Annotated in this window: 54 protein-coding genes and 1 pseudogene; 27 read left to right on the top strand and 28 right to left on the bottom strand. The window is 45.6% G+C overall.

Annotation, left to right across the window (positions count from 1 at the left end; genetic code table 11):
• The 4 genes and pseudogenes from ACTF5U_RS04740 to lpxA all read left to right on the top strand — a co-directional run.
• Positions 1 to 143: pseudogene (locus ACTF5U_RS04740) on the top strand (OmpH family outer membrane protein); the annotation flags it as partial.
• A 9-nt stretch (positions 144 to 152) separates the two neighbouring features.
• Complete coding sequence (gene lpxD / locus ACTF5U_RS04745; protein ID WP_438970492.1) at positions 153 to 1,169, top strand: UDP-3-O-(3-hydroxymyristoyl)glucosamine N-acyltransferase; 1,017 nt, start codon at positions 153 to 155, stop codon at positions 1,167 to 1,169.
• 85 nt (positions 1,170 to 1,254) lie between these two features.
• A complete protein-coding gene (gene fabZ / locus ACTF5U_RS04750; protein WP_008292304.1) occupies positions 1,255 to 1,704 on the top strand; it encodes a 3-hydroxyacyl-ACP dehydratase FabZ in 450 nt (149 codons plus the stop codon).
• The gene (lpxA, locus tag ACTF5U_RS04755; protein ID WP_438970493.1) at positions 1,701 to 2,471 is read left to right on the top strand and encodes an acyl-ACP--UDP-N-acetylglucosamine O-acyltransferase; all 771 of its coding nucleotides are present in this window, start codon (positions 1,701 to 1,703) and stop codon (positions 2,469 to 2,471) included. The genes fabZ and lpxA overlap by 4 nt, the downstream gene beginning before the upstream one ends.
• A gap of 33 nt (positions 2,472 to 2,504) precedes the next feature.
• Here the strand turns inward: lpxA and ACTF5U_RS04760 are convergent, their stop codons facing one another.
• Entirely contained in the window at positions 2,505 to 3,689 is a 1,185-nt protein-coding gene (locus tag ACTF5U_RS04760; RefSeq protein ID WP_438970494.1) for an ammonium transporter, read from the bottom strand.
• Between the two features lie 272 nt (positions 3,690 to 3,961).
• Between ACTF5U_RS04760 and ACTF5U_RS04765 the strand changes: the two genes are divergently transcribed.
• The 3 genes from ACTF5U_RS04765 to der are packed head-to-tail and all read left to right on the top strand — an operon-like array spanning position 3,962 to position 7,167.
• On the top strand, positions 3,962 to 4,600 hold the full coding sequence (locus ACTF5U_RS04765; RefSeq protein ID WP_438970495.1) for a YfgM family protein: 639 nt from the start codon (positions 3,962 to 3,964) through the stop codon (positions 4,598 to 4,600).
• Positions 4,590 to 5,759: an outer membrane protein assembly factor BamB gene (gene bamB / locus ACTF5U_RS04770; protein WP_438970496.1), complete on the top strand. Its 1,170-nt coding sequence runs from the start codon at positions 4,590 to 4,592 to the stop codon at positions 5,757 to 5,759. Before ACTF5U_RS04765 ends, bamB begins: the two co-directional genes overlap by 11 nt.
• Position 5,760: 1 nt before the next feature.
• Positions 5,761 to 7,167 carry a ribosome biogenesis GTPase Der gene (gene der / locus ACTF5U_RS04775; RefSeq protein ID WP_438970497.1) on the top strand — a complete coding sequence of 469 codons (1,407 nt, stop codon included), beginning with the start codon at positions 5,761 to 5,763 and terminating at the stop codon, positions 7,165 to 7,167.
• A gap of 1 nt (position 7,168) precedes the next feature.
• Here the strand turns inward: der and ACTF5U_RS04780 are convergent, their stop codons facing one another.
• Positions 7,169 to 7,507, bottom strand: coding sequence for a hypothetical protein (locus ACTF5U_RS04780; RefSeq protein WP_438970498.1), 339 nt, complete (start codon positions 7,505 to 7,507; stop codon positions 7,169 to 7,171).
• Positions 7,508 to 7,653: 146 nt separating this feature from the next.
• On the opposite strand from ACTF5U_RS04780, the gene ACTF5U_RS04785 reads away from it, so the two are divergent.
• From ACTF5U_RS04785 to fabB, 6 genes are all read left to right on the top strand, one after another.
• Positions 7,654 to 9,810: a type I secretion system permease/ATPase gene (locus ACTF5U_RS04785; RefSeq protein WP_438970499.1), complete on the top strand. Its 2,157-nt coding sequence runs from the start codon at positions 7,654 to 7,656 to the stop codon at positions 9,808 to 9,810.
• Between the two features lie 3 nt (positions 9,811 to 9,813).
• Positions 9,814 to 11,145 (top strand): HlyD family type I secretion periplasmic adaptor subunit, encoded by a 1,332-nt coding sequence (locus ACTF5U_RS04790; protein ID WP_438970500.1) that lies wholly within the window; start codon positions 9,814 to 9,816, stop codon positions 11,143 to 11,145.
• 17 nt (positions 11,146 to 11,162) lie between these two features.
• A complete protein-coding gene (locus ACTF5U_RS04795) occupies positions 11,163 to 11,813 on the top strand; it encodes a LuxR C-terminal-related transcriptional regulator (RefSeq protein WP_438970501.1) in 651 nt (216 codons plus the stop codon).
• A gap of 136 nt (positions 11,814 to 11,949) precedes the next feature.
• Positions 11,950 to 13,266 carry a TolC family outer membrane protein gene (locus tag ACTF5U_RS04800; protein ID WP_438970502.1) on the top strand — a complete coding sequence of 439 codons (1,317 nt, stop codon included), beginning with the start codon at positions 11,950 to 11,952 and terminating at the stop codon, positions 13,264 to 13,266.
• Positions 13,267 to 13,407: 141 nt separating this feature from the next.
• On the top strand, positions 13,408 to 13,923 hold the full coding sequence (gene fabA, locus ACTF5U_RS04805) for a 3-hydroxyacyl-[acyl-carrier-protein] dehydratase FabA (RefSeq protein WP_438970503.1): 516 nt from the start codon (positions 13,408 to 13,410) through the stop codon (positions 13,921 to 13,923).
• A 9-nt stretch (positions 13,924 to 13,932) separates the two neighbouring features.
• Positions 13,933 to 15,150, top strand: coding sequence for a beta-ketoacyl-ACP synthase I (gene fabB, locus ACTF5U_RS04810; protein WP_438970504.1), 1,218 nt, complete (start codon positions 13,933 to 13,935; stop codon positions 15,148 to 15,150).
• A gap of 29 nt (positions 15,151 to 15,179) precedes the next feature.
• Here fabB and ACTF5U_RS04815 read toward each other — a convergent pair whose 3' ends face one another.
• A complete protein-coding gene (locus ACTF5U_RS04815) occupies positions 15,180 to 15,353 on the bottom strand; it encodes a hypothetical protein (protein WP_438970505.1) in 174 nt (57 codons plus the stop codon).
• A 54-nt stretch (positions 15,354 to 15,407) separates the two neighbouring features.
• On the opposite strand from ACTF5U_RS04815, the gene ACTF5U_RS04820 reads away from it, so the two are divergent.
• From ACTF5U_RS04820 to ACTF5U_RS04835, 4 genes are all read left to right on the top strand, one after another.
• Positions 15,408 to 16,172: an alpha/beta fold hydrolase gene (locus ACTF5U_RS04820; protein WP_438970506.1), complete on the top strand. Its 765-nt coding sequence runs from the start codon at positions 15,408 to 15,410 to the stop codon at positions 16,170 to 16,172.
• Positions 16,165 to 16,515, top strand: coding sequence for a nucleotide pyrophosphohydrolase (locus ACTF5U_RS04825; RefSeq protein WP_438970507.1), 351 nt, complete (start codon positions 16,165 to 16,167; stop codon positions 16,513 to 16,515). The genes ACTF5U_RS04820 and ACTF5U_RS04825 overlap by 8 nt, the downstream gene beginning before the upstream one ends.
• A gap of 67 nt (positions 16,516 to 16,582) precedes the next feature.
• Positions 16,583 to 17,440 (top strand): formyltetrahydrofolate deformylase, encoded by an 858-nt coding sequence (gene purU, locus ACTF5U_RS04830; protein WP_438970508.1) that lies wholly within the window; start codon positions 16,583 to 16,585, stop codon positions 17,438 to 17,440.
• Between the two features lie 52 nt (positions 17,441 to 17,492).
• Positions 17,493 to 18,251: an SDR family oxidoreductase gene (locus tag ACTF5U_RS04835; protein WP_438970509.1), complete on the top strand. Its 759-nt coding sequence runs from the start codon at positions 17,493 to 17,495 to the stop codon at positions 18,249 to 18,251.
• A gap of 41 nt (positions 18,252 to 18,292) precedes the next feature.
• Here ACTF5U_RS04835 and ACTF5U_RS04840 read toward each other — a convergent pair whose 3' ends face one another.
• From ACTF5U_RS04840 to dapC, 7 genes are all read right to left on the bottom strand, one after another.
• The gene (locus ACTF5U_RS04840; protein ID WP_438970510.1) at positions 18,293 to 18,637 is read right to left on the bottom strand and encodes a DUF4870 family protein; all 345 of its coding nucleotides are present in this window, start codon (positions 18,635 to 18,637) and stop codon (positions 18,293 to 18,295) included.
• A gap of 108 nt (positions 18,638 to 18,745) precedes the next feature.
• Positions 18,746 to 20,869 (bottom strand): TonB-dependent receptor, encoded by a 2,124-nt coding sequence (locus tag ACTF5U_RS04845; RefSeq protein ID WP_438970511.1) that lies wholly within the window; start codon positions 20,867 to 20,869, stop codon positions 18,746 to 18,748.
• 176 nt (positions 20,870 to 21,045) lie between these two features.
• Positions 21,046 to 21,336, bottom strand: coding sequence for a hypothetical protein (locus tag ACTF5U_RS04850; RefSeq protein WP_438970512.1), 291 nt, complete (start codon positions 21,334 to 21,336; stop codon positions 21,046 to 21,048).
• 8 nt (positions 21,337 to 21,344) lie between these two features.
• Positions 21,345 to 22,475 (bottom strand): succinyl-diaminopimelate desuccinylase, encoded by a 1,131-nt coding sequence (dapE, locus tag ACTF5U_RS04855; protein WP_438970513.1) that lies wholly within the window; start codon positions 22,473 to 22,475, stop codon positions 21,345 to 21,347.
• Between the two features lies 1 nt (position 22,476).
• Entirely contained in the window at positions 22,477 to 22,821 is a 345-nt protein-coding gene (locus ACTF5U_RS04860; RefSeq protein ID WP_438970514.1) for an ArsC family reductase, read from the bottom strand.
• 81 nt (positions 22,822 to 22,902) lie between these two features.
• Complete coding sequence (gene dapD / locus ACTF5U_RS04865; protein ID WP_438970515.1) at positions 22,903 to 23,724, bottom strand: 2,3,4,5-tetrahydropyridine-2,6-dicarboxylate N-succinyltransferase; 822 nt, start codon at positions 23,722 to 23,724, stop codon at positions 22,903 to 22,905.
• Positions 23,725 to 23,745: 21 nt separating this feature from the next.
• The gene (gene dapC / locus ACTF5U_RS04870; RefSeq protein WP_438970516.1) at positions 23,746 to 24,939 is read right to left on the bottom strand and encodes a succinyldiaminopimelate transaminase; all 1,194 of its coding nucleotides are present in this window, start codon (positions 24,937 to 24,939) and stop codon (positions 23,746 to 23,748) included.
• 102 nt (positions 24,940 to 25,041) lie between these two features.
• Here dapC and ACTF5U_RS04875 point away from each other — a divergent pair, with 102 nt between their 5' ends.
• Together ACTF5U_RS04875 and ACTF5U_RS04880 are read left to right on the top strand one after the other, a co-directional pair.
• Complete coding sequence (locus ACTF5U_RS04875) at positions 25,042 to 25,896, top strand: DMT family transporter (protein ID WP_438970517.1); 855 nt, start codon at positions 25,042 to 25,044, stop codon at positions 25,894 to 25,896.
• A gap of 104 nt (positions 25,897 to 26,000) precedes the next feature.
• The gene (locus ACTF5U_RS04880) at positions 26,001 to 26,393 is read left to right on the top strand and encodes a VOC family protein (protein ID WP_438970518.1); all 393 of its coding nucleotides are present in this window, start codon (positions 26,001 to 26,003) and stop codon (positions 26,391 to 26,393) included.
• A gap of 263 nt (positions 26,394 to 26,656) precedes the next feature.
• On the opposite strand, the gene ttcA is transcribed toward ACTF5U_RS04880, so the two are convergent.
• From ttcA to mobA, 3 genes are read right to left on the bottom strand one after another with little or no spacing between them, the layout of a single operon-like run.
• Positions 26,657 to 27,523, bottom strand: coding sequence for a tRNA 2-thiocytidine(32) synthetase TtcA (gene ttcA / locus ACTF5U_RS04885; RefSeq protein WP_438970519.1), 867 nt, complete (start codon positions 27,521 to 27,523; stop codon positions 26,657 to 26,659).
• Positions 27,520 to 28,779, bottom strand: coding sequence for a molybdopterin molybdotransferase MoeA (gene moeA / locus ACTF5U_RS04890; RefSeq protein ID WP_438970520.1), 1,260 nt, complete (start codon positions 28,777 to 28,779; stop codon positions 27,520 to 27,522). The genes ttcA and moeA overlap by 4 nt, the downstream gene beginning before the upstream one ends.
• Before the next feature lie 2 nt (positions 28,780 to 28,781).
• On the bottom strand, positions 28,782 to 29,897 hold the full coding sequence (gene mobA, locus ACTF5U_RS04895; protein WP_438970521.1) for a molybdenum cofactor guanylyltransferase MobA: 1,116 nt from the start codon (positions 29,895 to 29,897) through the stop codon (positions 28,782 to 28,784).
• A gap of 39 nt (positions 29,898 to 29,936) precedes the next feature.
• Between mobA and ACTF5U_RS04900 the strand changes: the two genes are divergently transcribed.
• Positions 29,937 to 30,581, top strand: coding sequence for a retropepsin-like aspartic protease family protein (locus ACTF5U_RS04900; RefSeq protein ID WP_438970522.1), 645 nt, complete (start codon positions 29,937 to 29,939; stop codon positions 30,579 to 30,581).
• 50 nt (positions 30,582 to 30,631) lie between these two features.
• Here the strand turns inward: ACTF5U_RS04900 and folE2 are convergent, their stop codons facing one another.
• From folE2 to ACTF5U_RS04925, 5 genes are read right to left on the bottom strand one after another with little or no spacing between them, the layout of a single operon-like run.
• The gene (gene folE2 / locus ACTF5U_RS04905) at positions 30,632 to 31,441 is read right to left on the bottom strand and encodes a GTP cyclohydrolase FolE2 (protein WP_438970523.1); all 810 of its coding nucleotides are present in this window, start codon (positions 31,439 to 31,441) and stop codon (positions 30,632 to 30,634) included.
• A 4-nt stretch (positions 31,442 to 31,445) separates the two neighbouring features.
• Entirely contained in the window at positions 31,446 to 31,826 is a 381-nt protein-coding gene (gene queD / locus ACTF5U_RS04910; RefSeq protein ID WP_438970524.1) for a 6-carboxytetrahydropterin synthase QueD, read from the bottom strand.
• A 44-nt stretch (positions 31,827 to 31,870) separates the two neighbouring features.
• Positions 31,871 to 33,694: a 1-deoxy-D-xylulose-5-phosphate synthase gene (gene dxs / locus ACTF5U_RS04915; protein ID WP_438970525.1), complete on the bottom strand. Its 1,824-nt coding sequence runs from the start codon at positions 33,692 to 33,694 to the stop codon at positions 31,871 to 31,873.
• A 12-nt stretch (positions 33,695 to 33,706) separates the two neighbouring features.
• The gene (gene ispA / locus ACTF5U_RS04920; protein WP_438970555.1) at positions 33,707 to 34,573 is read right to left on the bottom strand and encodes a (2E,6E)-farnesyl diphosphate synthase; all 867 of its coding nucleotides are present in this window, start codon (positions 34,571 to 34,573) and stop codon (positions 33,707 to 33,709) included.
• Positions 34,574 to 34,599: 26 nt separating this feature from the next.
• Positions 34,600 to 34,845, bottom strand: coding sequence for an exodeoxyribonuclease VII small subunit (locus ACTF5U_RS04925; RefSeq protein ID WP_438970526.1), 246 nt, complete (start codon positions 34,843 to 34,845; stop codon positions 34,600 to 34,602).
• Positions 34,846 to 34,973: 128 nt separating this feature from the next.
• Here ACTF5U_RS04925 and ribF point away from each other — a divergent pair, with 128 nt between their 5' ends.
• The gene (gene ribF, locus ACTF5U_RS04930) at positions 34,974 to 35,909 is read left to right on the top strand and encodes a bifunctional riboflavin kinase/FAD synthetase (RefSeq protein WP_438970527.1); all 936 of its coding nucleotides are present in this window, start codon (positions 34,974 to 34,976) and stop codon (positions 35,907 to 35,909) included.
• A gap of 10 nt (positions 35,910 to 35,919) precedes the next feature.
• On the opposite strand, the gene ACTF5U_RS04935 is transcribed toward ribF, so the two are convergent.
• Both ACTF5U_RS04935 and ACTF5U_RS04940 read right to left on the bottom strand, forming a co-directional pair.
• Positions 35,920 to 36,303 carry a lysozyme inhibitor LprI family protein gene (locus tag ACTF5U_RS04935; protein ID WP_438970528.1) on the bottom strand — a complete coding sequence of 128 codons (384 nt, stop codon included), beginning with the start codon at positions 36,301 to 36,303 and terminating at the stop codon, positions 35,920 to 35,922.
• A 56-nt stretch (positions 36,304 to 36,359) separates the two neighbouring features.
• A complete protein-coding gene (locus tag ACTF5U_RS04940; RefSeq protein WP_438970529.1) occupies positions 36,360 to 36,818 on the bottom strand; it encodes a GNAT family N-acetyltransferase in 459 nt (152 codons plus the stop codon).
• A 107-nt stretch (positions 36,819 to 36,925) separates the two neighbouring features.
• Here ACTF5U_RS04940 and ACTF5U_RS04945 point away from each other — a divergent pair, with 107 nt between their 5' ends.
• Entirely contained in the window at positions 36,926 to 37,672 is a 747-nt protein-coding gene (locus ACTF5U_RS04945) for a ferredoxin--NADP reductase (protein WP_438970530.1), read from the top strand.
• 190 nt (positions 37,673 to 37,862) lie between these two features.
• Here the strand turns inward: ACTF5U_RS04945 and ACTF5U_RS04950 are convergent, their stop codons facing one another.
• Positions 37,863 to 38,525 carry an SDR family oxidoreductase gene (locus ACTF5U_RS04950; protein WP_438970531.1) on the bottom strand — a complete coding sequence of 221 codons (663 nt, stop codon included), beginning with the start codon at positions 38,523 to 38,525 and terminating at the stop codon, positions 37,863 to 37,865.
• 119 nt (positions 38,526 to 38,644) lie between these two features.
• On the opposite strand from ACTF5U_RS04950, the gene ACTF5U_RS04955 reads away from it, so the two are divergent.
• The 4 genes from ACTF5U_RS04955 to arsB are packed head-to-tail and all read left to right on the top strand — an operon-like array spanning position 38,645 to position 40,957.
• Positions 38,645 to 39,025, top strand: a complete 381-nt coding sequence (locus ACTF5U_RS04955; RefSeq protein ID WP_438970532.1) for an ArsR/SmtB family transcription factor — start codon at positions 38,645 to 38,647, stop codon at positions 39,023 to 39,025.
• The gene (locus ACTF5U_RS04960) at positions 39,025 to 39,507 is read left to right on the top strand and encodes an ArsI/CadI family heavy metal resistance metalloenzyme (protein ID WP_438970533.1); all 483 of its coding nucleotides are present in this window, start codon (positions 39,025 to 39,027) and stop codon (positions 39,505 to 39,507) included. Before ACTF5U_RS04955 ends, ACTF5U_RS04960 begins: the two co-directional genes overlap by 1 nt.
• Positions 39,507 to 39,914: an arsenate reductase ArsC gene (locus ACTF5U_RS04965; protein WP_438970534.1), complete on the top strand. Its 408-nt coding sequence runs from the start codon at positions 39,507 to 39,509 to the stop codon at positions 39,912 to 39,914. Before ACTF5U_RS04960 ends, ACTF5U_RS04965 begins: the two co-directional genes overlap by 1 nt.
• Positions 39,911 to 40,957 carry an ACR3 family arsenite efflux transporter gene (gene arsB / locus ACTF5U_RS04970; protein WP_438970535.1) on the top strand — a complete coding sequence of 349 codons (1,047 nt, stop codon included), beginning with the start codon at positions 39,911 to 39,913 and terminating at the stop codon, positions 40,955 to 40,957. Before ACTF5U_RS04965 ends, arsB begins: the two co-directional genes overlap by 4 nt.
• On the opposite strand, the gene ACTF5U_RS04975 is transcribed toward arsB, so the two are convergent.
• The 5 genes from ACTF5U_RS04975 to ACTF5U_RS04995 form a co-directional block, all read right to left on the bottom strand.
• Complete coding sequence (locus ACTF5U_RS04975; RefSeq protein WP_438970536.1) at positions 40,958 to 41,806, bottom strand: translation initiation factor eIF-2B; 849 nt, start codon at positions 41,804 to 41,806, stop codon at positions 40,958 to 40,960.
• A gap of 74 nt (positions 41,807 to 41,880) precedes the next feature.
• A complete protein-coding gene (locus ACTF5U_RS04980) occupies positions 41,881 to 43,407 on the bottom strand; it encodes a GNAT family N-acetyltransferase (protein WP_438970537.1) in 1,527 nt (508 codons plus the stop codon).
• A 94-nt stretch (positions 43,408 to 43,501) separates the two neighbouring features.
• A complete protein-coding gene (locus ACTF5U_RS04985) occupies positions 43,502 to 44,224 on the bottom strand; it encodes a ZIP family metal transporter (RefSeq protein ID WP_438970538.1) in 723 nt (240 codons plus the stop codon).
• Positions 44,225 to 44,277: 53 nt separating this feature from the next.
• A complete protein-coding gene (locus tag ACTF5U_RS04990; protein ID WP_438970539.1) occupies positions 44,278 to 45,498 on the bottom strand; it encodes an MFS transporter in 1,221 nt (406 codons plus the stop codon).
• 43 nt (positions 45,499 to 45,541) lie between these two features.
• Positions 45,542 to 46,240: a hypothetical protein gene (locus ACTF5U_RS04995; RefSeq protein ID WP_438970540.1), complete on the bottom strand. Its 699-nt coding sequence runs from the start codon at positions 46,238 to 46,240 to the stop codon at positions 45,542 to 45,544.
• Between the two features lie 137 nt (positions 46,241 to 46,377).
• Between ACTF5U_RS04995 and ACTF5U_RS05000 the strand changes: the two genes are divergently transcribed.
• Positions 46,378 to 48,753: a mechanosensitive ion channel domain-containing protein gene (locus ACTF5U_RS05000; protein WP_438970541.1), complete on the top strand. Its 2,376-nt coding sequence runs from the start codon at positions 46,378 to 46,380 to the stop codon at positions 48,751 to 48,753.
• Between the two features lie 7 nt (positions 48,754 to 48,760).
• Here the strand turns inward: ACTF5U_RS05000 and ACTF5U_RS05005 are convergent, their stop codons facing one another.
• Together ACTF5U_RS05005 and ACTF5U_RS05010 are read right to left on the bottom strand one after the other, a co-directional pair.
• The gene (locus ACTF5U_RS05005; protein WP_438970542.1) at positions 48,761 to 49,810 is read right to left on the bottom strand and encodes a hypothetical protein; all 1,050 of its coding nucleotides are present in this window, start codon (positions 49,808 to 49,810) and stop codon (positions 48,761 to 48,763) included.
• Between the two features lie 84 nt (positions 49,811 to 49,894).
• Positions 49,895 to 50,389 (bottom strand): aminoacyl-tRNA deacylase, encoded by a 495-nt coding sequence (locus ACTF5U_RS05010; protein WP_438970543.1) that lies wholly within the window; start codon positions 50,387 to 50,389, stop codon positions 49,895 to 49,897.
• Positions 50,390 to 50,566 lie beyond the last annotated feature (177 nt).

Consider the following 50,566-nt stretch of genomic DNA (forward strand, 5'->3'; position numbering starts at 1 on the left):
AGAAAGATATTGCAGAAACTATCGTTGATTTAGCAAAAAAAGAATCATTCGATATGATTCTCTATCAAGGTGTTATCTTTGCAAGCGATAAAGTCGATCTGACCGATAAAGTCCTGCAAATGTTGAAAGCGAAATCTAACTAGAGCAAACACGTGAGTTTGACATTAGCTCAGATCGCAGAAGCGATTGCTGGCCAATTAATTGGTGAGGCTGATTATTTGATTGATAGCGTGGGTACATTGGTTCACGCTAAATCTCATCAACTCAGCTTTCTGGCTAATAAGAAATACAAAAAATTTCTGTTTGATTCCCAAGCCGGCGCAGTGATCGTTGCGCCCGGCATGGGAAAAGATTTGAATACCAATGTTATCGAAGCAACAGACCCATATGTTGCGTATGCCAAAGCGGCTGCACTCTTATATCCCGCCCCAAAAACAGAATCTGAAATACATCCGACCGCATGGGTCGATCCCTCAGCAAAACTTGCTGAAAATGTCAGCATTGGTCCTCATGTTACGGTTGAAAGTGAAGCAGTCATTGAAGCGGGCGTTCGAATTGATGCTGGCTCGGTAATCGAACGAAATGTATTGATTGGCGAAGGTACTCATATCAAAGCTAATGTGACTGTTTGCCATGAAGTTCAGATTGGTCAGCGTGCTCTTATCCACCCTGGAGTCGTTCTAGGCGCTGATGGTTTCGGTATCGCTAATGACAATGGTGTGTGGATAAAAGTACCGCAGGTAGGGCGGGTTCTGATTGGTAATGATGTTGAAATTGGTGCCAACACCACGATTGACCGCGGCGCAATTGAAGATACAGTCATTGGTAACGGCGTCAAACTGGATAATCAGATTCAGATTGCTCACAACGTCATTATTGGTGACCATACCGTGATTGCTGGCTGTGTAGGAATTGCAGGTAGTACACGAGTAGGCAAATACTGTGCGATTGGAGGCGGTGTAGCAATTGGTGGTCACCTGGAGATTGCTGACGGGGTACAGTTAACGGGGATGTCGATGGTCACTAAATCCATCAGCGAAGCAGGTGTTTTTTCATCTGGAATGCCTGTTGAACCAAATAAAAACTGGCATAGAAATGTTGTTCGTTACCGTCAAATGGATAAATTATTTGAACGGGTTAAGCTGCTGGAAAAACAGATTAAAGACTAATACCTGCTCACTGAGACTTTACCGGGATGGTGACTCAAAGTAAGATTACGGATCTTTTATAAACTTTAGTCCAAGGGATTTCTGCTTGAATACGATCGACATACACGAAATTCAACGCTTATTACCACATCGATATCCTTTTCTATTAATCGATAGAGTGATTGAATTTACGCCGGGCGAGCATCTTGTCGGTATCAAGAATGTTACCTTCAATGAACCACACTTCACAGGTCATTTTCCGCAAAGAGTCATTATGCCCGGTGTTTTGATATTAGAATCCCTCGCACAGGCTACAGGCTTACTCGCGTTTAAAACGGTTGCTTCGGTTCGTTCTGATGATGCTTTGTATTATCTTGCTGGAATTGATAATGCCCGTTTCAAGAAACCTGTAGAACCCGGTGATCAATTGAAACTAGAGGTAAAGCTGGTTAAAAATAAACGGAATCTCTGGAAATTCAGTGGTGAAGCCAGTGTTGATGGTGAGGTCGTTGTCAGCGCTGATATTATGTGTGTAAATCAAGAAATGCCGAAGTGATACATCAAACTGCCATAATCGATCCTACTGCTATTATTGCCGATGATGTCTCCATCGGACCCTACACTATTATTGGTGCTGATGTCGAAATTGGAGAAGGTTGTGAAATCAAGTCTCATGTCGTCATTAACGGTCCTACCAAGATAGGGAAAAATAACCGAATATTTCAGTTTTCTTCAATTGGTGAAGAGCCTCAGGATAAAAAATTTCATGGTGAATCAACGCGCTTGGAAATTGGTGACAATAATCTCATCCGTGAATCAGTGACGATCAACCGTGGTACAGTTAATGGTGGGGGCATAACCCGCATAGGCAGTAATAACTGGATCATGGCTTACGTGCATGTCGCTCATGATTGTCTTATTGGTAATGAGAACATTTTTGCCAACAATGCTTCTTTGGCTGGCCATGTAATCATTGACGATTACGTCATTCTGGGTGGTTTTACCCTAGTAAGCCAGTTTAATTATCTCGGTTCACATTCATTCAGTGCTATGGGCAGCGTCATATCACGTAATGTACCGCCGTATGTACTGGTCTCTGGCCATATGGCCAAACCGGTCGGAGTTAATGTTGAAGGCTTGCGTCGTCGTCAGTTCAGTGATGTACAGATTAGAAATATCCGTCAGGCATACAAACTCCTTTACCGCTCAGGGTTCCGATTGGAAGAGGCACAACAACGTTTACAGGATATCAAACAAGATGCTGATGAGTTGTTAGCATTAACAGCCTTTCTTGATAAACAAGAGGGTGGCATTATCCGCTAGCTATTGCTAGCGGATAATGCGAATGAAAACTGACTAATCGTTATTTGGAGTAGCGTTGATTTTATGGATACTTAAATCTGCTCCCTCGTATTCTTCCTCTTGTGTTAATCGCAAGCCCATCAGAAGTTTGAGAAGACCATAAACAACGTAACCACCGACAAAAGCGACGAAGATTCCGAGCCCTGTTCCTATCAGCTGAGAAATGAAGCTGACGCCACCTAGTCCACCTAAAGTAACCTGACCGAAAATCCCGGCAGCGATACCGCCCCAAACCCCGCAGAGACCGTGTAAAGGCCATACCCCTAGGACATCATCAATCTTCCATTTATTCTGTGTCAGAGTAAATGTATAGACAAATAAGCCACCTGCAATCAGTCCCGTTGCTAACGCACCAAGAGGGTGCATAACGTCAGAGCCCGCACAAATAGCTACAAGACCTGCCAAAGGTCCATTGTGTACGAAGCCTGGATCATTTCGACCCACCAGGCAGGCGGCGAGGATACCACCGACCATAGCCATCAAAGAGTTGACTGCAACAAGGCCACTGATGCCATCAATTTCCTGAGCTGACATGACATTAAAACCAAACCAGCCTACGCTGAGGATCCAGGCACCTAAAGCTAGGAATGGGATGCTCGATGGTGGGTGCGCATAGATTTCACCTTTTTTACCATAGCGACCATGACGCGGACCAAGGTGAAGTACAGCGGCGAGAGCAATCCAGCCGCCGACTGCATGTACGACGATTGAACCTGCAAAATCATGGAATCCAGCCCCGAATTGATTGGCAAGCCAATCCTGTATTCCATATGCGCCGTTCCATGTAATACCTTCAAAGAACGGATAAATAAAGCCAGCGATTAAAAAAGTAGCGATCAACTGTGGATTAAACCTGGCACGCTCTGCAATACCTCCCGATACGATGGCAGGTATGGCCGCCGCAAAGGTTAACAGGAAAAAGAATTTCACGAGCGCATAGCCATTATTTTCAGTGAGCGCCGGCGCTGATTCGAAAAAGTTAAGACTGTAGGCGATGCCATATCCAATAAAGAAATACGCGATACTGGAAACAGCAAAGTCGACAATGATTTTAACCAAAGCATTAACTTGGTTCTTTTTGCGAACAGTGCCGACCTCGAGAAAAGCGAAGCCAGCATGCATGGCAAGTACCATGATGGCTCCAAGTAATATGAATAAAACATCAGTTGCATTTTGCACGGTCTTGTCCTTCTTTTATTTTTGTATAAAGCACCAAAATAGCAAGAGTTGCACCAAAATAGACAATTCAATAAAAACAATGACATAGAGAATTCGTGATCGTTAATCGTGCAATTGCATGCATCTTTATGGTGCTTTAAGAGTGGTTTCCGCACTTTGTTGGTGCGGGGCATGGATTGCGACAGACAAGATCCACAAACGGTGGATAAAAACGTATAATCATGCCTTTTTAGACTAATTGATGCAGTTGCAATCAATCGCGAGGAGAACGCATGGACATCTATGCATCCGATGAGGAAAAAGCAGAAGAAATCAAACAGTGGTGGCGTGATAACGGCCGCTCAGTAATCGCCGGCATAGTTATTGGTGTTATAGCGGTATTTGGTGGGCGATACTGGCTGAATTTTCAGCAAGTGCAAGCGGAACAGGCTTCTGTAATTTATCAGCAATCAGTCGCTTATATCAGCCAGAATGATTCTGAGGCTGCCCAAGCTGCTACCCAGGAGTTGATGCAAAATTATGCCTCAACAGCTTATGCTGTTTTTGCTGCATTGCAGATGGCAGAAGTGTCTGTAAACCAAGGTGAATTATCAACGGCAGAAGATTTCCTCTACTGGGTAAAGGATAACGCTGAGTTGGGCAGTCATAGAGAGCTTGCGCGTCTGAGATTAGCACGTCTGAAATTCAGTCAGGATGACAATGAACAGGCACTTGAGCTGACAGCGGCTTCTGAAACATCTGCCTTTAATTCTCTATTTGCTGAATTAGAAGGTGATATCAAATTTGCGATGGGAGATACCGACGCGGCTAGAGCTGCATATCAAAAAGCAGCATTGTCGTTGGCAGCTGGAGAACCCCGTCAGCGATTACTACAAATGAAAATGGATGATGTGGCAGCTCATGAAAGTTAATCAATTATTTCACGCGGCCATATTAGGCGGCGTCTTTTTACTGAGTGGGTGCAGTGCTGTTGAGTACTTGTTTGTTGAAGAAGTCTATGAAGCTCCGCCAACCGAACTAACCGAATTTACGCCTGAGTTTAAACCACAGGTCATTTGGGATGCCAGCGCAGGTGATGGTGCAGATGAAACCAACAATGATTTGGGGGCTTATTGGCAAAATGGCCGATTGTTCGCTGTTGACTACGAAGGTGAGGTCAGTGCTTTCAATGCTGAAAACGGTCGTCGTATCTGGGAAACCGAATTGGACACGGCTGTCATAGCCGGTGTTGGCGGCGGCATGGATATAGTGTTGGTTGGCACACAAAAAGGACAACTGATAGCACTAAGTGAGGCCGATGGTACAGAACGCTGGCGTTCTCGTCTGTCGAGTGAAGTATTGGCGCCCCCCACTGCCGCTAATGGAATAGTGGTAAGCAGAACAGCTGATGGCCGTGTCACGGGTATGGCTGCGGATACGGGAGAAGTGCAGTGGTCTTATCAACGTGCAGTGCCCTTATTGAGCTTACGTGGCGCTGGTGCTCCTGTTATTGCAGACAATAAAGTCATCGCTGGCTACGATAACGGCAAACTTGTTGCGCTTTCTCTGTCAGATGGCAAAGTAGTCTGGGAAAAAAGTGTCGCTGTTCCTCGTGGCCGAACGGAATTAGCACGTCTGGTTGATATTGATGCCGATCCGGTTATAAAAAATGACACAGTTTATGTCGTGAGCTATCAGGGGAACGTATCGGGTGTTGACCTAAGCAGTGGCCAGATTTTATGGTCCCGCGAAATGTCATCTCAGTCAGGACTTGATGCCGTCTATGGTGATGCAGTTTATATCAGCGATGATGAAGGCAATGTCTGGGCGGTGCAGGATGGAAGTGGTGACGCACTATGGCGACAAACCCGTTTGGTACGACGCCAGGTTTCGGCACCCGCAGTAATAGGTGAGTATATTGTGGTTGGCGATTTGGAAGGTTACGTGCATTGGTTAGCACGTAATGATGGTCGTTTTGTTGCACGCCAACAAGTGGCCGATGCGGCTATTCGTAGTAAGCCATTGGTTAAAGACGGCGTGGTTTATATCACTGCAGTCGATGGCAGTATCAACGCGGTGAGAGTGCCATAAATTGAAACCTGTTATTGCTTTGGTTGGCCGGCCCAATGTTGGTAAGTCAACGATATTCAACCGCCTGACCCGCAGCCGAGATGCGCTTGTGGCTGATTTTGCTGGTCTCACACGTGATCGGATTTACGGTACTGTTAGAGAAGAGAACCTCGACTTTATCTTGATCGATACGGGCGGTCTGACGGATCAAACTGACAATATGTCTGATTTGATGCGTAAACAGGCTAAAGTTGCGATTGAAGAAGCAGACTTGGTGTTGTTCATCGTTGATGGTCGTGCTGGAGTGATGCCTGCAGATTCCGATGTCGCTCAGCGGTTACGAAACGAAGGTAAACCGGTCCGACTTGTTATTAATAAAACCGAAGGCGAACAGCGCGAAATGGTTGCCGCCGAGTTTTATTCGCTTGGGCTTGGTGAGCCTCAGGTCATTTCAGCCACCCAGGGTCGCGGTTTTACCGAGCTTCTGGACGACATTAAACGCTGTCTGCCACAAGCGGAAATCATCTTTGATGAAGAAGAGGGTGAAGACGAAGAGGGCGATGACGATATCAGACTGGCAGTGCTTGGTCGTCCTAATGTTGGCAAGTCGACACTGATTAACAGGCTGCTTGGCGAAGAACGCGTTGTTGCATTTGATGAGCCCGGTACGACGCGTGACAGTATTCATATTCCTTTTGAAAAAGACGGTATCAGTTATACATTGATTGATACAGCGGGTGTTCGCAGGCGTTCAAAAGTCTCAGAAAAACTGGAAAAATTCAGTGTGCTTAAAACGCTGCAGGCGCTGGAAGACGCGAATGTGGCACTGCTGGTTTTAGATGCCCATGAGGGTATTGTGGAACAGGATCTTCATCTTGCTGGACTGATTCTTGAAAGTGGTCGGGCCGTAGTACTCGCGGTGAACAAATGGGATGGCCTGGATAAGGGCGAGCGGGAGTGGGTTGCAACTAATATAGAGCGACGACTGCCGTTTATGAACTTTGCTAAAACGCATTTCATTTCTGCTTTGCATGGTAGCGGTGTTGGTTTGTTGTTGAAAACAGTCGGACAAGCATACCAGTCAGCCATGACTAAAGTACCTACATCCAGACTCACGCGTGTGCTCGAAGATGCCGTTTCGGATCACCCGCCACCTTTGGTGAGAGGTCGACGAATCAAGTTCCGCTATGCTCATCTCGGCGGTAAAAATCCACCTCGGATAATCATTCATGGCAACCAGACAGATGCCACGCCTAATAGCTACAAACGCTATCTAGAAAATTATTTCAGAGATGTGTTAAAGCTTCAGGGAACACCCGTTATGATTGAATTCAAAACGAGTGATAATCCATTTCGTGATAAGAAGCCAGTGTCCAAGGAACAGCTTACGAAAAAGACACGGCCAGCGAGACGAAGTCGAAAAAATTAGTTTACAAAATTCCGTTGTCGTCCCCCATTAAGTCATCCAAGCTATTTAAATGACCGCGAATTTTTTCGCGGTTAGAGAGTTTTTCTCTGGCTGCCAAGGGAAGATCTGTAAATAAGATTACCTTGCGATCAATCAATGTGTTTATCAAATCTTCCAGTACTCTAATCATGTCCAGATCAGATACTGATAAAGCAGCACGAGCATCATCGGTATTCTCAGAATCACGTAAGAATGAAATAAGCTCTTCCGAATTTATTGAAACTGATTCGTCCGTTTCTGTTTGTGGTGTATCAAAAACCGCAATGATATTTCCTTGCTCATCTCGTTTTACATAAGCCATTATATTTGTTCCCCTCACGTCCTGTATGTCGCATAATTATAGTTAAACTCAAAGTAGGCTTTACAGTAAAGCAAAAAACTGTGAAACTCATCTAATTATTGCATGCCCTGACAAAGCACTGAACGGATACGGAGCACAAGGTCAAGTTGAATACGCAAGTGGAATGGGAAACAGACGATAGTCACTTAACGCATGATGACACGCTGCTGGGATGTTTAACGATTCTGGCTAAAATTCTCAACAAACCTCACAGTCCTGATTCATTAACAGCAGGATTACCTTTAGTTGATAACAGACTCACCCCTACTTTATTTTCCAGAGCGGCAGAAAGAGCGGGCCTTTCATCAAAGGTTGTAAAACGGCCTTTTCGAAAAATATCCAATCTGGTCCTACCCGCAGTCCTTTTACTTAGTGACACTAATGCTTGTGTTTTGCTGGAAGTGAAAGGCAAAAATGCGCGTGTTATTTTTCCAGAAACAGGGGATGGTGAGTCTGAAATAGCAGTCAAAGAGCTTGAAGCGCTCTATAGCGGCTATGCCATTTTTATCAAGCCAGTCCATCTTTTTGATAAACGAACAGAGTCGACTGCGGTACCGCGAACCAAACATTGGTTCTGGGGAACAATACTTCGGTTCTGGCCGATTTATAGCGAAGTGTTTGTGGCATCGATTTTAGTGAACAGCTTTGCCCTAGCCTCACCGCTATTCATCATGAATGTCTATGACAGGGTCGTGCCTAACCACGCTGTTGAAACCTTATGGGTATTGGCAATCGGTGTAGCAACTGTGTTTGTGTTCGAATTGTTACTGCGAACACTCAGAGCCTATTTCATCGATATGGCAGGAAAGAAAGCCGATGTCATTCTGTCTGCGACCATTTTTGAAAAAGTGATGGCGGTCAAAATGTCGGCCCGTTCGAACTCGGTGGGTTCGTTTGCGAATAGTATGCAGGAGTTTGAATCATTCAGGGACTTCTTTACTTCGGCGACGATAACTACACTGATTGATTTACCCTTTGCGTTCTTATTTATTGCCGTCATCTGGATGCTTGCGGGCCCTGTAGCCTATATTCCATTGGCTGTTATACCGTTAACTATCCTGGTGAGTTTGATTATTCAGATCCCGCTGGGACGGACTGTTCAGCATTTGTTCCGACACTCAGGTCAGCGCAGCTCAACATTGATAGAGACATTGACAGGGTTGGAAACGATTAAAAGTATCGGCGCTGAAACGCCAATTCAGCGCAAGTGGGAGCAAACGGTTGGCTTTATGACTAAGTACAGCCAGCGCGCACGCATACTGTCATCGAGCGCGGTTAATTTCACCTCGTTTCTCCAGCAAATGGCTACTATTGCGGTTGTGGTTTTTGGTGTTTATCTAATCACAGAAAATGAAATCACCATGGGTGCGCTGATTGCCAGTACGATCCTGACTGGACGTGCTTTGGCACCTATGGCTCAGCTGGCTGGTCTTTTGACACGCTATCATCAATCAAAGGCTGCACTGCAGTCACTTAACACCCTGATGAATTTACCAGTGGAAAGACCTAGCGGTCGCGAGTTTCTACATCGCCCTGAATTTAAAGGAGGCGTTGAGTTCAAAAAAGTCAGCTTCCGTTATCCCAATCAACCTGTTGATGCTCTGTCAGATATAACATTCAGTATCAAGCCAGGTGAAAAAGTCGCGTTTATCGGTCGTATTGGTTCGGGTAAAAGCACCATTGAGAAACTCATACTGGGCTTGTACGAACCCGATGATGGCGCGATTCTGTTGGATGGTACTGATATACGTCAGGTCGACCCAGTGGATTTACGTCGAAGTGTCGGTTATGCCCCTCAGGATGTTGTCCTTTTCTTTGGCAGTATTCGTGACAACATCACCATGGTCGCTCCCTTTGCAGATGATAAAATGGTTTTGAGGGCTGCTGATGTGGCAGGCGTAACAGAATTTGTAAATCGCCATCCGTCTGGCTTTGATATGCCTGTCGGAGAGCGAGGAGAGGGGCTCTCAGGAGGGCAGCGGCAAAGTGTCGCGGTCGCCAGAGCGCTGTTGTTAGATCCGCCAGTTGTGGTTCTGGATGAACCTACTAATGCGATGGATAACAGTACTGAAGAACGATTTAAAGCAAAATTAGCGTCCAGTATGAAAGATAAAACTTTATTACTGGTGACACATAAATCTTCGTTACTCAGTCTGGTAGATCGCATTATTGTTTTAGACCAGGGGAACCTTATAGCTGATGGTCCACGTGAACAAATCTTGGCTGCCTTGAAAAAAGGCCACATTAAAGTATCTAAGGGATAGAACATGGCTTGGTTTAAAAGGGCACATCCTGATGATATTGAGTTTATGTCTGAAGTCAGCGCGGCTACTATGGAGTCTGCGCCACGTACAGGCCACTCTTTGTTGATATTGACCTTACTATTTTTTGTCTGTGCAGGCTGGTGGGCAACAGTGACTGAGATTGATGAAGTCACCCGAGGAGAAGGTAAAGTGATTCCCTCCAGTAAAATTCAGGTTATTCAAAATCTTGAGGGCGGTATTCTGTCTGAAGTCTTGATTACAGAAGGGCAGTTAGTACAGAAAGGTGATGTCTTACTTAAGATTGATGATACGCGTTTTTCTTCCTCATTCAGAGAAACTGAACTGAAATATTGGGAGCTTTTGGCACGTAGCACCAGACTTCGGGCTGAAGCCGAAGGTAAAGAGCTGGTTTTGCCTGAAACCCTAATGGAAGAAAAACCCCAGCTTGCAGCAGCTGAGCAACGATTATATCGAGCGAGGCAGCGCGAATTACAAAGTAATATTGATGTCTTGCAACAACAGGCAAGGCAGCGAGAGCAAGAGCTCAGAGAGACGCAATCTAAACTGAATAAATTACGTACCAGTTATGAACTGAGTAACCAAGAACTAAGCATGTCTGAACCTCTAGTGTCCGTTGGCGTTATTTCAGAAGTTGAAATTTTACGACTGAAACGGACTGTCAATGAGTTACGTGGCGATATGGAAACAACACGGTTGGCAATCCCGCGTATCCGCTCATCATTGTCGGAAGTAAAACAGAAAATTGAAGACACCAAACTGCGGTTTCAGTCAGAGTCTGCTTCTCAGCTCAGCGAGGTGCAGTCAGAATTAGCACGTACGGAAGAAACGGTTACATCTGCTGAAGATCGTGTGGCCAGAACGCTAGTCAGAGCCCCAGTCAAGGGTAAAATAAACCGTTTGATGATCAACACTGTTGGCGGTGTTATTCAGCCGGGCGAGGATTTGGTTGAAATAGTCCCTGTGGAAGACAATTTGCTGGTAGAAGCACATATAAGACCATCTGATATTGCTTTCTTAAGACCAGGACAGAAAGCAATGATAAAGTTCACTGCCTATGATTTCTCAATTTATGGTGGTTTGCCTGCCGTCCTAGAACGAATCAGTGCAGATACAATCACAAATGAAGAAGATGAAAGTTTCTATATTATTTACTTGCGTACAGATGAAAATAATATTGAAAGTAGCAAAGGACCGTTAGAAATTATACCGGGTATGACAGTGACGGTTGATATCCTGACAGGTAAGAAAACAGTGCTGGATTACCTCCTGAAACCTATTTTAAAAGCGCAAAATGAAGCCTTACGTGAGCGTTGATGCATGGAATCATCTAAATGAAAGATACCTCTACCACACAGTGTGATTTGTTTCTTGTCATACCTGAGCAAGAACATCTTGCAGAAGTTCGGAGCCGTTTGTCTGATGTTTATGCCGTATCGGGCTTTTCCGATATTGATACCATGCAGGCATTGGCCATTGAGAAAAACCCCAAGTTGATTCTTTGTCATCAGTCCTTATTTGAAGAAGATAAAAACAATAAGCTGACCGATTTGGCGCGTCGTTGCCCAGATAGCCGTATCATGATAATAGGTCCTCCCAGACCGATGGCTATCCAAATTGCTGCGCTAAAGCAAGGTGCAAGAGGGTATTTCAACAATGAGTTACCACTTTCTAAGCTTCATGATGCCTTAGAGGTGATATTGCATGGTGAAGTATGGGTTGAACGGCATGTCATTGCAGGACTGATTGATGAGTTGACGCATTCGCCTGGTATTAGTGAGCAACAAGAACAAGCACTTGAAACCCTGTCTCCCAAGGAGTTAGAGGTCGCCAAGCTTGTGAGCCACGGTGCGACTAATAAAATGATTGCAAGAGAAATGGATATTACAGAGCGAACGGTTAAAGCCCATCTAACTAATATTTTTCAGAAAATGGGACTGCCTGATAGGCTTTCACTCGCAATCTTTTTCAGAGATCTGCGATGACTACATATTGCAGATAGTCTTGTGTTGTAATACAGTTTCTTGTGAGGAAAACTTAGAACAGTTTAGGACGTTTAGTTTTGTGGTGTATGAGGGGCCGCCGAAACCACCACACATAATAAAAAATAGGACAAGCATTATGAAATCTTTAGCCTTAGTAATCCCTCTATCATTATCGGTCGGGATAGCTAGTGCAGCCACACTTCAAGAAGCTGTGGATGCAACTGTGAAAACCAACCCAGATGTTCTTGCGGCCGCACATGAACGTCAAGCAGTTTCCAAAGAAATCGATCAAGCACGAGCAGGTTATTTTCCGACTTTGGATTTACAAGTCGGTACCGGTTGGGAAATGACCGATAACCCGAGTACGCGTGCTTCAGGTAAAGGTGAAGTTCACCTTAACCGTGATGAAGCTCGGTTAGATGCACGTCAAATGTTATTTGACGGCATGGAAACAAAAAACGAAGTAGAGCGTCAGGAAGCACGAACTAATTCGCGAGCCTTCTCTGTTTTCAGTGCAGCGGAAAATACCGGCTTAGATGCCGTTGAAGCTTATCTGCTCGTTTTGCGACGTCAAAAGTTGGTTGAACTGGCCCAGACTAATCTTGAAGCCCATCAACGGACTCATGATCAAATCATGTTGCGAAGTGAACGCGGTGTAGGGCGAAGAGCTGACATGGATCAGAGCTTAGGTCGTTTGGCTTTAGCGGAAGCCAACCTGATGTCAGAGCAAAGCAATCTTCGCGATGCGGAGACGTCATATATTCGTGTTGTTGGCATGGAGCCGGAATCACTGTCACAACCTGATTCACCAATTAACCTGATTCCCCAAACCGTTGAAGAGTCAATCGCGATTGCCGTCGAGAATCATCCGACCTTGAGATTAGCTTCCTTTGACGTCGACTCTGCTAAGGCACAGCATGCAACGGCTAAAGCGCCGTTCTACCCGGACCTGCATTTGGAAGTCGGTACGCGTGCTGACCACGATATTGATGGTCAGGAAGGTAAAGATAAAGATTTGTATGCCATGCTACGTTTACGCTACAACCTTGTTAATGGAGGCCGTGACACTGCTCGTAGGGAAGAAACCGCTTTTCTGATTAATCAGGCGGCAGAAATACGTAACAACACTCACCGTCAGGTTGAAGAGAGCGTTCGTCTTTCATGGAATGCGTGGGAAACAGTTAAACGCCAAATGTCTTTCCGTAGACAGCACGTCGAATCAAGTGAAAAATCACGTGATGCTTACCAGCAGCAGTTTAGTTTAGGGCAACGTACCTTACTTGATTTACTGGACTCTGAAAACGAGGTTTTCAGAGCACGGACAGCATTAGTCAATACGCAATATGATGAGATGTTTGCTATGTATCGCATCCTCAATAGCATGGGTATGTTGTTACAGGGTATAAATGTCGAGTTGCCCGAAGCAGCTACAACAGTTGCCAGCAACGAATAATACAAAAAATAATTAAAAGACAAAGCCACGACTGAATAGTCGTGGCTTTTTTTTAGATGGGTCTGTGACACGTTGTTTTCTGGTTTGGAAATGATCGTGCTATTATACGGAGCCAAATTGATGGGATAATTAAGAGAATTCATGAGTAAGCAATCATCATTTACATACGAAGAATTATTGCAGTGCGGGCACGGAGAAATGTTTGGCCCTGGCAATGCCCAGTTACCTATTCCCAATATGCTGATGATGGATCGCATTGCTCACATTTCAAATACCGGTGGTGCCTATGGTAAGGGTGAGATAATCGCTGAGCTGGATATTCATCCTGACTTATGGTTCTTTGATTGTCACTTTCCGGGTGACCCAGTTATGCCCGGCTGTCTTGGCTTAGATGCTATGTGGCAATTGGTGGGCTTCTTCCTGGCATGGGATGGTAACCCCGGCAGAGGTCGCGCTTTGGGATCGGGTGAGGTTAAATTCACCGGACAGGTGTTGCCGACGGCTAAAAAAGTCACTTATCGCATTGATCTGAAACGTGTGATTGCACGTAAACTGGTTTTGGCGATTGCCGACGGCACAGTGTCTGTTGATGGTCGTGAGATTTACCATGCAAAAGATTTACGTGTCGGCCTTTTCACTTCCACAGAAGACTTTTAGGATATAACGATGAGACGTGTTGTAGTCACAGGGTTGGGCATCACATCCTGTCTGGGGTTGGATGCCAGTACGGTCACCGAGTCCTTACGAAATGGTCAATCTGGTATCCGTTTTAAGCAGGACTATGCGGATATGGGCTTTCGCAGCCATGTCGCTGGTACCATTGATATCGATTTTAAAGAATATATAGACCGCAAAACATTGCGTTTTATGGGGGATGCGGCAGCCTACGCCTACATTGCGATGCAGCAGGCTATTGCTGACGCGGGATTGAGTGAAGAGCAGGTATCCAATACTCGCACGGGTCTGATTATGGGATCAGGTGGTGCATCATCGGCCAATCAGGTTGAAGCGGCTGATATTCTGCGCGAGAAAGGCTTGAAGCGCATCGGGCCCTATCGCGTGACCCAGGTTATGGGGAGTACGACTTCTGCATGTCTGGCCACACCTTTCAAAATAAAAGGTGTTAACTATTCCATGTCTTCCGCCTGTGCAACCAGTGCACATTGTATAGGTACAGCAATGGAACAGATTCAACTGGGCAAACAAGATATTGTTTTTGCCGGTGGAGGCGAAGAAGAACACTGGTCAATGAGTTCATTGTTTGATGCCATGGGCGCACTGTCCACAAAGTACAACGAAACACCTGATAAAGCCTCACGTGCTTATGATGCCGATCGCGATGGTTTTGTTATTGCCGGTGGTGGTGGGGTGCTTGTTCTGGAAGAATATGAACATGCTAAAGCCCGTGGCGCCAAAATTTATGCTGAGCTGACCGGGTATGGTGCCACTTCAGATGGTTACGACATGGTCGCGCCTTCAGGTGAGGGTGCACAACGTTGTATGGAATTGGCAATGTCTACTATCCGTGGCAAGGTTCAATACATCAACGCGCACGGCACCAGCACACCGGTTGGCGACTTGGCAGAATTAGGTGCGGTTAAGAAAACGTTTGGCGACGACATACCTTATGTCGGCTCAACCAAATCTTTATCAGGCCATTCATTAGGCGCTGCCGGTGTACAGGAAGCCATTTACAGCTTATTGATGCTGCAGCATGATTTTCTGGCGGCTTCAGCAAATATTGATACTTTAGACGCTGAAGCTGAAGGTATGCCAATTCTTCAACAGCGTATTGATAACGCCGGCTTAAGCACGGTGATGTCGAACAGCTTCGGATTTGGCGGAACGAATGCCTGTCTGGTATTTGAAAAGCTGGAAGATTAAATGATAAAGCCACCCTAGGGTGGCTTTTTTTATTGCAGGTCTTCGTCAGTGACGGGACCGCGTTTTCCTGCATTGGCTTCCTGAATCAGGGTGATAAGTTGCTTTTTCTTATCCGGATCATCTAAATATTTTGAACTAAAGGTAATGCCAAATTTATCTGCATACTGCTTAACCAGCATGACCAAAATTGTTTCGTCTTCCACTTTTGTCTCCAGCTTAATACAATCGTCCTATTATAACGCTTCGGCTCAGACTCAATGAAATTGCATTACCAACAGTTAGGTGAAGGTCAGCCGTTGCTGATTATTCATGGTTTATTTGGCTCATTAGATAACTGGCGAAGTATGGCCCGTTATTTCTCTAAGTTCTTTAAAGTAATCAGCCTCGATTTACGTAACCATGGTCAGTCCCCTCATAGCGATGAACAGAGTTTTCATTCAATGGCGGAGGATGTGGAATCCCTGTGTCAGTCACTTGATATTGATAATGCCCATGTTCTCGGGCATTCACTCGGTGGTAAAGTGGCCATGCAATTTGCGGCGATGTATCCGCAGCGAGTGGATAAATTAGTTATCGTCGATATTTCTCCCAGACAGTACTTCAGCGAACACACACCGATGATGGATGCGATGATGGCCTTGGATATGAGCCAATATGCATCTCGCACAGACATTGATACGGCCTTGGCTGACAGCATCACAGATAAAACTGTCAGACAGTTTTTGCTGATGAATTTACACTCCGATGAATCAGGATTTAAGTGGCGGATTAATCTTCCTGCTCTGAAAAATAATTATCAACAATTGATGGCACCGGTTTGTGAGAAGGTGATATTGGATATGCCGAGCCTTTTTGTTTATGGCGAAATATCTGAATATGTATCGTCCGATGACCGGGAGTTGATAGAACAGCACTTCATGCAGGCAGAATTTATTTCGATAGCGAAAGCCGGACATTGGGTTCACGCCGAAAAGCCACAGCAATTTAAGCAAGTGGTCGAGGACTTCCTAAGACATGATTGAGCCAACTATACTGGAACAGCTGATTGCCTTTCGAAAAGAGCGTGACTGGGAACAATTTCATACACCAAAAGATATTGCCATTTCATTATCGATTGAAGCGGCAGAATTACTCGAGTGGTTTCAATGGCGTAGCCATGATGAAGTCAGTCAGATGCTGGAATCAGATAAGCGCGAACATTTAGAAGAAGAAATTGCGGATGTGGCGGTTTATCTGAGTTATCTATGTCATGACTTGGATATTGATTTGAATGAGGTCGTGAAAAAAAAGATGACCAAAAACGCAGTTAAATATCCTAAGGATAGAGTCAAAGGTCGCGCAGATAAATATAACGAATATTCATAAAATCACGCTGTAATGCTAGGATTTCGCTTTTACTCGTCGCGGCAAGCCGCCTTCAGGAACTTATAACATGAGCTCGATCGTCTTTTTGATTCAATGCGCTGACCGTAAAGGTTTGGTCGCGGGTATTACCAGCTTTTTTGCAGAAAGGCAGTTTAATATTCTCCATTGTCAGCAATACACTGATGTTGAGATTGGTCAGTATTTTATGCGGATAAAACTGGAGGACGATGGTTCACTGTCTCACCAGCAATTGGAGTCAGAATTTACCTCCTTTGCTCAAACCCTCGATCTAAGCTGGTCAGTGCGTTACAGCGATGTGCCATATCGGGTTGCTTTACTGGTTACCCGCGCATCCCACTGTCCTTATGATTTGCTGCTACGTGAATATGAAGGCGAACTGAAGTGTGACATCCCAGTGATTATTGGTAATCACAAGGATCTGGAGCAAATGGCACGTCAGTTTGAAAAGCCTTTTTATCATTTGCCCATATCCAAAGATACAAAGCTGGACCAAGAAGCAGCCATCAAAAAGTTATTAGCTGAATATGATATCGATCTGGTTGTGATGGCGCGTTATATGCAGATTTTGTCTGAACAATTTGTGCAGGAGTTTTCGGGTCGCGTTATTAACATTCACCACGGATTTTTACCTGCCTTTCAGGGTGCTAAACCTTATCATCAGGCCTATGAGCGTGGTGTCAAAATTATCGGTGCCACAGCGCACTATGCCACAGTAGAATTGGACGAAGGGCCTATCATTGAACAGGACGTTCAACGTGTGATGCACGATAACAGTCCTGAAGATTTAGTCATGATTGGTAAAGATATCGAACGTCTGGTCTTGGCGAGAGCCGTTAAAGCCCATATTGAACATCGGATTATTATCAGTGGCCGTCGCACCATCGTCTTTTCAGAAGGTGCCTGACTTTAACCTTCATTAAAATTAGTCACACAGATAAAAGCATAAGGAGCATCTGATGTCACAGCAAACCATTATGATTACCGGCGCGACTTCGGGGTTTGGAGAAGCCTGTGCCCGGCTGTTTGCTCAGCAGGGTTGGAAATTGATTCTGACCGGCCGTCGAGAGAAAAGACTGGATGCATTGCAGCAGGAGTTAGGCGGTCCAGACAAGGTCCATACCTGTTGTTTTGATATTACTGATCGCGATGCGGTTGAGCAGACATTTGCTGCGTTACCCCAAGCATTCAGTGATATTGACGTGTTATTGAATAATGCTGGCCTTGCTTTGGGCCTTGAACCCGCTTATGAGACGAAGCTGGACGACTGGGAAAAGATGGTCGATACCAACATCAAAGGTTTACTGTATTGCACACGAACCGTGTTACCTCGGATGGTCACACGCAAAGCTGGTTACATCATCAATATCGGCTCTGTCGCCGGTAACTGGCCCTACCCTGGGGGGAATGTGTATTGCGCGACAAAAGCCTTTGTCAGACAGTTCACGTTAGCTGTTCGCGCAGACTTACTGGGTACCAATGTCAGAGTGACTAATATCGAGCCGGGGAATGCAGAAACTGAATTCTCGATGGTACGATTTAAAGATGACGAAAGTCGTGCAGATAAAGTGTATGAAGGTACGATTGCACTTGATGCAAATGATATTGCCGATACAGTCTGGTGGCTCGTAAATACTCCTCAACATGTGAATGTCACTACGCTGGAATTGATGCCCACACAACAAGCAAATGGTCCATTAGCGTTTCATCGGGAATAAAAACCGCGCCTTAACGCGGTTGAAATAATGCTATCGGGGTTTCAGGAAAACAACCAGGTGGTGGGGTTAGGATGTGGTTGGTTCTTATCCAGATACATCATCCCTTTAACACAACGCACAATAAGCCAAACTAGCCAGAATAGCAGTATAAATGCGCCGATACCTGCCACCCAGAGCAATCCGCCTGATACAAGCAGCAGTAAACCTATCCAAAAGGTGCGAATCTGGAACTGATAATGTGTTTGCAACCAGCTGGGTGCATCGTTTTTATGTACGTAGGCGATAATGACACCAATAATGCCAAGAAACTGAACAAGGATATTGACCAGTAAAATCATATATACCACTTTGACGGTGGTTTGACTGTTTTGAGCATTATCGACCATCTGCGTTCATCCTGTTTGAAGTCAAAATATAATCTAGCAAACTTTTATTGTTTTTGTCTCAGTTACTGAAAATATGACCGTCATCCGACGGCCATATTTGCCATTTAATCAGCCACCAAAATCAAAGCGGATACCGGTCATCACAGTACGACCAATAATTGGCGCTTCATCCTTAAGGAAGCTTTGGTGACGCCGACCATCTTCATTGAGTAGATTGTGACCCTGAACATACACCTCGGCACCTTTAAGGCTTGCTGGTTGCCAACTCGCATTGAATGACAGCAGGTCGTAGCCGCTGGTATCGGTTTCCAAACTGGCGCTATCACTTTGTCTGAAGACATGACGATAGTCGACGCTGAGCGACCAATCCCGGTAAACAGTATCAACACCCATTCCAACTCTTGCCGGACTGATTCTAGGCAGATTATCGCCATTATTCAGCTTGGCACGGACATAATCACCGGACAGCCGCAATGTGAGCGGCAGGACTCCTTCCTTCACATCCCAGGCAGCGGTTAATTCGGCGCCATAAAAGCGTGCATCATTCTGTTGATTGAAGACCAGTGTATCGCCATCAATCATGATAGGACTGCCACTACCGTCATCCACAGAGGCAAGGTAGATAAAATCCTGCACATGGTTGTAAAACAGGGTCGCATCAAAGCGGAAAGGACCTGAATGCCGGTCGAGACCGATTTCGAAATTAGTGTAGGTTTCCTCGTCAAGACTTGCATCACCGACTTCTACCGTGCCCGATGCGGCGTGATTACCAAACGCATACAACTGCTCGGGTGACGGCGCACGCTCAGAACGGGTAATTGCCATGCGTAAATGATGTTTGTCATCAATATCAATAATGGAACCCGCGGATAAACTCAGCGGCGTATAACTGCGGCTGCCAAGATTCGCTTCCTGATGTAATTCATCACCACTGGGCAAATCGATATGACGTTCTTCAGCCAAAGAACGGGGATCGGAACGAACATGATCGATACGAGCAGCAAACTCAAGCCGGCCGAAATCTGTCAGTCTCTCCTCAAGTACAAAAAGACCAGTTGACCGTGTGTCATTATCACGGATATAAAATCCATCACCTTCATGAGCATGATCTCCGTGACCTTCACCTTCAGCACCGAATTCACGATTATTCAGTTGCAGGCCAAGTACCCCCTGCCATAGACCGATAGGGTTATGTACTAATTCTAGTCTGGCTTCACTTTCATCATTGGCAAACGATGTTTCGACTTCGCTTTCCTCCAGCACACCGTCATGAAAATGTGAACCAATTTCCTGTTGATTGAAGTTAGTATGTGACAGTTTTAGACGCGCTGTGCGAAAACCGGGCAAAGGATTATTGAACTCACTGCGAAAATCTACCCGGTCAAAGTCAGCACGAATGGTTTCCTGTTCTTCTTCACTTTCACCAAGCATAACCTCAGGAATCCCATATTCAGTTCGCCAGCGGCTGTAGCCAAGACCTGCATGTCCCCAATCACCTTTAAATACACCGGTTAAAGAGAAGGAGTCACTGGCGGCAGCACTGTTTTGCAACGTATCTTTGTCACCTTTAGTTTGTCTCTTTTGCTGAAAGCCATCAATATCAAAGTCATGGCTACGACGAAGACCATAGTCTGTGCGTAATACAAAATTCTCACTGAGTGGTAATTCAAGCCCGATATTACCCTGCCGTTCATCGCCGTTGTACCCGTATCCTGCCTGACCATGCACCCGGGGCGCTTCACCGAACTCGGGATTGAAGCGGCCACTTTTGACGTTAATAACACCGCCGGCAGCACCACTGCCATAAAGCAATGTGGCTGGACCACGAAACACTTCGATTTGCTCTGCACGACCGGGGTCGATTGCTACGGTATGGTCGCCGCCTTCACCGGACACATCGACCGTTTTTAAGCCATCTTCGAGTACTTGCACCCGTGAACCCTGCAGCCCTCTCACAACAGGACGGCCTACACCGGGACCAAAATCGGAATTGGCCACACCGGGTAAACCGTCGAGGGTTTCACCCAATGTACCAGCTCTTTGTTTATCGAGTTCTTTATCTGCCAGCACACTGACAGGGAAGATCAATTCATCGGGACTACGGGCACCCAAAGGATCGGCTGTCACCGTCAGGCTCGGAATTTCGATGACCTCATCAGCCTGTAGGCTGGCGATGGGCAGGGTTGACACGAATGCACTGACCAGCAGCACAGATTGTTTTTTCTGGAACATGTTTTTTCCTTAATAACACTGTCCCGACTGGTTCAGTAATCTGCTCTGACTGAGTGACGTTATCCGGTCACGGGAATTCATGAATCCCAAGTCATTACAGAATGAAACCATTCGGGCTCAATCGCGCTGCACGCAGGGTGAGGCGACCAAAATCGTAAAAATAGATTGTGGGTGGTTCAGGAAAAAACGGGTGGGGCGCGGATAGCGTGTTGCTGACGAGATACAAATGCCAGTAGAAACGTATAGGTGTCAGTTTCACCGATACTATTTTCTGTTTGCAGGGTGACTGCAAGCTCAGGCGTGATATCAACAATGGGAAGGTGGTTGATGCCATTGAGACGCTCACACTGCGCATCGGCGGTGTGGAAAGCATGCTCAGCATCATGCCATACAGCAAACGACTGCAACAGCAGCACAACGGCCGCCAGCGCGAATAACCAATGTCGTTTGATGTGTGAATTAAACAAAATGTTACCTAGTCAACCAGAAGTTTGGTCAGCAAAGTCTCATAAATTTCAGACAGCGTGTCAAGGTCGGCTGTTGAAACACACTCATCAATCTGATGAATGGTGGCATTAAGCGGACCCAGTTCAATGACCTGTGTACCAGTGGGTGCGATGAACCGACCATCGGAAGTGCCACCTGAGGTTGAAAGGGTGGTTTTATAAGATGTTACGTCATGTATTGCGGTTTGCACCGCCTCAAGAAGTTCGCCGCTTGCCGTTCGGAAAGGTTTTCCCGAAAGCTCCCAGCTGAGATCGTACTGAAGCTGGTGTTTATTCAGAATCGCTGCAACCCGTTGTTGTAATTCTTCATGAGTGACTTCTGTCGAATAACGGAAGTTAAAGACGAGTTCAGCTGTACCTGGAATAACATTGGTTACGCCCGTACCTGAATTCAGGTTAGAGACCTGAAAGCTTGTTGGTGGAAAGTCGTCATTACCCTGGTCCCATTCCACACCACATAACTCAGTTAATGCAGGGGAAAGCAGATGAATAGGATTTTCTGCCAAATGAGGATAAGCAATATGACCTTGTTTACCCTTAACGGTCAGACGACCATTGAGTGAGCCACGGCGACCGTTTTTAACAATATCACCGACTTTATCCGTGCTTGAAGGCTCACCCACCAGACACCAGTCAATATTTTCACCCCTGCTTTGTAATGTTTCCATCACTTTGACCGTACCATTGACCGCTGGTCCTTCTTCATCACTGGTAATCAGGAAAGCGATACTACCTTTATGCTCAGGATGGTTTTTCACAAACCGTTCGCACGCCGTTACCATAGCAGCAATACTGCCTTTCATATCGGCGGCACCACGACCGTAGAGCATGCCATCAATGATCTCGGCATTAAATGGTGGCTGTGACCAATTCTCAGCTGGCCCGGTGGGCACCACATCCGTATGGCCGGCAAAAGCAAGAACAGGTCCTTTATTACCGCGACGCAACCAGAGGTTATCCACATCATCAAAACACATATGTTCCGCTTTGAAACCGAATGGACTCAGACGATCAGAGAGTAAAATCTGACAGCCTTTATCCTCAGGCGTGACACTATCACGGCGGATCAATTCCTGGGTTAATGCTAATGTTTCAGACATATTATTTTCCAAATAATGCAGCGTACTCGGCTTCTTTAAAACCGACCGTGCAACTGTGTTCATTGATGAGCACCGGGCGTTTGATCAAGGTTGGGTTTTCCAACATCAATTCAATGGCTGTTGCTTCGTCCAATTGTTCTTTTCTGGGATCGTCGAGTTTACGCCATGTTGTACCCCGCTTATTCAACAAGGTTGCCCAGTCTGTGTGTTGTAACCAGTTCTCAATGGTTTTTCTGTCCAGGCCATCCTGACGGAAATCGTGAAAATGAAATTCGAGTTGGTTATCAGTCAACCAGCGACGTGCTTTTTTGACTGTATCGCAGTTTTTGATGCCGTAGATAATCATAGCTGGAAAATTTTTGAAGAGGAGGGGGATTGCTACCGGGGCAATCAGCGACAGCCCCGGCAATACAGTGCAATCTAGAACTTAGATATCCCGTAACAGCTCATTGATACCCACTTTACCGCGCGTTTTTTCATCAACCTGTTTGACGATAACCGCACAGTAAAGACTGTAACTTCCGTCTTTAGAAGGCAGGTTACCTGATACAACAACGGAACCGGCAGGGATACGGCCATAAGTGATTTCACCGGTCAAACGGTTGAAAATTTTGGTGCTTTGACCGATGTACACACCCATTGAAATCACGGAGCCTTCTTCAACAACAACGCCTTCAACCACTTCTGAACGAGCGCCGATAAAGCAGTTATCTTCGATGATGGTCGGACCTGCTTGTAACGGTTCGAGTACACCACCGATACCAACACCACCAGACAGATGAACGTTTTTACCGATTTGAGCACAGCTACCTACCGTTGCCCAAGTATCAACCATAGTACCGGAGTCGACGTGAGCACCAATGTTGACGTAAGAAGGCATCAATACAACACCCGGTGCGATATAAGAACCACGACGAACTGCAGCAGGTGGCACAACACGCACACCGGCTTTATTGAAGTCTTCTTCGTTAAAGCTAGCAAACTTTGGTTCCACTTTATCAAAGTAGTTTGTTTCACCACCGGGCATGATTTTGTTGTCATTTAAACGGAAAGACAGCAATACGGCTTTTTTCAACCATTGGTTCACTACCCAGTCACCGTTTTGTTTTTCGGCAACTCGGGCTGTACCGTTATCCAGCATGGCCAATGCTTCATTGACTGCATTTCTGACATCACTATCAGCATTAGATGGGCTAATGTCTGCACGGCGTTCAAACGCCTCTTCGATAATTTTTTGAATATCGCTCATTCGGATCTCCATTGGTTCAATTTATAAACTTTCAATAAGACTGCGGATCCGCTCCGCAGCTTCAATACATTCTTCCAGCGGTGCAACTAACGCCATACGTACACGATTACTACCGGGGTTCCCCTCAGCGGTATCACGGGCCAGATAACTGCCCGGCAAAACGGTCACATTTTGTTGTTCAAACAGCTGTCTGGCAAATTGTGTATCCGCGACTGGCGTTTCTGCCCAGAGATAAAAGCCGGCCTCGGGCATACTGACATTCATTACTGGCGACAAAATCTCGAGTACAGCTTTGAATTTTTCCTGATACAACTCACGATTGTGTGCAACGTGCGCTTCATCTGCCCAGGCTGAAATAGAGGCAGCTTGAGTAGCTGGTGGCATCGAACAGCCATGATAGGTTCTGTAGCGCAGGAACTGTTTTAAAATGCCGGCATCACCAGCGACAAAACCACTTCGCAAACCTGGTGAGTTTGAGCGTTTTGACAAGCTATGAAAAACAACACAGCGGCTCAGGTCGGTATAGCCTGCCTCATGAGCGGCTTCTAACAAACCGACAGGCGGTTCAGCAGACTCATCATAAATTTCGGAATAACACTCGTCTGATGCAATCACAAAATCGTGTTTATGAGCCAGTTCGATCAAATGAGTTAACGTCGGTTTGTCGATAACAGCACCGGTTGGGTTACCTGGACTGCATATGTACAACAACTGACAACGTTGCCAGACTTCGTTATTAATCGCATTGAAGTCCGGAATAAAGTTATTTTCAGCGGTGCAATTGAGATAGACCGGCTCAGCGCCGGCTAAAATAGCGGCCCCTTCATAGATTTGATAGAACGGATTTGGCATAAGCACAAGCGGGTTCTGACTTCGATCAATGACCGCTTGTGCAAACGCGAACAAGGCTTCACGAGTGCCATTAACAGGCAACACCTGCGTCATTGCGTTGATATGGCCGTCTAATTTAAATCGCTTATCCAGCCAGGTCGAAATGGCATAGCGCAATTCATTGGTACCCGCTGTAGTTGGATACGAAGAGAGACCGTGTAAATGCGCAATCACCGCTTCAGTAATAAAACCGGGAGTGGGATGCTTGGGCTCACCAATTGACAAGGCAATATGTGGTTTGTCGGCAGGCGGCTCACAACCTTGTTTTAGTTGTGCCAGCTTTTCGAATGGGTAGGGATGCAGTTTCGCCAGTTCCGGATTCATAAAGACCAGGTGTTAATGAAAAATCAGACTATTATAACGGGTTGGTTCCTTCCCGTGTTATAACCTCACGCTATGATGACAGTAAATAATAAAGAATATTATATGGCCGTATCGGCCATCTTGTTTGCCTCAGCAATGTGGGGATTAATCTGGTATCCGATGCGTTTGCTGGAAGAAGCAGGCATGCCAGTGGTTTGGTCAACGCTTGCTGTCTACTTGGCATCAGCATTAGTTGCCACGGCACATCTTCTCTGGGTAAGGAAAACGATCGCTTCTGAGTGGCCAGCAACACTTTGGTGTCTCGCTCTGGCTGCGGGCTTGACCAATATCGCGTTTCTGGTTGCCTTAATTGAAGGTGAAGTACTACGGGTGATGCTATTGTTTTATCTGTCACCACTGTGGTCCGTACTACTGAGTCGCTGGTGGTTGGGTGAACGTATTTCGCGCTTATCAATGCTGATGATTGTCGTCGCGATGTCAGGTACCTTTATGATGTTATGGCATCCTGAAATTGGCCTTCCCTGGCCTCATGGCCCGGCAGACTGGCTGGCCTTATTTGCCAGTGTGATGTTTTCAGTGAATAACGTGTTAAGTCGTAAACTGGCCCAGGTGGCGATGGAAGTCAAAACCTCGGTCGTCTACTGGGGCGTTGTCATGGTGGCGATAGTAGTATTGCTTCTTCAAAAATCTCCCGTACCTGACGTGAGTCTGAACTTATGGCTTATTGTGATGGTGCTGGGCGGTCTCAGCTTTACTGCCATGACCATTACAGTCTTGTACGGGCTAGCACGAATGCCGGTATTCCGATCGGCGATATTAATGCTGTTTGAATTACTGGTTGCTGCAGTTTCAGCGTGGTTACTCACCAGTGAGCGCATGAGCGTGGCTGAATGGATCGGTGGCGCACTGATCTTTGTGGCAGCCTATGGCATGGCAAAAAGCGGTAAGAATCACTGACTTTTGGGATAATCCTGTGATCACGTTAAAATATAATCAATTAAACCAAACATGCTGGTAAAAAATAATTCAGCGATTTTTCATTTATTAACTAGGTTCCAAGCATGATTAAATCGATTGCTCACGCGAGTTTTCTCGTTGAAGATGTGGCTCGTGCATTAACGTTTTACAGTGATATATTGGAGATCCCCATCAACCCGAACCGACCGGATTTTGGGTTTGATGGGGCGTGGTTGGATATTGGGGATAATGGTCAGCAAATTCATTTGATGAAGTTACCTAATCCTGACTCTACGGAGGGGCGCCCTGCACATGGTGGTCGAGATCGTCATGTTGCTCTAGTCGTGGATGATCTGGAAGCTCTGGCGAAAAAACTGGAAGATGCGGGTTACGAATTTTCTAGAAGCAAATCAGGAAGAGCAGCGTTTTTTTGTCGTGATCCGGATGGTAATGCAATCGAATTTTCAGAAGATTTCACACCACCAGTACAGCGTTAAAAAAGTTATAAACGTTCAATCAAACACTTACAGAGTTACCCACAAATTCTGTGGATAACTCTGTTATTAACTTCCGTGAACATCGCTAAGTCATTAATCTGTAACAACACCCTCGGTCACGGTTAAAAAAACAGCATAAAAATATAACCTTTAAAAACAATTGGTTATAATACTGATTTGTAAATTCAATGACTTAGCGCTGATAGTTATCACCAAATTGTCATAAAGCGTCTAACTGGTGATAACTTTGTGCCTAAGGTTGCTTATCGCGCTAATGCCGGTTGTTGCATGTCATGCACACTCTGATCTTCTTCACCTGTTGGAGCCTGACGCCGTTGTTCGAGATCGGTGAAGCTGAACAGGTCCAAATCAGCCAATTGCGAGGGTGATAAATTCTGGATACTGCGGAAGATATTTTCTAAACGGCCGGGGTGTTCTTTTTCCCAGCCCTGGAGCATGTCTTTGATAACCTGACGTTGCAGGTTTTCCTGTGAGCCACATAAATTGCAGGGAATAATTGGGAACGCCATGGCCTCGGCATATTTTGCAATATCAGTTTCTTTGGCATAACACAGTGGGCGAATAACGATATTGGTTTTATCATCACTAAGCAGCTTGGGCGGCATGGCTTTTATTTTGCTGCCGTAGAACATATTGAGAAATAGCGTTTCAATAATGTCATCACGGTGGTGGCCTAAAGCGATTTTGCTGATGCCATTCTGGCGTGCATAGCCGTATAAAGAGCCACGACGTAATCGTGAGCAGATACCACAGGTTGTTTTTCCCTCCGGCACGACTTCCTTAACGATACTGTATGTGTCTTTTTCGATGATGTGATAGGGCACACCAATGGAGGCCAGGTATTCAGGAAGAACGTGTTCGGGAAAGCCCGGTTGCTTTTGATCCAGATTCACGGCAATCAATTCGAAATTAATCGGTGCGTGATCACGCAGATTAATCAGAATATCCAGCATGGTGTAACTGTCTTTACCACCTGACAGGCATACCATGACTTTATCGCCATCCTGAATCATGTTGTAGTCAGCGATAGCCTGACCGACATTACGACGTAGACGTTTACGCAGTTTATTAAATTCGCGTTGTTGTTTTACTAAGGTTTCTTCTGTCATACCAGACCTGCAAAGGGTTGTACGGTAACGATCGTACCAGGCTCTATGCCATCACAGTCTTCATCAAGCAAAATGAAGCAGTTAGCGACGCTCATCGAACGCAAAATACCGGAACCTTGTTGGCCGGTTGTGCCTACTCTGAGTTCACCGAGATCATTTTCAAATAGAATGCCACGTTGAAATTCAAACCTGCCGGGGCGTTTACGAATTTTACTTTCCGTCTGAACCTGCATCATCGGCAAGGGCTGTGCATTTTCACCGGCCATTTTTTTCAATGCAGGCTGCACAAATTGGTAAAAGGTCACCATTACTGAGACCGGATTTCCTGGGAGACCAAAAAATAAAGCATCATTAATCTTACCAAAAGCAAGCGGGCGGCCGGGTTTCATTGCTATTTTCCAGAAATTGACCTCCCCCAGCTCTGCCAGCATTTCTTTAACATAATCGGCATCACCCACAGATACGCCGCCGGATGTAATCACCACATCCGCTTCTGATGCTGCCAGTTGTAATGCATCTTTAAGTGCTGATTTCTCATCGGGTATGACACCCATATCAAGTACATCAGCATCGAGACGCTTCAACATGCCGTAGAGCGTGTAACGGTTGCTGTCATAGATTTGACCGGCTTCCAATGGTTCGCCAATAGAGCGAAGTTCATCACCGGTTGAGAAAAACGCGACACGTAAACGTCTTTTGGTAATAACTTCAGCAATGCCTAACGAGGCAATCAGGCCCATATCCGCTGGTGTAATGCGATGTCCGGCGGGTAATACCACATCACCTTGTTGAATATCTTCGCCCGCCATACGCACATTCTGTCCGGCTTGTTGCTTGCCATGCACAGTGATGCTTTGACCATCCGTTTCCACCTGTTCCTGCATGATGACGGTATCGCACTCCGGTGGCATCATCGCACCGGTCATAATACGGACACATTCTCCGTCTGTGACCTGACCGGCATAAGGTTGGCCTGCATAGGCAATACCAGTCTGAGTCAGAGTAAAAGGACTTTTTTGGATATCACTGCTTCGGATAGCATAACCGTCCATTGCAGAATTATTGTGGGGTGGCACTTGCAGTGGCGAAGTAATCGGTTCGTGCAGAACATGACCCAAAGCTTCGCGTAAAGCGAGTTTCTGCCAGCTTGAGATAGGTGTTAAAAGGGCATGAATATGCGCTTGTGCTTGTTCGACTTTAAGGCTCTGTTGATCCTGTGGATCAGCACAGCTTGGTTGGGGTATAAATTCAGCCATAATTAGGCAGTCCAGGAAGAAATAAAATGTTCGATAAAATCAGCTATCGCTGGGATATTATTTATATCCATCTGCTTTATATGATGCGCATCCGTTATGTCTTCATCACTCGCGATAGCAATAATATGTGGATCATCCTTGAATAAGAGTGGTTTTCCAAGTCCCGGCCGGTGTAATTCTATTTTGGGTATTGCTTCATGTTTAAAACCTTCGACCAGAATCAAGTTCAATGTGCTGGTATCCAGTCTCGGCAGTAAGGTTGAGAGCCGAGGTTCATTGTCATTCGACTGACTTTTTTCCATCAAAGCCATCATATTTGATGACGCAATTAACATCTGTTGTGCGCCGGCTTCACGTAATTCGTAGCTGTCTTTACCCGGTTTATCAATATCAAAATTATGATGTGCATGTTTGATCACGGCAACATGAACATTTCTCTTTTGAAGTTCTGGTATCAGTTGTTTCAATAGCGTTGTTTTACCGGTTCCACTGAACGCAGAGAACCCCAGTATTGGAATGTCAGATTTGGGTTTGAGAGAGTGTTCTAGATCTTCTGGATGATTGAAATTAACGAAGGTTTCCGGTTGGTCAGAAAAGTCCACCTCTGCCAGCTTGTGCTGCACCAGCCAACGATCAATTTTGCGTTCACCTTTCTCTAGAAATGTTTTGAGACTGTGTTTAAGTCGCGTTGGAATCAGGCAAAAAACAGGCTGCAAGCGTTCGCCATCGGTGGCAACTGCGAGATCACTCTGGGTTAGTAATAAGGTTTCCATCATCCGCTGGCGTAATTGCGCTGAAATCGTCGGACAGTCGCAAGGTGCAGTCAGAATGTAGTCGGCGGTTGTCTGTTCCATTGCGGTCAGCATCCCAGCCAGTGGGCCATGGAAGCCTTCAATGGAATCACTGATGACGGGATATCCAAAGTGTTGATACTGGTCTATATGTCGATTAGCGTTAATAATGAGCGTATCGACTTGTGGCGCCATCGCCTTGATAGCATAGCGCACCATGGGCTGATGTTGGTAAAGCATAAGACCTTTATCTCCACCGCCCATGCGACGGGCCTGACCACCGGCTAGGATCACGCCGGTTATGGAAGGGTAGGTGTGTGAACTCATTTTATTGCTTGTCGGAACCTGATTAATTTGGAAAAAGTCATGATCAAATATTGGTTTACTGCGCTTATTATACTGTTAAACAGTGCCACAGCATCAGCTGAAGAACTGGATATTGTTATTGTTGGCTTGTTTGCCGGACAAGCTGTGCTTGAAGTGAACGATAAACAGCACTTGCTGAAAGTTGGTAACACCACGCCTGAAGGCGTCAAACTTATTGCAGCCAATAGCCGTGAAGCGGTGCTGGAAGTCAATGGAAAGCGTCAGACTTATTTTTTAGGTGATCATATCGGCAGTCATTACACTGCGGCACCTGAACAGCCCAAAGTGAGCCTGTGGCCGACCAACGGCATGTATCAGACAACGGGGACGGTAAATGGTTATAGCGTCGATTTTCTGGTTGATACAGGTGCTTCCACCATTGCCCTTAATGCTGCAACCGCTAACCGTTTAGGTATTGATTATTATCGCGGTCAGAAAATTGGTATACGAACCGCTTCAGGTAAGGATGTTGGCTACAGGGTAGAGCTGGATTATGTTCAGCTTGAAGAAATCAAACTCTACAATATTCCGGCTGTAGTGATTGATGGACCTGAACCGTCTACCGCGCTGCTGGGTATGTCTTTCCTTGGCCAGCTCGATCTACAACATAATGGTGAGCGGCTGGACTTACAGCAAAAATATTAGTTATAAAAAAGCCCGGATAAACCGGGCTTTTAATGAATCGTAGGTGATGATCAATCAAATCCTTTGCTGATAAGCGCATAGGCAGAATGGTTATGGATTGATTCGAAATTTTCTGATTCAACCGTGTAGGCGTTTATACGATCGTCTTCGTTTAGTTTGGCAGCAATATCTCGCACCATATCTTCAACAAATTTTGGATTATCATAAGCGCGTTCGGTGACATATTTTTCATCCGGACGTTTCAGCAGACCGTAAATCTCGCATGACGCTTGTTTCTCAACCAGATCAATCAGATCTTCAATCCAGACAAAGCTATCAACACGGACGGTCAAGGTGACATGTGAACGCTGATTGTGCGCACCATAATCTGAAATGTTTTTTGAGCACGGACATAGGCTGGTTACTGGCACGACGACCTTGACTGTCATTGCCGTCTCTTTGCCATTGATTTCACCAATAAAGCTGGCATCGTAATCCATCAGACTGCGAACTTTCGAAATGGGGGCTTCTTTATTTACGAAGTAGGGGAAGTTCATTTCGATATAACCGGATTCGGCATCCAGACGCTCGGTCATCTCTCCCAGCATTTTGCGGAATGATTTAACCGTAATTTCATCTTCATGCTGATTCAGAATTTCAACAAATCGTGACATATGCGTGCCCTTGAAATGATGGGGCAGGTTCACATACATGTTGAAGTTAGCAATGGTATGTTGCTCGCCTTTAGTGCGGTCACTGACTTTGACCGGGTGTTTAATATCTTTAATTCCGACTTTATCAATCGCAATTTTACGTTTATCAGCAATATTCTGAACGTCTTCGATTTCGTCATTCTTTGTGCTGGCTGGCGTTGTACTCATTCAATTAATCCTCGCTATATCTGACACAGGCGCGATCTGTTTCCCAGAGGGTGACACCTGATATCTTGGCTGTATCGTTATTGAGTGTGACGCTCAGTTTTTGGTAAAAATACTGGGCGATATTCTCAGCTGTCGGGTTGATGGTATCGAAAGGTGGAATGTCATTCAGATACCGGTGATCCAACGTTTTGGCCAACTCACGTGTGGCTGTTTTGATTGTTTTGAAGTCCATGCCCATGCCGTGCTCATTGAGTGCGGATGCGGTGACTTCAACTTCTAGTTTCCAGTTGTGGCCATGCATGCGACGGCATTCACCCGGATAGTCTCTCAAGGTATGTGCCGAGGCAAAATCTGCCAAGATTTTAAGTGTGTAAGTTGCGCTCATAATGTTGACTATTATACTCAGGAATTGTTCTCGAGAACAGGGGATTATGTCGTAATAGACTGATTAATGGTATGGATTATGCCTTGTGCATCCAGTCCACAATCAGACAGCATCTGTTTATGCACACCATGATCGATGAAGGTATCCGGGAGCCCCATCAGTCTGATAGGAACGTCATGGTTTATCTCGCGAAGATACTCATTGACGCCACTACCCGCGCCACCCATGACGGCATTTTCTTCAATCGTGACCAGTAACTCATGGGTATCAGCAAGTTGATGAATCATCGTGGTATCAAGGGGTTTAACAAACCGCATATTCACAACCGTTGCATTGATTTGTTCAGCCGCTTCTTCAGCAGCATCAACCATGCTACCAAAAGCGAGAATAGCGACTTTTTCACCCTGACGACGCAATTCTGCTTTACCGATTTCAATAGTGGTCAGAGCTGTTTCAACGATACGGCCATTACCTGTGCCACGTGGATAACGGACAGCGGACGGACCGCTATGCTGGAAGCCAGTAGTCAGCATCTGCCTGCATTCGTTTTCATCGGCCGGTGCCATTACCGTCATGTTAGGAATGCAGCGTAAATAGCTGAGATCAAATGCACCGGCATGGGTCGGCCCATCAGCACCGACTAGGCCTGCACGATCAATCGCAAATAAAACCGGTAAGTTTTGAATGGCGACATCATGAATGAGTTGATCATAAGCGCGTTGCAGAAAGGTTGAATATATTGCTACGACCGGCTTTTTACCTTCACAGGCCAGCCCTGCCGCTAACGTAACCGAATGTTGCTCTGCAATACCTACATCAAAATAACGTTCAGGATAGTCCTCAGCAAAACGGTTCAGACCTGACCCCTCACACATCGCCGGAGTAATTCCAATCAGGTCAGGATCCTGTTTGGCCATATCACAAAGCCAGCGCCCAAAAACTTTTGTATAACTTGGCCCGGATGGTTTGCTGTTTGCCGGACTGACACCATGATATTTACAAGGCTGCTGTTCAGCTGGTTCGTAGCCTTTACCTTTCTTGGTGACAATGTGAAGGAACTGAGGCCCTTTACGCTTTCTGAGGTTGCCTAATGTCGAAATTAAGGTATCAATATCATGTCCATCAATTGGACCGATATAGTTGAACCCCATTTCTTCGAACAAGGTGCCGGGCACGACCATGCCTTTCATATGTTCTTCAGCGCGACGGGCTATTTCCCAGGCGGGTGGTATTTTTTCCAATACTTTCTTACTGCCTTCACGCGCGGAAGTGTAGAAACTACCCGAAAGCAATTTCGCCAGATAATTGGCCATGCCACCCACATTCCTGGAAATAGACATCTCATTATCATTGAGAATAACCAGTAGGTTGGCACTTAAATCACCAGCATGAGCCAAGGCTTCAAAAGCCTGACCTGCGGTCAGGGCGCCATCTCCGATGATCGCGACAGCATGATGGGGATCTTCATTAGACTGCGCGGCAATAGCCATACCCAGAGCAGCACTGATAGACGTACTGGAATGGCCAACACCAAAGGTATCAAACTCACTTTCACTGCGTTTGGGGAAGCCGGATAGGCCACCTGGCTGACGCATGCTGTTCATGCGCCCGCGACGGCCGGTCAGAATTTTATGGACATAACTTTGATGGCCCACATCCCACACCAGACGGTCTGCGGGTGTGTCAAAGACATAGTGCAATGCCAGCGTCAGCTCGATCACACCGAGATTTGAGGAAATATGGCCACCGGTTTGCTGTACGCTCTCGACGATCAACGCTCTCAATTCTTCGGCGAGTTGCGGCAGCTGCTTTTTATCCAGCTGACGTAGATCTTCCGGGCTGTTGATATTCGTTAGTAAATTATCCATCCAGTCGCAATCTCAATGAGAGCGTTTGATAACAAACTGCGCCAGGGCAGCCAGCGCTTGCGTATCAAACGTTAACTCAGATAGTTGTCCTAAAGCTTTCTCGATCAATGCCACCGCTTTCTGTTGTGCTTTTTCCAGTCCTAGTAATGCCGGGTAGGTCGGTTTATTTAAAGCGATGTCGGCTCCTTGAGCCTTACCCAGTGTGTCAGTGTCAGCGATAACATCCAACACATCATCCTGTACTTGAAATGCCAGACCAATACAGTCGGCATAACGTTCCAATCTCTGCAGACTTTCGTCGTCACACTCGGGCGCAGCTAAAGCACCCAATACCACACTAGCGCGTATCAGTGCGCCGGTTTTTAATTTGTGCATTGACTGTAACGCATTAAGATCCAGTTTTTTGCCGACTGATTCCAGATCGATAGCCTGACCTGCTGCCATGCCGAGTGCACCTGATGCCTGTGCCAGACGTTTAATCATTTTTATCTGCTGCTCAGCCAGCAACTGATTGGTACACAAAGTCTCAAATGCCAATGTCTGCAAGGCATCTCCAACTAGCAATGCAGTCGCTTCATCATAAGTTTTATGGCAGGTCGGACGACCACGTCGCAGGTCGTCATCATCCATAATAGGCATGTCATCGTGAACCAGGGAGTAGGCATGAATCATTTCCACTGCAGCTGCAGCTGCATCCAAATCTGCCGGTTTGGCCCCCATTGCTTCGCCAGTGGCATAAACCAGTAACGCACGAATGCGCTTACCGCCACCGAGTGTAGCGTACCGCATGGCTTCAAGCAGACGTTGAGAGCAGGGCTGGTCGGATGCTTTCAGACGTTTATCAAGGACAATTTCAATTTGAGCCTGGTGTGCCTGCATCCAGTCTTCAAGTGGAAACTTTGAAGTCACGATGGATCGGATTCAGGATCAAAGTCGACCAGATTTGATTGGCCGGATTGCTGTAATAACATTTGTACTTTTTGCTCCGCAGCCTGTAATGATTCCTGGCAATCACGCGTCAACAATACACCACGTTCGTAAAGTTTGAGTGATTCTTCCAGACTGATATCACCTTGTTCAAGGCGTTCTACCAGTTCTTCTAATTCCTTTACTGCTGCTTCATAATCCAGCTTTTTACGCTTTGCCACCATCAGGGCCTCTGAACAAAATCGATTCAACGCCACATTATAAGGCAATCAAGCTGGCATTGCCTGCTGGAATGTTTTTTTATTTGCCGTTAGTCTGTTCTGCTTAACTTCGTTTTTGTAGATAAATTTCAATGCCGAAAATCATCCGCGGTTTCCATAACCTGCCAGCCTCCTCAGAAGGCTGTGTAGCCACTATTGGTAATTTTGATGGTGTTCATCTGGGTCATCAGGCGGTGCTGAGCCAATTGGCCATGAAAGGTGATGTTTTGCGCCTACCTGCGGTAGTGATTACGTTTGAACCGCAACCATTTGAATTTTTTGTTCCTGAAAAAGCACCCGCCAGACTGACGCGTTTCAGAGAAAAAGTGGAAGCGCTAAGGGCATTCTCAATTCATCAGCTATGTGTTTTGCGCTTCAATCAAACGCTTGCAAGAATGGAAGCAGAAACGTTTATTCAGAAGTTGCTGGTGGATGGACTCAATGTCCGATATCTGGTGGTAGGAGACGATTTTCGGTTTGGTCGGCACCGCAATGGTGATTTTGCTCTGTTACAGCAAGCAGGTAAGCAACATGGTTTTCAAGTCGTCAATATGCATACTTTTGCTATTGAGCATGATCGGGTAAGCAGCACCCGGATCCGAGATGCTCTGTCTGAAGGTGATCTGGAAATGGCCGAAAAATTACTGGGCCGACCTTATCGTATGAGTGGCCGTGTTGCACACGGCGATAAACGCGGACGGCAAATGGGGTTTCCTACTGCTAACATTCATCTCCATCGCTGCAAAATACCATTGACTGGCGTGTTCGCCGTGCAGTTATTTGGTTTGGATGAAGAACCGGTCAATGGCGTGGCTAATATTGGTATCAGGCCGACGATTGGCGGCGATAAAGCTTTGCTGGAAGTCCATTTATTCGATTTCAATCGCGATATTTACGGCGAACATGTGCAGGTGCATTTCCTGTATAAAATCCGTGATGAACAGCGTTTTAAAGGGCTTGAACAATTAAAAGCGCAAATCGATAAAGACGCTCAGAAAGCGAAAATCTTTTTTGCTGAAAAATATTGATCCAACTCTGTTAATGCGGAGTCAAGTATGTATCACGTAAAAACTGATTACGCTCTCTTGCTAACTGAATAGAACAACTGACCGTCATCAAAGACTGAATACTGCCACCTTCCCAAAGCAGGAAAATACTCTGGCATTGTTTTTTACGAAAAGTCTCCCAGGCCGCTTGCGCATCATCAATCGTTTTTAGCATCGCTTTATTATCGGCATAGCGGATATGCGTCAGGTCCAGATTGTTTTTTAACGCGTTGACCGCGCGTTCCAACTTGTGATTTAGACACTGGTTCATTTCAACCGTTGTATTCGATTGGGGACACAGTGGCTTTGCCTGTGTCTGAAAAGGAAACAGTAAAATAATAAGAAGAACGAATGATTTCATTGCATTAAAAATCATTTTGATTTTCCTCGTATGTGGATTGGTTTATAGCAGTTGAATACCATACGGTATATTCAGGTTTTAATGAGCTTTCTCATGACAGACATCGCTGAAAACTCAAATCCTTGGTCCATATAAAGTTGCTGCGCTGTCAGATTGTCTTTATCTGTTAGCAGCGTGATGCGTAAACAGTTTTGTTGTCTGGCGAAGGTCACAGCTGCTTCAAGCAACAGTTTGCCGTATCCTTGATGCCGCATCTGTGGCGCAATAATCAGATCTTCCAATAAAGCTACTTTGCCGCCCATCGCTGTCGATGGGAGATATAAGAGACTGACCATGCCAAAAACAGTGGCGTCCTGTTTCAGTACCAATATATGGCCTGTTTCTGGATGGGCCAGAATAGCTTCAATCGCTGTTTTTTGCTTCTCTTTGGCGGGGTTGAAGTCGGCCTCTTGCTCAAATAGCAAGGCGAGTAGATCACACAATGCGGTGCAATCTTGTTGTTTAGCTAAGACAATAGAAGCTGGAAGCATAATGGCTGATTTTTAACTTTTTTGAACCTGACGACAAGCGTTATGTCGATTGATAGTACCATGAGGTAAACAAATCAATTACGAAGTGCATTAGCTATGGGGGATTTATGGCAGAGTGGCTGACGGCAAAAGTCGTGGAAAATAAACAATGGAATGATCGTTTACATTCGATACGTGTTGAAACCGATTTCCCTGAATTTAAAGCAGGACAATTCACGCGTCTTGCCCTGGAGATTGACGGCGAGAAGGTGAGTAGACCTTTTTCACTGGTAAATTCACCGGATGAACGACCGCTCGATTTTTATTTTATTGAAGTGCCGGACGGTGTGTTGTCATCCCAGCTTGTCAAACTTCAGGCGGGGGATGACATTCTGGTTGCTCCCAAGGCTGCCGGCTTATTGACGCTAGAACAGCTACCTGAAGCAAAACATTTGTACCTCTTGGCTACAGGCACCGGTGTTGGACCATTTTTGTCTATCGCTAAAACATCACAGGTCTGGGATTTATTTGAGAAAGTGATACTGGTGCATGCGGTACGACATAAAGATGAGTTAACCTATCCAGAAACGATTGCTGAAGTGCAGGGCAACCATCCCGATGACTTTATTTATGTGCCGATTGTGAGTCGTGAAGAATGCGATTTTGCGCTGTCAGGACGAATTCCGGAGGCCGTGGACGATGGTAGACTGGAGCATCGAACCGGATTGAAAATCAGTCCTGAAGACAGTCAATTTATGCTATGCGGCAACCCTGCAATGGTGCAGGATACGATGGATCTTCTGATTGATAAACGTGGTTTGAAAAAACATTCACGTCGGGAACCTGGCCATATCAGCATTGAAAAATACTGGTAGGCCTTATTGCGTTCAATATCCAATGACGTCTGCCAAATTTATGGCAAAACCACCGCAAAATCTGCTTATTCAGCTCGACCCTTTAACCAGTAACAAGATGAGATCGATCGCAGCTTAAGCTGTTTTATTTCAGTAGTGATGACAGGATGTCAGAAGTGGGTTCCTTCGGATGAATAGTTTCAATACGTTATCAGCCAAGCCTATTGGTCACGGCTTTAATAAATGCGTCTGAAATTGGTGTGTCGCCATTATAGATTTCATCAACCTGATTGACTGTTTCTGAATGATCCAGACTTTGTAAAATACAGGCCGCGACATCGGCACGCGTAATAGACATCGCCTCTTTAGTTTCAGGTCGTCGTGTTGTTATCAGGCCGGTGGCAGCTTCATTGGTAAGCAATCCCGGTCTTAAAATGGTGAAGGGGACGCCACTCTCCAACAGGTGTTTGTCGGCAAAGTGTTTACAGATGTTGTAGTGCTTGATGGCCGGTGTACCGTTTTCTGGATCACCCGCATCACGTGCACTGACCATGACGAACTGCTTTATATTATGTTTTTTTGCCATATCGACGGCTTTCACGGCGCCCCATAAATCCACCAAGATCGTTTTATCGGCCCCAGTTTTACCGCCCGAACCGGCTGTGAAAACGACTTTGTCACAATCAGAAAAGGCCTCGTCAGGTAAGGCTGCTTCTAAATCAGCAACAATCGTTTCGGCACCTAATTTTTCAAGATCATTTGCCTGCTCTGCACTGCGAACCATAGCTTTAACCGGCATCTTAGCTAACGCCATCTGACCAATCAGCTGTTTACCAATCTGGCCATTTGCGCCGATAACTAATGTTTTATTCATGGTGTCTCCCTTTTCTAACTGCTTATATGGCAACAGATTATCACGCTGTGCATTCTGTTTCAGCGCTCATATGTCGATAATCATTGACATATTAATAATGCGTCCATTAATATAGACATATGGAACTTCAACAAGCACTCATTCTGTTTGATGCCTTATCGCAGGAAACGCGGTTATCGGCTTTCAGATTATTGGTGAAAGCCGGTCCTGAGGGACTGGCGGCGGGGCGTATCAGTGAACAACTCAATACACCGCACAACACGATGTCATTTCATCTCACACACTTAGTGAATGCCGGCATTGTGCATTCAAAAAAACAGGGACGTTCTGTGATCTATATGGCTGATTTTGAGCGGATGAACGCATTGATTAGTTATATGGTGAAAGATTGTTGTAGTGGTGAGATGGCAAATATTCATGAAGATACCAAGACAGGCAGCGCGATAATCAAGTTATCGGCATGTTGCGGTACTTCAGCAGTAACAGGTGGAGCGAAATAATGAAACGAATGCATATCCATGTGGGTGTTGATGAAATTGCGGAAAGCGTCACGTTTTATTCCGCGTTATTTGGGGCACAGCCAAGCAAAGTCATGTCGGACTATGCCAAGTGGATGCTTGATGATCCGAAAGTTAATTTTGCCATTTCGACGCGATCAAACAAAACGGGTATCGACCATTTAGGTATTCAGGTGGAAGATGAGTCTGAATTGGATGAAATACGGGATCGCATTCGTCAGACTGACATAGCTATGGTTGATGAGGGTGAAACGGTTTGCTGTTATGCCGAATCAGATAAATCCTGGTTGCAGGACCCTGCGGGAATTGCCTGGGAAGCCTATCAGACAATGGGCGACGCCCAGTTATTTTCTGACAAAACGACAAGCGAAAAGTCCGCTTGTTGCACACCTGTATCTATTCCGGTGGTCGCTACTGATAACGGCACCTGTGAACCATCTGACAATAATTCGGGATGTTGCTAATGAAAAAAGTATTGGTTTTGTGTACGGGTAATTCATGTCGCTCAGTGATGGCCGAGGCTTTGATTAATGAGCTTAAAGACGGTTATCAGGCCGTGAGTGCAGGCAGTCATCCTGCTGGTTATGTCCACCCTAAATCAATTGAAACATTGATACGTCATGGAATTTCACCAGGTCAGCCTTGTAGTCAGTCATGGGATGATTATGCAGGCGAAAAGTTTGATTACGTCATCACCGTCTGTGATGCTGCATCTAACGAGGTCTGTCCTGTGTTTCATGGCGAATATCAACGACTTCACTGGAGTACGCCTGATCCCGCCAAAGTGGAAGGTTCAGAAACCGAGATTGAAGCAGCCTTTGACGAAGCGTTTCTCATGTTGAAAACACGTATTGAACAGGAACTAAAATGAGCGAAGCAAACCCGGATATCGGTTTTTTTGAGCGTTACCTCAGTGTCTGGATAGGCGGCAGTATCCTGACCGGGGTAGGATTAGGTGTTCTTTTCCCCTCGTTGTTTGAGTTGATTGCAGGCATCGAGTTTGCCAAGGTCAATCTGGTTGTGGCGGTATTTATATGGCTGATGATCTATCCAATGATGGTCAATGTCGATTTTGCTTCCATTAAAGATGTCGGTAAAAAACCTAAAGGCCTATGTCTGACATTGGTAGTGAATTGGTTAATCAAACCTTTCACCATGGCGGGGCTGGGCATTTTGTTTTTTGAATACCTGTTTGCCGGCCTGGTCGATCCACAAACAGCAAAAGAATATATTGCCGGTATGATTTTATTAGGGGTAGCGCCGTGTACCGCGATGGTATTCATCTGGAGTCAGCTGGTCAGAGGAGACGCTAATTACACGCTAGTTCAGGTGTCGATTAATGACATTATTATGGTGTTTGCATTTGCGCCTATTGCTGCTTTATTGCTGGGTATGACGGATATTATCGTGCCCTGGGAGACATTGTTTTTATCAGTCGTACTTTATGTGGTGACACCCTTGCTGGCTGGATATCTGACACGTCGTAAACTGGATAAAAGTACGGATCACCACGAAATCGCCGCTTTCACCGAAAAAGTAAAACCTTATTCAATTATGGGGCTACTGGCAACGGTCGTTCTTTTATTTGGTTTTCAGGCAGAGACCATCATCGCCAAACCACTGGTTATAGCATTGATTGCCATACCGCTACTGATTCAAAGCTACGGTATATTTGCGGTAGCGTATGGCTGGGCTTACCTGTGGAAAGTGCCGTTTAATGTGGCTGCGCCGGCTGCTTTGATTGGAACCTCCAATTTCTTTGAACTGGCCGTGGCCGTGGCGATTAGTCTGTTTGGTCTGAATTCCGGAGCTGCGCTGGCAACCGTAGTAGGTGTTCTGGTAGAAGTACCGGTGATGTTGTCATTAGTCGCGCTGGCATTGAAAACTAAGCCACTGTTCGCCCGTTTTTCATGACTACAGTTGCATGACTTCGAGCCCATTTTCATTGATCCTTCCCGTTATTAGTCGGGTAGGGATAGTCTCAAAGTAGGTGTTTCTGCCACTGATGTTTTTGCCTTTTGGCAGTTGTAATTCATCGGTGGGCATCGACTCTAAAATCACGTTATGGCTGGTTTGAGGAAAAGTTTTAAAACTATCGGCCAATACCCAGAACGGTTTGCCGTAATGATGGGCGGCCAGGGCCTGTAAGAAGGTACCGGTTTTGTTAACAAAATGATGGTCTGACAGCCAACTGTCGCAGCCACTGATATTGAGATCAATGTCAGGCATAGTCAGTCCCATTTCCGCGTCGGTAATAACGGTAACCGGGATACCAAGACGACTCAGTTGACTGGCGACCAGTAAGCCTTCCTTTCCCGGCTCACTGACTGTGACCACAATTTTAATATCGACATGTTGTTCTAATAAATGCTCGAACAGGGCTGAAACTTGTGAACTTCGGCTATGCGTTAGGATAGTCATGCCCGGTTTAACGAGACTGGCGGCATGTTCTGCAACATGATCGGAAGCATCTGAAAGTTGTTGGTATATCTGACTCAGACTGTCCAGATAACCTTGTTTGCTAAGTGCTTCTTTTAATTCTTGTCTGTGAAGCCAACGATGTAATGCATTGGCAAGAACGATCATGCTCGGTCTGGCATGGCTTAATTCATCCACTATCTCTGTGAGCTGGTCAAGTGACTGGAGCGGCAGGGCCTCCATATACGCTTTCAAACTGGCCAGTGTGATTAAGGCCAGTTCAGTCGCCCCGGATTGATGGTTATTTTTCAGTGACGTTAATAACTGCTCGAATGACTCAGACATTAGCTTCACCTTTGTGTTGCGATGACATCGCTGATTATTAGCTTTGACCGTTTATGTCTATCAAAGATGCGTATTTATTTGTTTTGCCAGGAAACGGAATAGATATCTGTTCTTCTGTCTTTCAGGTTATTTACCGAGCCCTCACTGCGAGTCAGTTTCAGTTTGTCCAGATCCAGATCAGAGAACATAATCATTTCAGTATTGGGAGTCGTTTCTGACATTACGGCATCATGTGGATAAGAAAAGTCTGAGGGTGAGAAAACGGCAGCTTGGGAATATTGCACATCCAGGTTTTCGACTTGAGGCAGGTTGCCACAACTGCCACAGATAACGACATAGCATTCATTTTCTATCGCCCTTGCCTGAGCACAGCTACGGACTCGTAAGTAACCGTTTTTGGTATCAGTCCAGTAAGGGACAAACAAAATATCCATATCCTGTTCAGCCAGTAAGCGGCTGAGTTCTGGAAACTCAACGTCGTAACAAATTAATATGCCAACGCGACCAGCATCAGTCTCAAACACCTGCAAAGTATCGCCTCCCTTGATGACCCAGTCACGACGCTCATGAGGTGTAATATGCAGTTTCCGTTGAATCTCGATGGTGCCATCACGTCGACATAGATAGGCGACATTAAATAGGACGTCGTCTTCCAGTAAAGGCATCGAGCCAGTAATAACGTTGATGTTGTAGCTTAATGCCATCTGCGACATTTCGTTTTTAAACTTTTCCGTATAACTGGCAAGAAAGCGTATTGCTTCAGTCTGATTGCGTTGATCCGGACTCAGGCCCATCAGTGGCGCATTGAAAAACTCCGGAAACACAGCAAAGTCACTTTTATAGCTGGATAAAGCATCAATGAAGTATTCGACTTGTCGGAGTAATTCCTCCACCGATTCAACTTCACGCATTTGCCACTGAATTGCTCCGATTCGCACCTGCGTTTTGCGTGTATCGATAACGGTGCTTTCAGGTTCATAAAAGATATTTCGCCACTCCAGTAAGGTGGCGTAGCCTTCTGATTTCTCATCTTCCGGCAGATATTGTTTTAACAGGCGGGTGACCTGAAAATCATTGGAAAGCTGAAACGTCAGGATTGGGTCGTAAATGCGTTTGTTTTTGACGGCCTCAAAGTATTCATCCGGTGTCATTTCATCCGAATGCTCATGATAATTGGGTATGCGTCCACCGGCTAGAATCGCGCGCAGATTATGCTGACGACATAATTCCTTGCGCGCTTCGTATAAGCGTCTTCCCAGACGATACCCCCGATAATTAGCATGGATTAAAACATCGAGTCCATACAGCGCATCTCCATTGGGATTATTGAGGATGGTTTCTTTTTTGGATATCAGATCATCATAGGTGTGAGGGTTGCTGAACTTTTGGTAGTTCACCTGTACAGAAAGAGCAACGCCAATGATTTTGTCATGGTCGACCACGCATATCTGACCCTCAGGTAAATCATCAATCAATTTGAAAATGGTGTGTTCCTCCCAGGAACCACCGATATCGACATAGATTTGATCCATCAACTTTTTGAGTTGTGGATAATCCTTTTTTTCAAGATTGCGGATTTTAATGTGCAGATCTTCAGGCATGAAGAATCCTTTTGTGGGTATTCAAAACAGACACCCTAGTTCATCATTCCCTGATTGAGTTGTCCAGTAATTTCAACGTCCTGAATCCGACTGTTTACATCACAATCAACATATTACCTATCAGCCCCAATAAAAAGCCTGCGACGGCTCCCAGAGCCGGTATCCAACGACTTTGCAGTTTGGCCTGTGGTGCAATATCTTCAAACACCAGATACAAAATACCGCCGCTGGAAAATAGCATCAGCAGACCCATCAAAAAGTCCATCTCGGCTAATAAAAAGTAGCCCAGTAGTCCAGCAACCGGACCTGCAATAGCGAGTAAAGAGAAAACGCAAATGATCCTGTTGGGGGCGAGAGTGGAATGAGACGATAATTCTTCGTATGCATTGAATCCTTCAGGGACGTTTTGCAGAATTATCAGCATGACTAATAACAATCCGGTCGTTTCTCCAGCCGCAAATGCCACACCCAATGCGATAGCTTCAGGAATAAAGTCTGATAGCATCGCTATTAGCTGACCTGCTGAACTCTCGAGTTTATTGAGATACATATCTAACAGACAAAAGAACACACCACCTGCAGCAAATGCCACAGCGGCATCAAAAACCGATACCCTACTGGCACCTTCTGGAACTAATACCAATGCAATAGCTGATATCAACGCGCCACCGCCGAAGGCTACAATAAAATGACGCCATTCATCCCCCAGCCAGGCTGGGTCTCTAAGATCGAGATTAGCAATCCACGCCCCGACAGGTATAGCCGCGCCAGCAAACAGTGATAAAACGATAACAGTGATAACTTCAGAGATAATCAATTCAGCACCTTATACAGAACGAAGTAGGTCAAACTTGCGTTATTGTTAAAAACTTATATTTGTTCTGGATGATTATGGGCTTCACGAATTGGTGACTGAGCAAGCAGCCATGTCACGATTAAAAAGATCAGCATGCCAAATAATATGCTTTGGAACGTGACGCCAGCATCAATCATAAAGCCGAGAAACGCCGGTGCAAGACCGGTTGAAAATACCAAAAAGGCGGATTTAAGTGAGCGAACATGACCCAGATGCTCTCTACCCCAGAGTCGCACCAACAAACTGTCCCCAATCGGGGATGACATGCCTAAAGCCAAGCCTGCACCCAGCATCAAAATCCAGATAGCGATATTGCCCCCGATGATAGCCGCCGCGAAGAGTGCAATCGCAAACGGGAGCAAATATAATCTGGCCAGGGTAGTGGCACCAAATTCATCTATCCAGCGGCCTCCTAACAAGGCACCGGGGAAACGCGACAGTCCCAGTCCTGTCAGGGCAAGCGCATAGGTAGTGGCTGATGCGCCCAGATCTTCGGTCAGTTGTGCCTGATAAATAAAGATACCTGTCAGTGTAATCGGTAAGACCATCAGCATCGGAATCAGCATCCAGAAGCGTAATTCCCGCATCGGGCTGGGGCCCGTATTCTGTTGCGTTTTTTTATCGACCTTTTTACGAGGCGCTTCCGGCCAGTCAACTAACAAAAGCAATATCATCCACAAAACAATGAGCACAGCCAAAATGCTCCACCAGATTTGTTGCCATGTCAGCCAAGTAACCAGCAAAGCAATAGTCGGAGGTAGAATCACTTCGCCTGACGGCATCCCGAGACTCACTAGTCCCAGAGCACGACCCCGGTTAATCGTAAATTCACGACCAGCTAATGTGCTGCCGAAGTGTGTCATTAACCCTTGCCCACACAGACGCTGAAGACCCAGACCAACAATCGCTAATGCCCACCATGGGGACAAGGTCAGCATCAAGACACCTGCTATGAGCGCTGACAGAATGGTTAATACATAGCTTCGTGGCGATATCCAGTCTATTTTTGGACCGAAATGCATTACAAGAAAACCACTTATCATGGTGATTGCAGCGTAGATACTGCCAAATTCACCCGCTGAAATAGCCAAATACGCACTGATATCGGATTGAAACAAGCCGATGAAAAAACTCTGACCTAAATTGCCGGTAAAAACCGCCAGATAAGCTGCGGCTAATAAACCAAAGTGCTGACGAATGAGTCCGATATAACCGAGACGCGTATTCGATTCCATGTTGTTTCCTAATCGGTATTTCAGTTTTTGGTATGAATGATTGTTAATTGTGGTGTTTGAACAGGCGCGGATTCTTCCGAATAAATTTTCGGATCCAACGCTCTAGAAAGGACTCATTCTGTGTGGCTTTTAAGTAGCTATATCCTAAAACGCTTATAACAAGCGCGCCAAGTGCATCGACAATCAAGTCCCACATTGTATCAGTCAGGCCAGTGTGATCACCAAGCATGTGTTTCTGCATATCGGTGGCAAAAAGGCTGTCGATGGTAAATTCTATGATTTCCCAAAGAACACCAATACCAACAGCAAACAGAAAGGCAAAAAAGGCGATAAAGCCAGCACGCATGCTTAGCTGAATTTGTTCGCTTTCATTCATGACATACACCAGGAGAAACCCGATTATGCCAAGTAAAAATCCAGAGCTTGTGTGAAGCACGATATCCCACCACCAGAATTTTGTGTAATAACCGTGAACCTCTCCTAAAAATAAAGCAGCGAACACAAAGGCGATGGCGAGCAGGTTAAATTCATGAGGGATAATAAAATTGAAACGTTTGGCTAAAACAACTGGTAAAAGCGTTATCAGAACAATGCCAATGATGATCACCGCGTTAAACCATTGCTGGTGCCAGATAGCGCCGATTGCCCCAGCTAAGAGAATGATTTGCAATAGACTACCAAGTCGACTGTGAAGATTGCCCTCGTCCATTAATTTTCCCGTAAGAGAAACTCCTTTCATCATAATCAGTCCGTTGATGTAGGTCTAATTTTCCTGATTATTTCAGGCTTCAAGTTTGAGTTCGTGTCGGCAAGTTGTTATGGTCAAAAACAATCTCCCGCTACGAAATCCACAATACCGCATATAAAAGGAAGCATATAGTGCTAAAGATCCTCTTTTCAGATCTAAAATTTCTAGTTGTCTTCATCATTGTCAGTCTGAGCATGATGCTCTCATTTTCTTCTTATGCCGGACCAATGGTGCAGGAAAATGTCGGAGAAATAGCGCAGGGGAGTGATAACGCTAAAGATAATTATGCGGTTTTGGCCGATATTCTGGCTGATCCTCAAAGCCGGGAAGAATTAATTAGCCAGTTAAGAGCACTCTCTGACGAAAATACCTCAGAAACGGATAAGACCGAAACAGAAAAGTCATCACAACAGGATGACAACAAAAGCAATGCGATTGCCACGGCAGTAGCCAAAGAAAGCCAATCCGTTGTTCAGGCCATCGTAGGAACATTAACGGGTAGTTGGACGGCAATCTCAGAACTCGCGTCAGGGCAAGGTAAAAAAATCGGGGCTTTCTTTAGCATGCTTTTCAAGCTTGGTTTAGTTATCGCTGCGACGATAGGCGGGTATATTGTTCTGCGAATTATTGCCCGATTCTTTTTCCAGCGAGCCGATCGGTTGGCAGCATCCGACATCAATGTGCACCAGTTACTCGTCAAATCAACGGCCATTTTGCTTTCTGTGGTAACCGATGTAATCGTCGTCGCATTGGCGTGGTTAGCAGGCTATGGCACGGCTTTATTGTTCATTGGTGAGGTCGGACAGATCTCAGTCAGTCAAACGTTGTTTTTAAATGTGTTCCTGGCTGTCGAATTGTTCAGAGTTGTTCTTAGAGCTATTTTTTCCGGCCATGAAGACAGTCTTCGCTTATTACCCATGCAAGCAGAAACAGCTTTGTATTGGAATCACTTCATCTCAGCGATAGTCAGTTTTGTCGGCTATGGAATTTTGTTTGTGGTGCCCCTCGTAGCCTCCAACCTGTCAGACAATTTAGCTGATCTGATGAACTTACTGATTGTCGTGATCGCTGTTAGCTATGCATTAACCACGATCATCAGAAAGCGTTCTCAAGTACGTCAGTGTCTATCGGATTTGGGTAAAAAATCCAATTTTGCTGCAACACAGGTGTTGATGGGCTTTTTATCCAGAAGCTGGCACTGGTTTGCTATAGCCTATTTCATTGTCATGGGTGCCGCTTTGCTTGTTCAGCCTGAGCAGGCGATACCCAGTTTATTGATTGCGACGCTCCAAACGGTTCTTGCCGTATTTATCGGTATGGGTGTTATCGCTTTACTGGAAATGACAATAGGTAGTGGTGTGAAGGTGCCGGTCATTATCAGCAGCCGATTAGCAACATTTGAAACCCGGCTTAATAACTTTCTTCCCATGCTAAATAAATCACTGAAAATACTGGTTACCTTGGTGGCGATCAGTGCGATCTTTGACGCCTGGGGGGCGGTTGATCTGCCGACATGGTTAGCTTCTCCGACCGGGACACATTTCCTGAGTACAGTGATATCGGTCTTATTTATCCTAACATCAGCGATGCTGTTCTGGATGGTGCTGGCAAGCTGGATAGAACACCGCCTTAATCCAGAAGAAGGCGGTGGTGAGCCCAGTGCAAGAGAAAAAACATTGCTCACCATCTTTCGTAATGCGACAGCTATTACGATCATTGTGATGACCTCGATGATTGTACTCTCTGAAATAGGCATCAATATCGGGCCATTGATCGCGGGTGCCGGTGTCCTGGGCCTGGCGATTGGTTTTGGTGCTCAGAAACTGGTTCAGGATGTTATTACCGGTGTCTTTATCCAAATGGAAAATGCTATTAATGCCGGTGACATCGTCACAGTCAGCAGTATTACAGGGGTAGCTGAGAAGCTCACTATTCGGTCGCTGGGGCTGCGTGATTTATCGGGGACGTATCATGTGGTGCCATTTTCTTCTGTGGATACCGTCTCTAACTACATGCGTGAATTTGCCTACCATGTCGGTGAATACGGTGTGGCTTATCGCGAAAATACTGACGAGGTTATTGTGAAGTTACGGGAAGCATTTGATGCCTTGTTGGCAGACGATGACCAGCGTAATAATATCTTATCCGATGAACTTGAGGTGCATGGCGTCACTGCATTAGCTGATAGTTCTGTGAATATCCGGGTCAGAATCAAGACCTTGCCTGGTTCGCAGTGGGGTGTTGGTCGAGCTTATAATCGCCTCGTTAAACAGTATCTGGATGCGGCAGGTATTGAGATTCCATTCCCACATCTCACGCTGTATTTCGGTGAAGATAAACAGGGACAGGCGCCAGCTATGCCGATGCGTATGGTAGAAGAAGTGGAAGTGGTGAATGAGCTGGATAAGAAAGAGAAACAAGAGCCCAGCAAAAAAGTGTCAAAACAGTTGAAGAAAACGGATGATAGCAATCCAATCGAAAAAGGGGATTTTGATGATGCAGAGTAAGCCATCGTCAAATATGCGGCTTAATTAACCTTTCTAAATTAATCACGGCAGGACATTGCTGGCACCCATCTGCCGCAATGTTGACTGCCTTATTAGCAGATTGGTAATCCTGCATGAAATAATGCAGGGAAGCCGTCATTAGAGGATTATCACGGTAACTTAATAAAAGTTCTTCAAAGATTAATTGCAGATCGTTATTGGCTTTAAAGTAGCCAAGCTCTGACACATCGTAAAGAAGCGCTTCTTCCATCGCATAAGCGCCTGTTTGTAAGTCACCTGACAGAGCAGTGCTAAATGCATATCCTGCTCTGGGTAAGGCCGACTCTGGTTGTTGTTGCAGTAAAGATTCAAAAGCATATCTGGCGGTATCAAAATCGTAATCCCCTAATGCATCCCAGGCATCTGATTGGCTCATTCCTGTGTTGTTATTTATCCGTTGAGTATCATTTTTATAAGCAAAAATCGATGTTGAGCTGCTTTGAGATTCATAAGCGCTATAGCTTATGGGCGCAGTATAGATAGAAAGCCCACGAGGGTCTTTGTGAGGATAAGAGTACGATTGATGGTGTCGATCATAATCACGGTACTGGCGCTGATTATAATCTTGCTCTTTATTGTGGTAATGCGGACCTGGCGATAAGCCAAAAGATCGATGACCCTGGATGCCATAAGAGGGCTGCCGGTAGTTGTGATAGTGCTGTTTATCTTTATCGTTGTCAGAAGAAACGTTATCAGCTGAGCGATCACGGTTTTTGTAGTAATGTGGATCATCAGCGTCATTACCATAGGACTGCTGAGGGCGCCTGGAATAACGGCTTGAATTATCATCCCTATGTTTATATATATGCGGATCACTGGCACTGTTTCTAAATGAACGCGACTGCTTGTGATGGGCATCGGATGCGTTTGATGTGCTGAGTTTTTGTGAACCTTGCCCACCGAAGTCGGTGTTACCCAGCCTGATATCGGTTGAGTCCTGTGCCTGACTGCTGGTGGAGGTCAAGCCAAGAGCCAACAGGCACGATATCGATAAAGACAGATGTTTTAGCCTGAACATAAAAAGGTCTTCCCTTTATAGGGTGTATAGCTAATGACCAATTAGGTCATTATTGGTTCGGCTAAGCCAGATGCAGCGGTTTGCTTATGCTTTAATAAACTGTCCGCTGTCGGCATCTGGCATCAGTTGCTGCAGATCGTCGGCTTTTAATCCCAGCGCATAACCCAATACGCCGCTGCCAATCACGACATTATCAAATTCTTTGATGCTGTCATCAAGCAAAATCATAATATCGTCCGGCAGAGCGATAGGAGGGACAGCGCCAACAACATATCCTGTTGCCTCCGGTACTTCATTAAATTCAGCCATTCTGAGCTTACGTTCATTCAGATGTTTGCGTAAGCTAGCCCAGTCAGCCCTGCCTCCGCCTGCGACAGCAAGTAATACAAACTTATCTGACCCCGTTTTAAACAAAAGACTGCGTATTACCGATTTAGGGTTGTGACCTTGGTTGGTCAATAATTCTTCTAGGTTACGAACCGGCTTTTTGTCCTCTGTTAGAGGAATTTCAATGACATCAAAAACAATGCCTTTTTGATTGAGTAAATCCGTGACGGGGGAAGAAATTAAGTTGCTCATCTAGCCTCCAGTTGATGTGAAATATCTGTCTTTGAATATGTTCAGCATACTGCATAACGTGACTGAATTCATTTTTGTCGAAGTTGCCAGGTTGGCGCTAAATTAGGACTGATAATGTCATAATGTATCAGCCAATCCCGGGCATCATCAGCATCTTGTTCAAACCAGGCTTTAGCG

This window comes from Methylophaga sp. (genome assembly GCF_965655755.1).
Lineage (GTDB): Bacteria > Pseudomonadota > Gammaproteobacteria > Nitrosococcales > Methylophagaceae > Methylophaga.

What these genes read in the sequence shown, in the direction of transcription:
- folE2 (WP_438970523.1), bottom strand. Translation starts at nt 31,441, where the DNA reads ATGAGTACAACGCCAGCCAGCACAAAGAATGACGAAATCGAAGACGTT.
- ACTF5U_RS04925 (WP_438970526.1), bottom strand. Translation starts at nt 34,845, where the DNA reads ATGGTGGCAAAGCGTAAAAAGCTGGATTATGAAGCAGCAGTAAAGGAA.
- fabB (WP_438970504.1), top strand. Translation starts at nt 13,933, where the DNA reads ATGAGACGTGTTGTAGTCACAGGGTTGGGCATCACATCCTGTCTGGGG.
- ACTF5U_RS04975 (WP_438970536.1), bottom strand. Translation starts at nt 41,806, where the DNA reads ATGTCTGAGTCATTCGAGCAGTTATTAACGTCACTGAAAAATAACCAT.
- arsB (WP_438970535.1), top strand. Translation starts at nt 39,911, where the DNA reads ATGAGCGAAGCAAACCCGGATATCGGTTTTTTTGAGCGTTACCTCAGT.
- ACTF5U_RS04860 (WP_438970514.1), bottom strand. Translation starts at nt 22,821, where the DNA reads ATGATTATCTACGGCATCAAAAACTGCGATACAGTCAAAAAAGCACGT.
- ACTF5U_RS04950 (WP_438970531.1), bottom strand. Translation starts at nt 38,525, where the DNA reads ATGAATAAAACATTAGTTATCGGCGCAAATGGCCAGATTGGTAAACAG.
- ACTF5U_RS04820 (WP_438970506.1), top strand. Translation starts at nt 15,408, where the DNA reads ATGAAATTGCATTACCAACAGTTAGGTGAAGGTCAGCCGTTGCTGATT.
- dapD (WP_438970515.1), bottom strand. Translation starts at nt 23,724, where the DNA reads ATGAGCGATATTCAAAAAATTATCGAAGAGGCGTTTGAACGCCGTGCA.
- ACTF5U_RS04900 (WP_438970522.1), top strand. Translation starts at nt 29,937, where the DNA reads ATGATCAAATATTGGTTTACTGCGCTTATTATACTGTTAAACAGTGCC.
- ispA (WP_438970555.1), bottom strand. Translation starts at nt 34,573, where the DNA reads ATGCAGGCACACCAGGCTCAAATTGAAATTGTCCTTGATAAACGTCTG.
- ACTF5U_RS04845 (WP_438970511.1), bottom strand. Translation starts at nt 20,869, where the DNA reads ATGTTCCAGAAAAAACAATCTGTGCTGCTGGTCAGTGCATTCGTGTCA.
- ACTF5U_RS04880 (WP_438970518.1), top strand. Translation starts at nt 26,001, where the DNA reads ATGATTAAATCGATTGCTCACGCGAGTTTTCTCGTTGAAGATGTGGCT.
- moeA (WP_438970520.1), bottom strand. Translation starts at nt 28,779, where the DNA reads ATGGCTGAATTTATACCCCAACCAAGCTGTGCTGATCCACAGGATCAA.
- ACTF5U_RS04990 (WP_438970539.1), bottom strand. Translation starts at nt 45,498, where the DNA reads ATGGAATCGAATACGCGTCTCGGTTATATCGGACTCATTCGTCAGCAC.
- ACTF5U_RS04980 (WP_438970537.1), bottom strand. Translation starts at nt 43,407, where the DNA reads ATGCCTGAAGATCTGCACATTAAAATCCGCAATCTTGAAAAAAAGGAT.
- ACTF5U_RS04965 (WP_438970534.1), top strand. Translation starts at nt 39,507, where the DNA reads ATGAAAAAAGTATTGGTTTTGTGTACGGGTAATTCATGTCGCTCAGTG.
- ACTF5U_RS04960 (WP_438970533.1), top strand. Translation starts at nt 39,025, where the DNA reads ATGAAACGAATGCATATCCATGTGGGTGTTGATGAAATTGCGGAAAGC.
- ACTF5U_RS04840 (WP_438970510.1), bottom strand. Translation starts at nt 18,637, where the DNA reads ATGGTCGATAATGCTCAAAACAGTCAAACCACCGTCAAAGTGGTATAT.
- ACTF5U_RS04765 (WP_438970495.1), top strand. Translation starts at nt 3,962, where the DNA reads ATGGACATCTATGCATCCGATGAGGAAAAAGCAGAAGAAATCAAACAG.
- dapC (WP_438970516.1), bottom strand. Translation starts at nt 24,939, where the DNA reads ATGAATCCGGAACTGGCGAAACTGCATCCCTACCCATTCGAAAAGCTG.
- ttcA (WP_438970519.1), bottom strand. Translation starts at nt 27,523, where the DNA reads ATGACAGAAGAAACCTTAGTAAAACAACAACGCGAATTTAATAAACTG.
- ACTF5U_RS04945 (WP_438970530.1), top strand. Translation starts at nt 36,926, where the DNA reads ATGGCAGAGTGGCTGACGGCAAAAGTCGTGGAAAATAAACAATGGAAT.
- ACTF5U_RS04940 (WP_438970529.1), bottom strand. Translation starts at nt 36,818, where the DNA reads ATGCTTCCAGCTTCTATTGTCTTAGCTAAACAACAAGATTGCACCGCA.
- ACTF5U_RS04780 (WP_438970498.1), bottom strand. Translation starts at nt 7,507, where the DNA reads ATGGCTTATGTAAAACGAGATGAGCAAGGAAATATCATTGCGGTTTTT.
- purU (WP_438970508.1), top strand. Translation starts at nt 16,583, where the DNA reads ATGAGCTCGATCGTCTTTTTGATTCAATGCGCTGACCGTAAAGGTTTG.
- ACTF5U_RS04955 (WP_438970532.1), top strand. Translation starts at nt 38,645, where the DNA reads ATGGAACTTCAACAAGCACTCATTCTGTTTGATGCCTTATCGCAGGAA.
- ACTF5U_RS05005 (WP_438970542.1), bottom strand. Translation starts at nt 49,810, where the DNA reads ATGTTCAGGCTAAAACATCTGTCTTTATCGATATCGTGCCTGTTGGCT.
- mobA (WP_438970521.1), bottom strand. Translation starts at nt 29,897, where the DNA reads ATGAGTTCACACACCTACCCTTCCATAACCGGCGTGATCCTAGCCGGT.
- dxs (WP_438970525.1), bottom strand. Translation starts at nt 33,694, where the DNA reads ATGGATAATTTACTAACGAATATCAACAGCCCGGAAGATCTACGTCAG.
- ACTF5U_RS04995 (WP_438970540.1), bottom strand. Translation starts at nt 46,240, where the DNA reads ATGATGAAAGGAGTTTCTCTTACGGGAAAATTAATGGACGAGGGCAAT.
- ribF (WP_438970527.1), top strand. Translation starts at nt 34,974, where the DNA reads ATGCCGAAAATCATCCGCGGTTTCCATAACCTGCCAGCCTCCTCAGAA.
- queD (WP_438970524.1), bottom strand. Translation starts at nt 31,826, where the DNA reads ATGAGCGCAACTTACACACTTAAAATCTTGGCAGATTTTGCCTCGGCA.
- ACTF5U_RS04875 (WP_438970517.1), top strand. Translation starts at nt 25,042, where the DNA reads ATGGCCGTATCGGCCATCTTGTTTGCCTCAGCAATGTGGGGATTAATC.
- ACTF5U_RS04835 (WP_438970509.1), top strand. Translation starts at nt 17,493, where the DNA reads ATGTCACAGCAAACCATTATGATTACCGGCGCGACTTCGGGGTTTGGA.
- ACTF5U_RS04790 (WP_438970500.1), top strand. Translation starts at nt 9,814, where the DNA reads ATGGCTTGGTTTAAAAGGGCACATCCTGATGATATTGAGTTTATGTCT.
- ACTF5U_RS04800 (WP_438970502.1), top strand. Translation starts at nt 11,950, where the DNA reads ATGAAATCTTTAGCCTTAGTAATCCCTCTATCATTATCGGTCGGGATA.
- ACTF5U_RS04795 (WP_438970501.1), top strand. Translation starts at nt 11,163, where the DNA reads ATGAAAGATACCTCTACCACACAGTGTGATTTGTTTCTTGTCATACCT.
- ACTF5U_RS05010 (WP_438970543.1), bottom strand. Translation starts at nt 50,389, where the DNA reads ATGAGCAACTTAATTTCTTCCCCCGTCACGGATTTACTCAATCAAAAA.
- dapE (WP_438970513.1), bottom strand. Translation starts at nt 22,475, where the DNA reads ATGTCTGAAACATTAGCATTAACCCAGGAATTGATCCGCCGTGATAGT.
- fabA (WP_438970503.1), top strand. Translation starts at nt 13,408, where the DNA reads ATGAGTAAGCAATCATCATTTACATACGAAGAATTATTGCAGTGCGGG.
- ACTF5U_RS04825 (WP_438970507.1), top strand. Translation starts at nt 16,165, where the DNA reads ATGATTGAGCCAACTATACTGGAACAGCTGATTGCCTTTCGAAAAGAG.
- ACTF5U_RS04935 (WP_438970528.1), bottom strand. Translation starts at nt 36,303, where the DNA reads ATGATTTTTAATGCAATGAAATCATTCGTTCTTCTTATTATTTTACTG.
- bamB (WP_438970496.1), top strand. Translation starts at nt 4,590, where the DNA reads ATGAAAGTTAATCAATTATTTCACGCGGCCATATTAGGCGGCGTCTTT.